At 58.8% G+C, this 57,430-nt stretch carries 52 protein-coding genes and 1 pseudogene (1 of these 53 cut by a window edge); 35 read left to right on the top strand and 18 right to left on the bottom strand.

The genetic code is table 11. From position 1 onward, the window contains the following. On the bottom strand, nt 1–681 hold a 681-nt coding region (gene tssI, locus AC1DHT_RS00005), incomplete at its 3' end, for a type VI secretion system tip protein TssI/VgrG (protein ID WP_442114402.1). 725 nt (nt 682–1,406) lie between these two features. Between tssI and tssA the strand changes: the two genes are divergently transcribed. The 29 genes from tssA (at nt 1,407) to AC1DHT_RS00150 (ending at nt 34,495) form a co-directional block, all read left to right on the top strand. Beyond that, the gene (gene tssA / locus AC1DHT_RS00010; RefSeq protein ID WP_427545437.1) at nt 1,407–2,963 is read left to right on the top strand and encodes a type VI secretion system protein TssA; all 1,557 of its coding nucleotides are present in this window, start codon (nt 1,407–1,409) and stop codon (nt 2,961–2,963) included. 32 nt (nt 2,964–2,995) lie between these two features. After that, nucleotides 2,996–3,499: a type VI secretion system contractile sheath small subunit gene (gene tssB, locus AC1DHT_RS00015; protein WP_071552749.1), complete on the top strand. Its 504-nt coding sequence runs from the start codon at nt 2,996–2,998 to the stop codon at nt 3,497–3,499. 28 nt (nt 3,500–3,527) lie between these two features. After that, entirely contained in the window at nt 3,528–5,003 is a 1,476-nt protein-coding gene (gene tssC, locus AC1DHT_RS00020) for a type VI secretion system contractile sheath large subunit (protein WP_429538792.1), read from the top strand. 13 nt (nt 5,004–5,016) lie between these two features. Continuing rightward, nucleotides 5,017–5,424 (top strand): type VI secretion system baseplate subunit TssE, encoded by a 408-nt coding sequence (gene tssE / locus AC1DHT_RS00025; RefSeq protein WP_054594682.1) that lies wholly within the window; start codon nt 5,017–5,019, stop codon nt 5,422–5,424. Between the two features lie 10 nt (nt 5,425–5,434). Beyond that, nucleotides 5,435–5,959: a PAAR domain-containing protein gene (locus tag AC1DHT_RS00030; protein ID WP_427547341.1), complete on the top strand. Its 525-nt coding sequence runs from the start codon at nt 5,435–5,437 to the stop codon at nt 5,957–5,959. A gap of 66 nt (nt 5,960–6,025) precedes the next feature. After that, the gene (locus AC1DHT_RS00035) at nt 6,026–6,955 is read left to right on the top strand and encodes a DUF6402 family protein (RefSeq protein ID WP_427547338.1); all 930 of its coding nucleotides are present in this window, start codon (nt 6,026–6,028) and stop codon (nt 6,953–6,955) included. Then, nucleotides 6,956–7,381, top strand: coding sequence for a hypothetical protein (locus tag AC1DHT_RS00040; protein ID WP_427547335.1), 426 nt, complete (start codon nt 6,956–6,958; stop codon nt 7,379–7,381). Further along, nucleotides 7,378–7,818 carry a hypothetical protein gene (locus tag AC1DHT_RS00045; protein WP_427547332.1) on the top strand — a complete coding sequence of 147 codons (441 nt, stop codon included), beginning with the start codon at nt 7,378–7,380 and terminating at the stop codon, nt 7,816–7,818. Before AC1DHT_RS00040 ends, AC1DHT_RS00045 begins: the two co-directional genes overlap by 4 nt. A 129-nt stretch (nt 7,819–7,947) precedes the next feature. Beyond that, nucleotides 7,948–9,735 (top strand): type VI secretion system baseplate subunit TssF, encoded by a 1,788-nt coding sequence (tssF, locus tag AC1DHT_RS00050; RefSeq protein WP_429538795.1) that lies wholly within the window; start codon nt 7,948–7,950, stop codon nt 9,733–9,735. Beyond that, on the top strand, nt 9,699–10,706 hold the full coding sequence (gene tssG, locus AC1DHT_RS00055; RefSeq protein WP_427534167.1) for a type VI secretion system baseplate subunit TssG: 1,008 nt from the start codon (nt 9,699–9,701) through the stop codon (nt 10,704–10,706). The genes tssF and tssG overlap by 37 nt, the downstream gene beginning before the upstream one ends. A gap of 13 nt (nt 10,707–10,719) precedes the next feature. After that, nucleotides 10,720–13,374: a type VI secretion system ATPase TssH gene (tssH, locus tag AC1DHT_RS00060; protein ID WP_427545498.1), complete on the top strand. Its 2,655-nt coding sequence runs from the start codon at nt 10,720–10,722 to the stop codon at nt 13,372–13,374. 10 nt (nt 13,375–13,384) lie between these two features. After that, a complete protein-coding gene (locus AC1DHT_RS00065; RefSeq protein ID WP_427545500.1) occupies nt 13,385–14,902 on the top strand; it encodes a sigma-54 interaction domain-containing protein in 1,518 nt (505 codons plus the stop codon). A gap of 93 nt (nt 14,903–14,995) precedes the next feature. Continuing rightward, nucleotides 14,996–15,136: a type VI secretion protein gene (locus AC1DHT_RS00070; RefSeq protein WP_092276060.1), complete on the top strand. Its 141-nt coding sequence runs from the start codon at nt 14,996–14,998 to the stop codon at nt 15,134–15,136. Between the two features lie 17 nt (nt 15,137–15,153). Continuing rightward, entirely contained in the window at nt 15,154–16,353 is a 1,200-nt protein-coding gene (gene tagH, locus AC1DHT_RS00075; protein ID WP_427534162.1) for a type VI secretion system-associated FHA domain protein TagH, read from the top strand. Nucleotides 16,354–16,358: 5 nt separating this feature from the next. Further along, on the top strand, nt 16,359–16,859 hold the full coding sequence (tssJ, locus tag AC1DHT_RS00080; RefSeq protein ID WP_427534161.1) for a type VI secretion system lipoprotein TssJ: 501 nt from the start codon (nt 16,359–16,361) through the stop codon (nt 16,857–16,859). A 2-nt stretch (nt 16,860–16,861) separates the two neighbouring features. Continuing rightward, nucleotides 16,862–18,193 carry a type VI secretion system baseplate subunit TssK gene (gene tssK / locus AC1DHT_RS00085; RefSeq protein WP_123581115.1) on the top strand — a complete coding sequence of 444 codons (1,332 nt, stop codon included), beginning with the start codon at nt 16,862–16,864 and terminating at the stop codon, nt 18,191–18,193. Between the two features lie 5 nt (nt 18,194–18,198). Further along, a complete protein-coding gene (icmH, locus tag AC1DHT_RS00090) occupies nt 18,199–19,074 on the top strand; it encodes a type IVB secretion system protein IcmH/DotU (protein ID WP_427534159.1) in 876 nt (291 codons plus the stop codon). Nucleotides 19,075–19,088: 14 nt separating this feature from the next. Continuing rightward, nucleotides 19,089–22,616 carry a type VI secretion system membrane subunit TssM gene (gene tssM / locus AC1DHT_RS00095; protein ID WP_477761214.1) on the top strand — a complete coding sequence of 1,176 codons (3,528 nt, stop codon included), beginning with the start codon at nt 19,089–19,091 and terminating at the stop codon, nt 22,614–22,616. Next, nucleotides 22,616–23,344: a PP2C family protein-serine/threonine phosphatase gene (locus AC1DHT_RS00100; protein ID WP_123581112.1), complete on the top strand. Its 729-nt coding sequence runs from the start codon at nt 22,616–22,618 to the stop codon at nt 23,342–23,344. The genes tssM and AC1DHT_RS00100 overlap by 1 nt, the downstream gene beginning before the upstream one ends. Continuing rightward, entirely contained in the window at nt 23,341–24,348 is a 1,008-nt protein-coding gene (locus AC1DHT_RS00105) for a serine/threonine-protein kinase (RefSeq protein ID WP_427545505.1), read from the top strand. The genes AC1DHT_RS00100 and AC1DHT_RS00105 overlap by 4 nt, the downstream gene beginning before the upstream one ends. Before the next feature lie 21 nt (nt 24,349–24,369). Continuing rightward, nucleotides 24,370–26,412: a type VI secretion system Vgr family protein gene (locus tag AC1DHT_RS00110; protein ID WP_427545507.1), complete on the top strand. Its 2,043-nt coding sequence runs from the start codon at nt 24,370–24,372 to the stop codon at nt 26,410–26,412. Between the two features lie 53 nt (nt 26,413–26,465). Continuing rightward, the gene (locus AC1DHT_RS00115) at nt 26,466–29,138 is read left to right on the top strand and encodes a VgrG-related protein (protein ID WP_427545509.1); all 2,673 of its coding nucleotides are present in this window, start codon (nt 26,466–26,468) and stop codon (nt 29,136–29,138) included. Beyond that, the gene (locus tag AC1DHT_RS00120; protein ID WP_427545511.1) at nt 29,122–29,952 is read left to right on the top strand and encodes a tetratricopeptide repeat protein; all 831 of its coding nucleotides are present in this window, start codon (nt 29,122–29,124) and stop codon (nt 29,950–29,952) included. The genes AC1DHT_RS00115 and AC1DHT_RS00120 overlap by 17 nt, the downstream gene beginning before the upstream one ends. Before the next feature lie 304 nt (nt 29,953–30,256). Then, the gene (locus AC1DHT_RS00125; protein ID WP_427545513.1) at nt 30,257–30,634 is read left to right on the top strand and encodes a hypothetical protein; all 378 of its coding nucleotides are present in this window, start codon (nt 30,257–30,259) and stop codon (nt 30,632–30,634) included. Next, a complete protein-coding gene (locus AC1DHT_RS00130; RefSeq protein WP_427545515.1) occupies nt 30,627–31,220 on the top strand; it encodes a hypothetical protein in 594 nt (197 codons plus the stop codon). The genes AC1DHT_RS00125 and AC1DHT_RS00130 overlap by 8 nt, the downstream gene beginning before the upstream one ends. Nucleotides 31,221–31,292: 72 nt before the next feature. Further along, complete coding sequence (locus AC1DHT_RS00135; RefSeq protein ID WP_427545517.1) at nt 31,293–31,715, top strand: lysozyme inhibitor LprI family protein; 423 nt, start codon at nt 31,293–31,295, stop codon at nt 31,713–31,715. A gap of 22 nt (nt 31,716–31,737) precedes the next feature. After that, a complete protein-coding gene (locus tag AC1DHT_RS00140; protein ID WP_427545519.1) occupies nt 31,738–32,160 on the top strand; it encodes a hypothetical protein in 423 nt (140 codons plus the stop codon). Nucleotides 32,161–32,180: 20 nt separating this feature from the next. Continuing rightward, nucleotides 32,181–33,899, top strand: coding sequence for a tetratricopeptide repeat protein (locus AC1DHT_RS00145; protein ID WP_427545521.1), 1,719 nt, complete (start codon nt 32,181–32,183; stop codon nt 33,897–33,899). Beyond that, nucleotides 33,896–34,495, top strand: coding sequence for a lysozyme inhibitor LprI family protein (locus AC1DHT_RS00150; RefSeq protein WP_427545523.1), 600 nt, complete (start codon nt 33,896–33,898; stop codon nt 34,493–34,495). Before AC1DHT_RS00145 ends, AC1DHT_RS00150 begins: the two co-directional genes overlap by 4 nt. A gap of 264 nt (nt 34,496–34,759) precedes the next feature. On the opposite strand, the gene AC1DHT_RS00155 is transcribed toward AC1DHT_RS00150, so the two are convergent. Further along, nucleotides 34,760–35,149 (bottom strand): DUF6124 family protein, encoded by a 390-nt coding sequence (locus tag AC1DHT_RS00155; protein WP_427545525.1) that lies wholly within the window; start codon nt 35,147–35,149, stop codon nt 34,760–34,762. A gap of 573 nt (nt 35,150–35,722) precedes the next feature. Here AC1DHT_RS00155 and AC1DHT_RS00160 point away from each other — a divergent pair. Beyond that, complete coding sequence (locus tag AC1DHT_RS00160) at nt 35,723–36,109, top strand: SCP2 sterol-binding domain-containing protein (RefSeq protein ID WP_427545527.1); 387 nt, start codon at nt 35,723–35,725, stop codon at nt 36,107–36,109. Nucleotides 36,110–36,273: 164 nt separating this feature from the next. Further along, complete coding sequence (locus tag AC1DHT_RS00165; RefSeq protein WP_477761215.1) at nt 36,274–37,548, top strand: NHL repeat-containing protein; 1,275 nt, start codon at nt 36,274–36,276, stop codon at nt 37,546–37,548. 112 nt (nt 37,549–37,660) lie between these two features. On the opposite strand, the gene AC1DHT_RS00170 is transcribed toward AC1DHT_RS00165, so the two are convergent. The 6 genes from AC1DHT_RS00170 to exbB form a co-directional block, all read right to left on the bottom strand. Then, nucleotides 37,661–39,061: an aminoacyl-tRNA deacylase and HDOD domain-containing protein gene (locus AC1DHT_RS00170; RefSeq protein WP_427545529.1), complete on the bottom strand. Its 1,401-nt coding sequence runs from the start codon at nt 39,059–39,061 to the stop codon at nt 37,661–37,663. A gap of 78 nt (nt 39,062–39,139) precedes the next feature. Then, complete coding sequence (recG, locus tag AC1DHT_RS00175) at nt 39,140–41,215, bottom strand: ATP-dependent DNA helicase RecG (RefSeq protein ID WP_427533647.1); 2,076 nt, start codon at nt 41,213–41,215, stop codon at nt 39,140–39,142. Nucleotides 41,216–41,224: 9 nt separating this feature from the next. Further along, nucleotides 41,225–42,148, bottom strand: a complete 924-nt coding sequence (locus AC1DHT_RS00180; RefSeq protein WP_427545531.1) for a hydrogen peroxide-inducible genes activator — start codon at nt 42,146–42,148, stop codon at nt 41,225–41,227. Between the two features lie 258 nt (nt 42,149–42,406). Further along, on the bottom strand, nt 42,407–43,156 hold the full coding sequence (locus tag AC1DHT_RS00185) for an energy transducer TonB family protein (RefSeq protein ID WP_427545533.1): 750 nt from the start codon (nt 43,154–43,156) through the stop codon (nt 42,407–42,409). Then, complete coding sequence (gene exbD, locus AC1DHT_RS00190; RefSeq protein WP_054594656.1) at nt 43,153–43,581, bottom strand: TonB system transport protein ExbD; 429 nt, start codon at nt 43,579–43,581, stop codon at nt 43,153–43,155. The genes AC1DHT_RS00185 and exbD overlap by 4 nt, the downstream gene beginning before the upstream one ends. 6 nt (nt 43,582–43,587) lie before the next feature. Continuing rightward, a complete protein-coding gene (gene exbB / locus AC1DHT_RS00195; RefSeq protein ID WP_427545535.1) occupies nt 43,588–44,586 on the bottom strand; it encodes a tonB-system energizer ExbB in 999 nt (332 codons plus the stop codon). A gap of 189 nt (nt 44,587–44,775) precedes the next feature. Between exbB and AC1DHT_RS00200 the strand changes: the two genes are divergently transcribed. After that, nucleotides 44,776–45,633: an NAD-dependent epimerase/dehydratase family protein gene (locus AC1DHT_RS00200; RefSeq protein ID WP_427545537.1), complete on the top strand. Its 858-nt coding sequence runs from the start codon at nt 44,776–44,778 to the stop codon at nt 45,631–45,633. A 153-nt stretch (nt 45,634–45,786) separates the two neighbouring features. On the opposite strand, the gene AC1DHT_RS00205 is transcribed toward AC1DHT_RS00200, so the two are convergent. The 6 genes from AC1DHT_RS00205 to AC1DHT_RS00230 form a co-directional block, all read right to left on the bottom strand. Then, nucleotides 45,787–46,527 (bottom strand): hypothetical protein, encoded by a 741-nt coding sequence (locus AC1DHT_RS00205; RefSeq protein ID WP_427545539.1) that lies wholly within the window; start codon nt 46,525–46,527, stop codon nt 45,787–45,789. 55 nt (nt 46,528–46,582) lie between these two features. Further along, nucleotides 46,583–46,963 carry a RidA family protein gene (locus AC1DHT_RS00210; RefSeq protein ID WP_003229509.1) on the bottom strand — a complete coding sequence of 127 codons (381 nt, stop codon included), beginning with the start codon at nt 46,961–46,963 and terminating at the stop codon, nt 46,583–46,585. A gap of 37 nt (nt 46,964–47,000) precedes the next feature. After that, nucleotides 47,001–49,106, bottom strand: a complete 2,106-nt coding sequence (gene spoT, locus AC1DHT_RS00215; protein ID WP_427533635.1) for a bifunctional GTP diphosphokinase/guanosine-3',5'-bis pyrophosphate 3'-pyrophosphohydrolase — start codon at nt 49,104–49,106, stop codon at nt 47,001–47,003. Between the two features lie 57 nt (nt 49,107–49,163). Continuing rightward, on the bottom strand, nt 49,164–49,427 hold the full coding sequence (rpoZ, locus tag AC1DHT_RS00220) for a DNA-directed RNA polymerase subunit omega (RefSeq protein ID WP_003177259.1): 264 nt from the start codon (nt 49,425–49,427) through the stop codon (nt 49,164–49,166). Between the two features lie 168 nt (nt 49,428–49,595). Continuing rightward, a complete protein-coding gene (gene gmk, locus AC1DHT_RS00225; protein ID WP_427533633.1) occupies nt 49,596–50,216 on the bottom strand; it encodes a guanylate kinase in 621 nt (206 codons plus the stop codon). A gap of 12 nt (nt 50,217–50,228) precedes the next feature. Continuing rightward, a complete protein-coding gene (locus AC1DHT_RS00230) occupies nt 50,229–51,092 on the bottom strand; it encodes a YicC/YloC family endoribonuclease (protein ID WP_427545542.1) in 864 nt (287 codons plus the stop codon). A 270-nt stretch (nt 51,093–51,362) separates the two neighbouring features. Between AC1DHT_RS00230 and rph the strand changes: the two genes are divergently transcribed. Then, nucleotides 51,363–52,085 (top strand): ribonuclease PH, encoded by a 723-nt coding sequence (gene rph / locus AC1DHT_RS00235; protein ID WP_477761216.1) that lies wholly within the window; start codon nt 51,363–51,365, stop codon nt 52,083–52,085. A gap of 34 nt (nt 52,086–52,119) precedes the next feature. Next, on the top strand, nt 52,120–52,488 hold the full coding sequence (locus AC1DHT_RS00240; protein ID WP_123581097.1) for a DUF4870 domain-containing protein: 369 nt from the start codon (nt 52,120–52,122) through the stop codon (nt 52,486–52,488). A 175-nt stretch (nt 52,489–52,663) separates the two neighbouring features. Here AC1DHT_RS00240 and AC1DHT_RS00245 read toward each other — a convergent pair whose 3' ends face one another. Further along, nucleotides 52,664–53,443: an exodeoxyribonuclease III gene (locus AC1DHT_RS00245; protein ID WP_003176915.1), complete on the bottom strand. Its 780-nt coding sequence runs from the start codon at nt 53,441–53,443 to the stop codon at nt 52,664–52,666. A gap of 82 nt (nt 53,444–53,525) precedes the next feature. Here AC1DHT_RS00245 and pyrE point away from each other — a divergent pair, with 82 nt between their 5' ends. Beyond that, the gene (pyrE, locus tag AC1DHT_RS00250; protein WP_427547220.1) at nt 53,526–54,170 is read left to right on the top strand and encodes an orotate phosphoribosyltransferase; all 645 of its coding nucleotides are present in this window, start codon (nt 53,526–53,528) and stop codon (nt 54,168–54,170) included. A 168-nt stretch (nt 54,171–54,338) separates the two neighbouring features. Here pyrE and argB read toward each other — a convergent pair whose 3' ends face one another. From argB to dut, 3 genes and pseudogenes are all read right to left on the bottom strand, one after another. Next, on the bottom strand, nt 54,339–55,244 hold the full coding sequence (gene argB / locus AC1DHT_RS00255) for an acetylglutamate kinase (RefSeq protein ID WP_427547217.1): 906 nt from the start codon (nt 55,242–55,244) through the stop codon (nt 54,339–54,341). 39 nt (nt 55,245–55,283) lie between these two features. After that, nucleotides 55,284–56,687 (bottom strand): annotated as a pseudogene (locus AC1DHT_RS00260) (phosphomannomutase/phosphoglucomutase); the annotation flags it as partial. 292 nt (nt 56,688–56,979) lie between these two features. Continuing rightward, a protein-coding gene (gene dut, locus AC1DHT_RS00265; RefSeq protein ID WP_216744360.1) for a dUTP diphosphatase crosses the window boundary here: on the bottom strand, nt 56,980–57,430 show its 3' portion. The gene runs 5 nt beyond the window's last position; the window shows 451 of its 456 coding nt (coding positions 6–456); its start codon lies beyond the right edge, outside the window; its stop codon occupies nt 56,980–56,982.

Genomic DNA, 57,430 nt, shown 5'->3' on the forward strand with positions numbered 1-57,430 from the left:
ATAGTCCCGGCGTGTGACCTTGCTGGTGCGGGTGCTGAAACGCTGGGAGAACTGGCTGATCACCGAATGCTCCGCCAGCATGCCGGCGTCTTGCTGATACGGGGTTTCGCCCAGTGTGGGGAAGAAGGTCTGGCCGTCGGTGAACACCAACAGATGGCCTTCGCGGGAATGCTGGTGATGCCACGCGATGCCGTCCTCGGCGCACAGTCGCTGGACGAACTCGAAATCATTTTCCCCGTATTGAGTGCAGTATTCGCGCTCGGGACTGGTGCTGACGTTGAAGGTAAAGGCATCCGCCTGGATGCCATGTGCCTTGAGTACCCGAGCGATGATTTTCGGTACCGTCTGGCCTTGGAAAATCCGCTGGTCGCGACTGAACTGCAGATAGTGCAGCGCCGGCACCAGGATCAGCTGATAGCGGTTCAGGCGCTTGCCGACATCATCTGCGCGCACCCCGTCGATATAGCCATGAATACCTTCGCCGTTAAGCCCGAACTGGAGGAAAGCCGGCTGGCTCAGCAGGCTCTCCAGATCGAAATCCGGGTACTCGCTGACCAGTTCAATCTGGATCGAATACAAGGCGCTGATGGCTTCAGTGCCGTCAAAGGCCAGGACTTTGAAATCGTTGCGAACCGTCGGAATCACAAGCGTGAAATGGGCAGCATGGGCCGGTGCGGACATATGCTCATCCTTTTGCTTTTTCGTGGCTCGTCCTTAAGCCCAAAGAAGAGATAAATCGCGGTGCCCAAGCCATACCTGGCCTGCGCAAGCGCAAACTGCCCAACACGCTAACAAGAGGGCAAAAAAATGAATGTCGGACACCTCCAGCAAACACGTCGGAGTTTTCCGCGTTTCAGCATATTGCGTCAGCAATGCGAAGGGCTTTCGAAACTTTTGTGAAGTTTGAGGCGAGCTGAGGATGTATTTGGAGGGGATGGGTGATATATGGGGTGCCATCATTTTGATGGCACTTTCTATTGCTTATTATCAGTTGTCGCGATGTCTATGGATGACTGTAACTTTTCAGAAACCTCCTACATTTTTCATTTTCTGTTTTTGTCATGCTGGCGTCAGCGTCAGGATATGAATTCCTCGGTGATGATAAACAGGGATGATTGACCGCTCTGGCTCAATGGTTTCGGGGGGCTCGCGTCGAAGGTGGAAAGATCAAGTCTGGTGTCAGGGAATCCCCTGTCACATATAGGGAGATCTCCTGCAAGCAACAGAGACGACACTGTCTTGTTGTTTAATCGGGTGCTTGCTAATAGCCATCATTGTGATTAGGATGCGCGCACTTTAAAGAGCGAGGACTCAATTGGATGAGATTCATCGCAGCTCTTTGATACTGTCCGGCGCCATTGCAACTCCAAGGGCCGTATGACTGTAATCCTAATTAAAGGCCATGGATGTCCTACTCAAGCAAACTTTCCGCTCATTACCTTGAACTCGCAAAAGCCTCTGTTTCCAAAGAGAATTTCGCGGGCGAGGACGTTCGTTTTTCGAGCGAATATGAGGCATTGGAAAGCGAGTTGGGCAAAGCCCAATCCATGCATGAAAGCGGTCAGATCGACTGGCTGAAAATCCGCGAAAACAGTGAAGCGCTGCTGCGAACCCAGTCCAAGGATTTGCGCGTTGGTGCGTGGCTGACCTGGGCGCTGTATCAGCGCGAATCCTTCCAGGGCCTGCTGGCCGGCCTCGGCCTGCTGCACCATCTGTGTGAAAACCACTGGGCCGAGATTCACCCGAACAAGGCCCGCACCCGTTCCGCCGCCATCAATTGGCTGGTGCCGCGTCTCGAGCAGGTGCTGAACGAAAACGTCGCGATCAAAGAGCAACTGCCGCTGTTCCGCCGATTGGTCGAGCACCTGGAAGGTCTCGATGCTGCCTGCACCGAGCATTTGGGCGACGACGCGCCGCTGCTGCTGCCGATCTCCCGCCGTCTGAAAAACATGGTCCAGCGCGCCGCCGACAACCAGCCGGAGCCCGGCGCTGTCGGCGCGGTGGTGGCTCAGGTCAAGCAGGTCGCGACGCAACTGTTCACCCCCGGGGCGCCGATCGACAACGAAAAAGAAGCCCACAAGGCCCTGCGCGCGCAGCAGGAAAATGCGCGCCCGTTGTGCGCCTGGTGGCTGAAGCAGAAAGCCACTGACCTGCGCGCCCTGCGCCTGAATCGCACGTTGCTTTGGCTGCCGATCGACGCTGTCCCAGAGCGCAACGCCGAGCAAATCACCGCATTGCGCGGGCTACCGGTCGACAAGCTGAAAATCTATCAGGACCGTTTCGAGCAGGGGCAATTCGCCGACCTGTTGGTAGAACTGGAGGCGAGCCTGGCCAAGGCACCGTTCTGGTTCGATGGCCAGCGGCTGGTCTGGGAATGTTTGCAAGGGCTGAACGCCGAGCTGGCCATGCGCGAAGTGGAAATCCACTTCGCGTTGTTGATTCAGCGCCTGCCAGGCATCGTCGAATTGCGTTACCACGATGGCGCGCCGTTCGCTGATCCGGCCACTCGCGCCTGGATCAGCGCCCACGTGATGCCCCATCTGCAAACCGCCAGCGCGCCGCGCAAGGTCGAAGTCAGCAGCAGCCAACCGGCCTGGGAACTGGCGCTCGAAGAAGTCTTGCCGGTGCTGCGCAAGGACGGCCTCAAGGCCGCGGTGCAGATTCTCAAGCAAGGCCTGCAAGCCGCCCACGGCGGGCGCGTGCGGTTCTTCTGGCAGTTCAGCCTGGCGCGACTGTGCTTCCTGGCCAAGAAATACGAACTGGCCAAGACCCAACTCGAAACCCTCGATTCAGAATTACAGAACTCAGGCTTGCACGCCTGGGAGCCTGATCTTGCGCTGGAAGTGCTGCACCTCCTGCATAGCTGCTGTGAGTTGTTGCCGCAGAACCACGCAGTGCGAGAACGCAAGGAAGAGATTTATCGCAGGCTGTGCCACCTCGATCTCGAAGTGGTACTCGAATAGGCCCCAGGGCCACAACCGCAAGGAGAAAAGCCATGGCCAAAGAAGGCTCGGTAGCCCCCAAGGAACGCATCAACGTCACCTTCAAACCCGCCACCGGCGGTGCTCAGGAAGAGATTGAACTGCCGCTGAAACTACTGGCAATCGGTGACTACACCCACCGCGCGGACGAGCGCAAAGTTGAAGATCGCAAGCCGATCAGCATCGACAAGATGACCTTCGACGAAGTGCTCGCCAAGCAAGAACTGCAGCTGACGCTGAGCGTGCCGAACCGTCTTCAGGAAGAGGGCGACACCGAAGAGCTGGCCGTGAAACTGCGCGTCAATTCGATGAAGGACTTCAACCCGGCCAGCCTGGTCGAGCAAGTGCCTGAGCTGAAAAAACTGATGGAGCTGCGTGACGCCCTGGTAGCCCTCAAAGGCCCACTGGGTAACGCACCTGCCTTCCGCAAAGCCATCGAAGGCGTTCTCGCCGACGACGAATCGCGCGGTCGCGTACTGGGTGAGCTGGGCCTGAACGCCGCAGCCCAGGACGCCTGAGTCCCCATCAGCCAAGGAAGCCAACACTATGAGCACCAGTGCAGCGCAGCAAAAAAGTAACGAGAACGGCGAATACAGCATTCTCGACAGCATCATCGCCGAAACCCGTCTGACCCCGGACGACGAAGCCTACGACATCGCCAAGCGCGGCGTGTCGGCGTTCATCGAAGAACTGCTCAAGCCGCAGAACAACGGTGAGCCGGTCAAGAAAGCCATGGTTGACCGCATGATCGCCGAGATCGATGCCAAGCTCAGCCGTCAGATGGACGAAATCCTCCACCACCCGGACTTCCAGTCGCTGGAATCGGCGTGGCGTGGTCTGCAGTTGCTGGTCGACCGCACCAACTTCCGCGAAAACATCAAGATCGAAATCCTCAACGTCTCCAAGCAAGACCTGCTGGACGACTTCGAAGATTCGCCGGAAGTGATGCAGGCTGGCCTGTACAAGCACATCTACACCGCTGAATACGGCCAGTTCGGTGGCCAGCCAGTGGGCGCGATCATCGCCAACTACTTCATGTCGCCAAGCTCGCCAGACGTGAAACTGATGCAGTACGTGTCGAGCGTTGCGTGCATGTCCCACGCGCCGTTCATCGCCGCTGCCGGCCCGAAATTCTTCGGCCTGGAAAGCTTCACCGGCCTGCCGGACCTGAAGGATCTGAAAGATCACTTCGAAGGCCCGCAATTCGCCAAATGGCAGAGCTTCCGTCAGTCCGAAGACTCGCGTTACGTCGGCCTGACCGTTCCGCGTTTCCTGCTGCGCAACCCGTACGATCCGGAAGAAAACCCGGTGAAATCGTTTGTGTACAAAGAAACCGTCGCCAACAGCCACGAGCACTACCTGTGGGGCAACACGGCCTACGCGTTCGGCACCAAGCTGACCGACAGCTTCGCCAAATTCCGCTGGTGCCCGAACATCATCGGCCCACAAAGCGGTGGCGCGGTTGAAGACCTGCCGTTGCACCACTTCGAAAGCATGGGCGAAATCGAAACCAAGATTCCGACCGAAGTGCTGGTGTCCGACCGTCGTGAATACGAGCTGGCCGAGGAAGGCTTCATCTCCCTGACCATGCGCAAAGGCAGCGACAACGCCGCGTTCTTCTCCGCAAGCTCGGTACAAAAACCGAAGTTCTTCGGCATCAGTGCCGAAGGCAAGGCCGCAGAGCTGAACTACAAGCTCGGCACCCAACTGCCGTACATGATGATCGTCAACCGCCTGGCTCACTACTTGAAAGTGCTGCAGCGCGAGCAACTCGGTTCGTGGAAAGAACGTACCGACCTCGAGCTGGAACTCAACAAGTGGATCCGCCAGTACGTGGCCGACCAGGAAAACCCGAGCGCCGAAGTTCGTGGCCGTCGTCCGCTGCGTGCCGCCCAGATCGTCGTCAGCGATGTTGAAGGCGAGCCAGGCTGGTACCGCGTCAGCCTGAACGTGCGCCCGCACTTCAAGTACATGGGTGCCGATTTCACCCTGTCGCTGGTTGGCAAGCTGGACAAAGAGTAAGCGGAGCTAACTCATGACTGGATACGGCAGCCTTTTCGAACGCCTGGGTGGCGACGCGGACAAACGCGTCGGCTGGAGCCGCGAGGTTTCCGCCATGGCGTCGGTGGCTGCCCATCTGGCCAAGATGCTCAGCACCCGTGCGGGCAGCGTGCAAACGCTGTCCGATTACGGGCTACCCGATCTCAACGACATGCGCCTGAGCCTGCATGACTCCCTGAGTCAGGCCCGCCTGGCCATCGAACGCTTCATCGAAGCCTACGAGCCACGCCTCACCAACGTGCGTGTCGTTTCCCTGCCGCGAGACAACGATCAACTCAGGCTGACCTTCAGTATCGAAGGCCTGTTGGAAGTTGAAGGTTTCAAGCGTCAGGTCAGTTTTGCCGCGCGCCTGGATGGCAGCGGTCAAGTCAAGGTCAATTAAGGAGACGACGATGTCCGGTAAACCCGCAGCCCGAGTCGGTGACCCAACCGCTTGCCCGCTCCCCGGCCACAGCACCAACCCGATCGCCGCCGGTTCCGGCGACGTATTCTTCGACGGCCTCGCGGCCGCCCGCGAAGGCGATGCCTCCGCGTGTGGTGGTGCGATGGTTGGCGGGTTGGCGAGTACCGTTTTGATCAACGGCAAACCGGCGGCGACCGTGGACTCCGTAGGGACCCATGGCAATAAAGTTACCGCCGGGTCTTCGACGGTGATTATCGGGAATTCGCATACGCCGGCGCCGTTTGTGGCGCCGCTGCCGGTGGAGATTCAGTGGCCGTTTAACGAGCACTTTGTGATCAATTGTCAGGACACCGGGAAGCCGCTGTCCGGAATCGAATACACGCTGAAGACGGCCTCCGGAAAAATTGTTACCGGTGTTACAGGTGCCGATGGCAAGACAAAGATGATCCACTCGGACGTTGCCGAGCCCGTTGAGCTGATTATTGAACAGCAAACAAAAGTGGCGATTGCTTGAGAATGCACAATAGCTCTCACCCGGTAAGTGGCAGGGTAGGCGAGCAAAAACGACAGGGATGTTGACATGGCAAATACAACAGTGACAGCAACGCTTTCGCCGGCGAGCAAGAAGATCGGGCAGACGGCAACTGTGCGTAAGTTTAGAGTCTCGGACATCCCTGGGGCGATGGATAAGATGAACTGGCCAGTCGCTGCCGGATTGATGCGCTATTGGTTTAAAGGCAATCCATGGGCAACTGAAGATGGTGGGATGGATGAACATACCAAAAATCATAAAAAAGAACCGCGCGATCCGTATGTAGAAAGCTCAATTGTTAAGATGGCATGGGTTTTGAAGTTTAAGCGCGCCAATGAAGTTTTTAATGAGCTAAGGGCCAAATGGAATAGCCCAGATGCACTGGTTAGAATGCGCAAGATTTTCCCAGGGAATTTTGCAGGTAAAGTTGACGGTGCGTATCAAATAAAATTTGAAAATGCTAGAGATGCTGAAAAGTTTGGATATACCAATACTATTCCAGTTAGGACGTCAAACGCTAACATTTTTCTGCTGGATGAGCTTAGGGGCGCCCTTGCAAATTTCAATATGAGAGTGATTGCTGAGGGTGAAGTTATTATCGCTTCAGGGAAAATCAGCTTTCTGGTGAATCGTCTAGGGTTTTATATTGACGACAGTTATGATTTCAGCGATGTAGGTAACCGGTTCAGTCAGCCCTTAGGCTATTGGAACTACGATGGTGTAGCAGATCCAGTAACAAGCAATGGCTCCAACTTTCTTTCGGCAATGGGGAAAGCAGAACTGGCCAGAACAGCCGCAATGCGGGGCGAAGATGTGCAGGCCATGTTCAAGGATATTGACGGAAAGCGTTATCACTTGATTCAAAATAGTGATTTTTCCGAATATCGAGCAACACACGGTAAAGGTGGGGATTTCACAGTGTACTCCGACATTATGTACGAGAGCGTAACACCTACTTTGATCAAGGTTGTTGAGTAAATGCGTTTCAGAATCACATGCCTGATTGTGTTAGCGGCCCTGGTGGTCGGGGCGCTATCATTTTATTCGTTTGTCGATAATCTGTCTCAGCGCCGACCAGATGTTATCGAGTTGAGTTATTCAAGGCAGTACATCGTGGAGCGCGTACCATTTACTTCTTTGTTTTTCGGAGAGGCCCTTTCCTATCTAAGAGTTACGGACCAAGATTCCCCTAGTTACATTTATCGCAGCCCGCTATACCCGACAAGACTTTTGGATATGCAGGTAAGTGAAGGCGACGGAAAGTTGAGTATTCCTAGTGTTGAGTTTCTGACGTCTGAGAAAAAGTTTGTCTTTCATTCTCAGCACTGGGAAGACTACTGGATGAATCGCTTTGTAAGTAATACCTCGTATTCTGTAGAGACGTTAAGCGGGAGTGGGAAATGATCGCCGGGTTCAGCAGTGTATTTGTTGGTAAACATCGGAAGGGTATCCGTCGAGCAATTGTTTTGCTCGTGGCTCTTTCTGCTTTGTTGTTTTTTGTCGTTACCACGATTCTAAATTATCCAGCCAGTTCGACAGTAGTTAGTCCTTCTGGTCGGTATGTTTTGGAAAATGTAAGGGTTGGGAAAATCTTCACACTTGGTGGAATGGCTTACTTGAGAGTAATCGATAGGCAAAATCCACAAGAGGTTTATCGTACACCTTTGTATGACACACAATTGCTGGATATGAGGGTGACTGAAGATGACTCCACTGTCGGCATTGCGTGGATATATTTTAATCGAGACAAAAAAACTTTCGATATCGCCATGCCCCGGTGGGAGTCGCATTGGCTAAATATGTTTATCAGTAATACCCCTTATGTACATCTTGAAGATTGAGCCCCGTATGAACCCTTACGCCAGGCCTGGCCAAGCCAGCCTGCAGGCGCCATCCAATGATCAAGTCGGGCATCGAGCGTAATACACAGGGCAGTTTTTTCATGAGATCCACTACCAGGCAGCTAACCCATGTCCTTTAACCACTACTACCAAAGCGAACTCACCGCGCTTCGCCAGTTGGGTCGTCGATTCGCCGAGCGCAGCCCGGCATTGGCGCCTTTCCTCGGCCAGGCCGGGCGTGACCCAGACGTGGAGCGGTTGCTGGAGGGCTTTGCGTTCCTGACTGGCCGCCTGCGGCAGAAGCTCGATGACGAGTTGCCGGAGCTCAGCCATTCGCTGATGCACTTGCTGTGGCCGAACTACATGCGGCCGTTGCCGGCGTTCAGTATTTTGCAGTTCGACCCGCTGAAGCGTTCCGGGCCGGCGTTGCAGGTCGAGCGTGATACGCCGATCGAGAGTGTGCCGATCGATGATGTGCGTTGCCGGTTTCGTACCTGCTACCCGACGGAAGTCCTGCCGCTGGACCTGACTGCGCTGACGTACTCGGTGAAGGGCGACGGTTCGCTGTTGAGCCTGCGCCTGGAGATGAGTTGCGACGGGCATATCGGTGAGCTGGACCTGAGTCGTCTGCGCCTGCACCTGGCCGGCGAGCGTTACATCAGTCAGATGCTTTACCTGAGCCTGTTGCGCAATCTGGAAGGCATCGAGCTGATTCCGCTGGACGCGGCCGGCAAGCCGCTCAATGGCGCTAACGGCACGCCGATGGCGTTCAAGATGCCTGGCGACCGCGTGCAGCCGGTGGGTTTTGCCGAAGAAGAAGCGTTGATCCCGTATCCGCTGAACACCTTCCGTGGCTATCGCTACTTGCAGGAATATTTCGCCTTCCAGGACAAGTTCCTGTTCGTCGATCTGAACGGTCTGGACCTGCTCAAGTCGCTGCCTGAAGACACGCTCAAGCAGATGCGCGGCCTGGAGCTGCGCTTCGACATTCGCAAGAGCGGCATCCAGCGTCTGCGCCCGACCCTGGACAACGTGAAGCTCTACTGCACGCCCATCGTCAACCTGTTCAAGCATGACGCCTTGCCGATTCGCCTCGATGGCAAACAGGACGAATACCTGTTGCTGCCGGCTGAATACGACCTGGAAAACTGCGGAGTGTTTTCGGTTGAAGGCGTTACCGGCTGGAAGCCCGGCGGCCTGGGTTATCAGGAGTACGTGCCGTTCGAATCGTTCGAGCACGACCCGAGTTTCGACGTGCCGCAAAGCCGTCCGCATTACAGCATCCGCCAGCGCACCTCGTTGCTGCACGACGGCCTCGACACTTACCTGAGCTTTGGCATTCGCCACACCGAAGCCCACGAAACGCTGTCGATCGAGCTGATCTGCACCAACCAGAACCTGCCACGCCGGCTCAAGCTCGGCGACATCTGCATGGCCTGCGAAGAGACCCCGGAGTTCCTCAGCTTTCGCAACATCACCCCGGCCACGTCGAGCTTCGCGCCGCCGCTGAGCCGTGACTTCCTGTGGAAGCTGATCAGCAACATGTCGCTCAACTACCTGTCGCTGGCCAACGTCGACGCGCTCAAGGTGATTCTCGAAACCTACGACCTGCCGCGCTACTACGACCAGCACGCGGAGAAGGTCAGCAAACGCCTGCTGGGCGGGCTCAAGTCGATCAAACACCAGCACGTCGACCGGTTGCACCGAGGGTTGCCGCTGCGCGGGTTGCGCACCGAGCTGACCATCGACCCGGAAGGCTATATCGGCGAAGGCGACCTGTTCGTCTTCGCTTCGGTTCTTAACGAGTTTTTCGCGCTTTACGCCAGTCTCAATTCGTACCACGAGCTGCGGGTAAAAAGCACACAGGGAGAGGTGTACCAATGGACACCACGTATGGGCCTTCAGCCTCTGCTTTAAGCGGGCTGACCCGAGGAATACGCGAGTACTCGCTGTTTCAGGCCGTGCTGCTGGTCGTCGATCGGCTGCGCGAGGCTCACCCGTACCTGGGCGAAGAGGACCTCTACGACCAGCTGGAATTCCAGGCCAACCCGAGCCTGGGTTTCCCTGGCAGCGACGTCGATCGCGTGGAGTTTTTCCGCGAGCACGGGCAGCTGCGCGCGCGCCTGCGTTTTAACCTGATCGGCCTGGTCGGTTCCGGTTCGCCGTTGCCGGCGTTCTATGGTGAGCAAGCGCTGGGCGACAGCGAAGACGGCAACCCGACACGGCACTTCCTCGACCTGTTCCACCATCGCCTGCAACGGCTGATGCTGCCGATCTGGCGCAAGTACCGCTACCGCGCCAGCTTCCAGAGTGGCGCCCTCGACCCGTTTTCCTCGCAGCTGTTTGCGCTGATCGGCCTGGGTGGCGAAGACATTCGCAAGGCCCAGGAACTGAACTGGAAACGCCTGCTGCCGTACCTCGGCCTGTTGAGTTTGCGAGCGCATTCGGCGGCGTTGATCGAAGCGGTACTGCGTTACTACTTCAAGCACGCCGAACTGACCATCGAGCAGTGCATCGAGCGCCGCGTGGAAATCCTCGACGAACAGCGTAACCGCCTGGGCCGCGCCAACAGCGCGCTCGGTGAAGACCTGGTGCTGGGCGAGAGCGTGCGCGACCGCAGCGGCAAGTTCCGGATTCACATCCGCGAGCTCGACTGGCAGCGCTTTCACGAATTCCTGCCGATCGGTTTCGGCTACCAGCCGCTGTGCGCGCTGGTGCGGTTCACCCTGCGTGACCCGCTCGATTACGACATTCGCCTGGTCCTGCGCCAGGAAGAAATCCGCGAACTGCGCATCGGTGAGCAGAACGCCTGTCGCTTGGGGTGGACCAGTTGGCTGGGCCGCGAACACGCGGACGGCGTGGTGACCCTGGGTAGCAAAATTCATTAAGGACGTGAGACCAATGATCAACGTAGACCTGCAACAACTGATCCAGGCGCTGGACGCCGAAACCCGTCGTGACCTGGAAAGTTCGGCCGAACGCTGCGTCGCCCGTGGCGGCAGCAAGATCCTCGTCGAAGACCTGTTGCTGGGCCTGCTGGAACGCCCGCAAGGCTTGCTCGCACGCGCGTTGCAAGACGCCGAAGTCGATGCTGGCGAACTCAGCGCCGCGCTGCAATCGCGGGTTGAGCACAGCGCCTCGCGCAACCCGGTGTTCGCCCCGGAACTGGTGCAGTGGCTGCAAGATGCGTTGCTGGTGGCCAACCTTGAACTGGGCCAGAGCCAGGTCGAACAGGCCGCGTTGATCCTCGCGCTGCTGCGCAATCCGATGCGCTACGCCGGCAGCCGTTACCAGCCATTGCTGGCGAAACTGAACATTGATCGCCTGAAGGATTTTGCCCTGTCGCAGAAGGAACAACCGGCCACCGGCAAACCGGCTGTACCGGGTGAATCGCTGCTGCAACGCTTTACCCACAACCTGACCCAGCAAGCCCGCGACGGCAAACTCGACCCGGTACTGTGCCGCGATGGCGCGATTCGGCAGATGGTCGACATCCTTGCGCGCCGCCGCAAGAACAACCCGATTGTGGTCGGTGAAGCCGGCGTCGGTAAAACCGCGATCGTCGAAGGTCTGGCCTCGCGCATTGCCGCCGGTGAAGTGCCGCAAGTGCTCAAGGGCGTTGAACTGCTGTCGCTGGACATGGGCCTGCTGCAAGCCGGCGCCAGCGTCAAAGGTGAGTTCGAGCGTCGCCTCAAAGGCGTGATCGACGAAGTCAAAGCCTCGCCGAAACCGATCATCCTGTTCATCGACGAAGCGCACACCCTGATCGGCGCGGGCGGCAATGCCGGTGGTTCGGACGCAGCCAACCTGCTCAAGCCGGCTTTGGCGCGTGGCGAGTTGCGCACCATCGCCGCCACCACCTGGGCCGAGTACAAAAAATACTTCGAGAAAGACCCGGCCCTGGCCCGTCGTTTCCAGCCGGTGCAGTTGCACGAACCGACCGTCAGCGAAGCGGTGACCATCCTCCGCGGTCTGGCTCAGGTGTATGAGAAGAGCCATGGCATCTACCTGCGCGATGACGCGGTGGTCGCGGCGGCGGAATTGTCGGCACGTTACCTGGCCGGCCGGCAGCTGCCGGACAAAGCCGTCGACGTCCTCGACACTGCCTGTGCCCGCGTGCGCATCAGCCTCGCTGCCGCGCCGGAAAGCCTTGAGCGCCTGCGTGGCGAACTGGCCGAAGGCGGGCGTCAGCGTCAGGCCCTGCGTCGTGATGCCGAAGCCGGTTTGCTGATCGACCATGAAGCGCTCGATGCGCTGGAAGATCGCCTGGACGCCGCCGAAGACGAAAGGGTCGCCCTGGAAACGCTCTGGACCGAGCAAAAAGAGCTGGCCGAGCGCTTGCTGGAGCTGCGTCAGCAACTGGCCAAGGCCCGTGAAGCCGCGGCCGTCGAGCCGACCGTCACGGTTGAAGAGGACGCTGAAGGCACGGTAATCGAAACCCTCGAAGCGAGCGTGGACGAAACGCAAAGCGTCGAAGCCCTGGAAGCCGCGCTGAACGAAACCCACCGCGCCCTGACCGATGCCCAGGTCAAGGAACGCCTGGTGAGTTTCGAAGTGTGCCCACGTCTGGTGGCTGAAGTGATCAGTGCCTGGACCGGTGTGCCGTTGGCGCAACTGGCCCGTGAGCACAACGCCAAGGTCGCAAGCTTCGCCACCGACCTGCGCACGCGGATTCGCGGACAGGAACAAGCCGTCCACGCACTGGACCGCTCGATGCGCGCCACCGCGGCCGGCCTGAACAAACCCGATGCGCCGGTGGGCGTGTTCCTGCTGGTCGGCCCGAGCGGCGTCGGCAAGACCGAAACCGCGCTGGCGCTGGCCGACTTGCTGTATGGCGGTGATCGTTTCATCACCACCATCAACATGTCCGAGTTCCAGGAGAAGCACACCGTCTCGCGCCTGATCGGTGCACCACCGGGCTACGTCGGTTACGGCGAAGGCGGCATGCTCACCGAAGCCGTGCGGCAGAAACCGTACTCCGTGGTGCTGCTCGACGAAGTCGAAAAAGCCGACCCGGACGTGCTCAACCTGTTCTACCAAATCTTCGACAAAGGCGTGGCCAACGACGGGGAAGGGCGTGAAATCGACTTCCGCAACACGCTGATCCTGATGACCTCGAACCTGGGCAGCGACCGCATCAGCGAACTCTGCGAAAACGGTGCGCGGCCAACCGCTGAAGTCCTCGAAGAAACCATCCGCCCGGTGCTCAGCAAACACTTCAAACCGGCGTTGCTGGCGCGGATGCGCGTGGTGCCGTACTACCCGGTCGGTGGCCCGGTGCTGCGCGAGCTGATCGAAATCAAACTGGGCCGTCTGGGCGAGCGCCTGAACCGCCGCCAGCTGGATTTCACGTACTGCCAGAACCTCGTCGATCACCTCGCCGAGCGTTGCACCCAAAGCGACAGCGGCGCGCGCCTGATCGACCACTTGCTCGACCTGCACGTGCTGCCGTTGGTGGCGGATCGTCTGCTCGAGGCGATGGCCACCGGTGAAAGCCTCAAGCGCGTTCACGCAACGCTCGATGGCGACGCTAGCGTGACCTGCGAGTTCGCCTGAGGTGAGTGTGATGTTCACTCGAGTGCCGCAACCGCTGGTCTATGCCGAAGCCTTGCTGGCGAAGTTCGCCAGCTTGTCGTGCGCGGCTGACGGCGCGGCGCTGCTGGGTGACTTCGTGCGCGCGGTCGCCGAGCTCAGTGGTTGTGAGTTGAGTCAGTTGTACCTGCTCGATGCTACCCACACCAGCCTCGGGCTGAATGCCGAGTGTTTGCAGGGCATCCTGCAACCCCGGGAAACCGAGAGCCTGCCGGCCGACTACAACGGTGAGCAACTGCTGCAATTCTCGCTGTGCCAGAACCGTGTGCTCAGCCTCACCGGGCTCAGTGGCAGCCTGCACGAGACCAGTTTCCTGCCGGAGCAGGCTGTGCCGTGGCAGTCACTGCTGTGCGTGCCGCTGCTCAACCCGCAAAAAGCGGTGGTCGGCCTGTTGCTGTGCGCCAGCCGTGAACAGGTCGAGTTGCAGGGGTTTGCCGATTCGCTCGGGCAACTGGGTTCGTTCGTGCTCGGGCAATTGCACCTGCTGCAACGGCTGCGCCGGCCGGTGGGCGATGTGTCGCCGATGCCCAGCAGCGTGCCGAGTGCCAGCGGGTATGGCTTGATCGGTAAAAGCTCGGCGATGCGCCAGACCTACCAGCTGATCAGCAAGGTGCTGCACAGCCCGTACACCGTGCTGCTGCGGGGCGAAACCGGCACCGGCAAGGAAGTGGTGGCGCGGGCCATCCACGATTGCGGGCCGCGCCGTTCCCAGGCGTTCATCGTGCAGAACTGTGCGGCGTTCCCGGAAAACCTGTTGGAAAGTGAACTGTTCGGCTACCGCAAAGGCGCCTTTACCGGTGCCGACCGTGATCGCGCCGGACTGTTCGATGCGGCCAACGGGGGGACCTTGTTGCTGGACGAAATCGGCGACATGCCGCTGTCCCTGCAAGCCAAGCTGTTGCGGGTATTGCAGGAAGGCGAGATTCGTCCGCTGGGTTCCAACGACACCCACAAGATCGACGTGCGCATCATCGCCGCGACTCACCGCGACCTGGCGGTGCTGGTCAGCGAAGGCAAGTTCCGCGAAGACCTGTACTACCGCCTCGCGCAGTTCCCGATTGAACTGCCGGCCCTGCGTCAGCGCGAGGGCGACATCCTCGACCTGGCCCGACACTTCGCCGACAAGGCCTGTGCCTTCCTGCAACGCGATGCGGTGCGCTGGTCCGACGCGGCGCTCGATCACCTGTCGAGCTACGCCTTTCCCGGCAACGTTCGTGAACTCAAAGGCCTGGTCGAACGTGCCGTGTTGCTCTGCGAAGGCGGCGAGTTGCTGGCCGAGCATTTCTCGCTGCGCATCGACACCGCCCCCGAGGAAAGCAGCCTGAACCTGCGCGAACGCCTGGAGCAGGTCGAGCGCAGTCTGTTGCTCGATTGCCTGCGCAAGAACGACGGCAACCAGACCCTCGCCGCCCGCGAACTCGGCCTGCCACGGCGCACGCTGCTGTACCGCCTCGGGCGCCTGAATATCAACTTGGGTGATTTCGATGGATAGGCCCATGACGCGTCATCTCACCCCTTTTGCTTCTGTCAGCGCCGCCCTCAAGGGTCGGCGCTTTGTGCATTGTTTAGCCCTGGAGACCCTCTGATGCCTGTTCGTCACTGGCAAGCCGTCCTGCTGACCCTCGTCGTTCTATGCGGCCTCGGGGGCTGTAGCGGCAATTACAAATTCAACGACAACACCTATCGCCCTCTGGGTGATCCGCAGGCGGTCAATCGCGGCAAGTGACCGCAAGGAGCGACATCATGGAACTGGTTTTCGAAATGCTGAACACCAAGCAGTTCGTGCCCACGGATTTGTGCCAAAAGACCTTCAAGCAGGCTGGCGGCGTGATCGGGCGGGGCGAGGATTGCGACTGGATCATTCCGGACCGCAAGCGTCACCTGTCCAACCATCACGCGCTGATCAGCTACCGCGACGGCACGTTTTTCCTGACCGATACCAGCAGCAACGGTATTCAGGCCAGCGAAAGCGGCGCGCGCCTGCGCAAGGGTGAAGCGCAGCGCATCGAACACGGCAGTGTCTACGTGCTGGGGGATTTCGAAATCCGTGCACGGCTGGTACGCGACCCGGCCACCTTCGATACCGAAGTCGGCCGCCCGCAAGCCGCCGGCAGCATCATTCCGGACGATGCGTTTCTCGACCTTGATCCGCTCATGGCGCTCGATCAACAGGAACGGGTCTACTCGGAAATCGACGAACTGAGCGCCCTCAATGCGCCGCGTCAGGAGCCGCGCCAGCGTGCCGACTACGCGCGCATCGACATGGAGAGCCTGCTGGTGCCGGAACTGGTGGCCGCGCCTGCCGCGCCGGAGCCTGCACCGGCACCCAAGGCGGTCGAGCGTCAAAGCGAAGGCTTCTGGGAGCATTTCGGTGATGCGCTGGGTGTCGACCTCAAAGGCCTCGATCACGACAGCCGCGAAGCCCTGGCGATCAACGCCGCGCGTTTGCTCAAGCAAAGCGTTGGTGGTTTGCAGCAGAGCCTGCGCACCCGGTCGGAGCTGAAAAACGAACTGCGCCTGGCGCAGACCACAGTGCAAGGCACCGGCAAAAACCCGCTGAAATTTGCCGTCGATGCCAGCGAAGCGCTGGGCATTCTGTTGCAGGGCGACAAACCCGGCCAGTTGCCGGCGGGGCAGGCGATCTCGCGGGCGTTCCGTGACTTGCAGGCGCATCAGGTGGCCTTGCTCACCGCCAGCCGCGCGGCGGTACGCGGCACCCTCGAGCACTTCTCGCCGCAGCAATTGACCCTGCGTTTCGAGCGCGACGGCAACAAGCCGCTGCTCGCCACCTCGGGCAGCCGCTGGAGAGCCTACGGCCGTTATCACCAGGCACTGCGTCAGGACGATGACTGGAGCGAACGCCTGCTGGCGCGGGACTTCGCCCAGGCCTACGAAGAACAGATCCGCCTGATTTCCACCCTACACACCGACCACCAAGGATGATGCGCATGTCTCGCTGCAAGGCCGTAATAATCAACCTGCTGACAGCGTTCACCGCCCTGGTGCTGCTGGCCGGCTGCTCGTCGATTTCGCCGTATTCCACCGTCACCAAGCTCAACCTCAAGCTGACCGCCAGCGATCAGGTCAACCCGGACCTGAATGGCCGACCATCGCCGATTGTCGTGCGGCTGATTGAGCTCAAACACCCGGTGGCCTTCGAAAACGCTGACTTCTTCAGCCTGTACGAGCGCGCCAAGGAATCCCTGTCGCCAGACCTGGTGGCCAGCGAAGAGCTGGAACTGCGTCCGGGCGAAACCGCCGAGTTCAAGCTTAGCGTCGAAAGCGGCAGCCGCTACGTCGGCGTGCTCGCGGCGTATCGCGACCTGCGTGAAACCCAATGGCGCTATGTGGTTCCAGTCACCCCGGCCGACCTGACCGTGGCCGAACTGATCCTCGACAAGAACGGCATCCATGACAAAAACCAAAAGCTCGCCAAGGCGGATGACTGAACATGAACGTGCATAAAGTCATTTGGCAGGAAGGCATGTTGCTGCGCCCGCAGCACTTCCAGCACAACGATCGCTACTACGACAACCAGATGAAAACCCGTACCCAGTTGCTGGGCAGTTACACCTGGGGGTTTCTGGGGCTCGAGATCGACTTGCAGTTCCTCAACATGGGCAAACTGGTGATCAGCCAGGCGTCGGGGATTCTCCCGGACGGCAGCCTGTTCGAGCTCGGTGGCAACACCGAGCCGCTGGCCCTCGACGTTCCGCCGAACACCGGCAACACGCCGATCTACCTGGCCTTGCCGCTGGTGACCGGTAATCACATCGAGTCCCGTCGTCCGGAGCAATCCGACGTGCTGGCGCGTTACACCGCGTACGAAGCGGAAGTCGCCGACTCCAACGCCGGCGACGATTCCAGCAGCCAGGTCAGCTGCGCGCGCCCGGACTTCCGTTTGTTGCTCGGCGAGCAGCAGAGCGACCAGGCCTACGTGAAGCTGAAGATCTGCGAAGTCCTCGACACCACGCCCGACGGCGTGATCAGCCTCGATCCGGACTTCGTCCCGACCTTCATCCACGCTCACGCGTCGGGTTACCTGCTGTCGTGCCTCAAAGAAGTCATCAGCATGCTCGGTCACCGTGGCGACACCATTGCCGACCGGATTCGCTCCAACGGCAAGGTCGGTGGCGCGGAAGTCGGTGACTTCATGATGCTGCAACTGATCAACCGCACCGAACTGGTCCTGCGCCATTACCTCGGCCTGGAGCAGGTTCACCCGGAAGAGTTGTACCGCACGCTGCTGACAATGCTCGGCGATCTGTCGACCTTTGCCAGCGACAGCAAACGCCCGCGTCTGGACAGCCGCTATCAGCACAGCGACCAGGGTGCGAGCTTCCGCAAACTGATGGAAGCGATTCGTCAGGTGCTGTCGATGGTGCTTGAACAGCACGCCATCGAACTGGTGCTGCAAGCCCGTCAATACGGCATCACCGTCTCGCCGCTGCACGACCACAAACTGCTGGGCACGGCGTCATTCGTGCTGGCGGCCAGCGCCAACTGCGACTCCGAAGAGCTGCGGCATCGCCTGCCGGCCCACCTCAAGGTCGGTCCGGTGGAACGCATCCGCCAGTTGGTCAACCTGCACTTGCCGGGCATCAAGGTCAAACCCTTGCCGGTGGCGCCGCGGCAGATCCCGTTCCACTCGAACAAAACCTATTTCATCCTCGAACTCAGTTCCGAAGACCTGGCACAACTGGAGCGCTCCGGCGGCTTCGCGTTCCACGTGTCCGGCGAATTTGCCGAGCTTGAACTGAAATTCTGGGCCATCAGGAACTGACCGATATGATCAAGGAAATGGATCACAACCAGGACGACAAAACCGTCCTGCTCGATCGCCAGGGCCATGGCCCGGCACAGAGCCCGCTGACCGATTTCGCCGCACCGCCGCGTTTCGAGCAACTGGAAGAACGGATGATCTACGCTGCGCGCCTGCGTCCGGCGGAAGCGTTCAACATCAGCCTCAATTCACTGGTGGCGGCGTCGTCCGACCTGCTGTCGGAAGTGGTGCGGCTCAAACACAGCGACACCCGCGAAGACATGCACGCGCTCAACGAGCGGCTGACGGCGGCGCTGAAACTCTTCGAAGTCCGGGCGCTGCACAACGGTGCCGAGAGCAGCCAGGTGATGGCCGCACGTTACGTGCTCTGCACCGTGGTCGACGAAGCGGTGGTGACCACCCCGTGGGGCAACGAAAGCGAGTGGTCGCAGATGAGCCTGCTCAGCAGCTTCCACAACGAGACCTTTGGCGGCGAGAAATTCTTCCAGCTGCTCGATCGTCTGTCGAAGAACCCGGTCAAACACCTGCCGATGCTGGAACTGATGTACTTGTGCCTGTCGCTCGGTTTCGAGGGCAAGTACCGGGTGCAGGCGCGCGGCATGCTGGAACTCGACGGCATTCGCGATGCGCTCTATCGGCAGATTCGCCAGCTGCGCGGCGACGTGCCGCGTGAACTGTCGCCGCACTGGGAAGGCCTCAACGACCGACGTCGCAGCCTGGTGCGCATCGTGCCGTGGTGGATGGTCGCGCTGTTTACGCTGGTATGCCTGGTGGTGATGTATTCGGGTTTTGCCTGGGTGCTCGGCGAGCAGCGCGACACCGTTCTGCAACCTTATCAGCCGCTTGATCCAGCCGCGGTTCAGCCGCTGTCGAAGCCGTAAAACAGGGACGTGTGATGAAAAAGTTTTTCAAGAAAGTCGGCGCGTTCCTGCGCAAGACCTGGGTCTGGACCCTGCTGCTGGTGCTGTTCGTCGCGCTGCTGGTGTGGTTCGTCGGACCACTGCTGGCCGTCAACGATTACAAATTCTGGGAAGGCTCGACCTCGCGCCTGCTGACCATCAGCGTGCTGTTCCTGATCTGGGGCCTGACCATGGTCTTCGTCAGCTGGCGCGCCGGTGTGCGCAAAAAAGCCGCCGAAGAAACCGAAGACGGCCAGGACCGTATTCGCCGCGAAGAACTGATCGACGAGGAACAAAAGGAGCTGCGTGCGCGTTTCAAAGACGCGCTGCGCACCTTGAAAACCTCCAGCCTGTATCGCGGCCGTAGCGAACGCTGGCGCAACGATCTGCCGTGGTACCTGCTGATCGGGCCACAGGGCAGCGGCAAAACCAGCCTGCTGGACTTCTCGGGCCTTGAGTTTCCGATCAACAAGATCGACCGCAAACTCACCCGCGACACCATCGGCACCCGCCATTGCGACTGGTACTTCGCCGACCACGGCGTGCTGATCGACACCGCCGGGCGTTACCTGACCCAGCCGGACGTGGATGTCGACGGCAGTGCCTGGACCACCTTGCTCGACCTGCTGCGCAAGCGTCGTCGCAACCGTCCGTTGAACGGCGTGCTGGTGACCATTCCAGTTGAATTGCTGCTCAGTGGCACCGAGCAAGACCTCGACACCCTGGCGCGTCAGGTGCGTGCGCGCCTGCAAGACGTGCATCAAAAACTGCACGTCGACCTGCCGATCTATCTGGTGCTGAGCAAGGCCGACCAGTTGCTGGGCTTCGACGAGTTCTTCGATCAACTGACCCGCGAAGAAAGCGATCAGGTGCTTGGCACCAGCTTCCGCAAAGAGCAAAGCGGCACCGACGTGGCCGTGCTGCGCGCAGAGTTCGAAGAGCTGCTGCGTCGCCTCAACAGCCAGGTGATCATGCGCATGCACCAGGAGCGCGACACCCAGCGCCGTGGTCGCATTCTCGACTTCCCGCATCAACTGGGGCAGATCGGCGAGCGCCTGTGCCTGTTCGTCGACATGGCGTTCACCGGCAACCGCTACCAGCGCGTCAGCCAGTTGCGCGGTTTCTACCTGACCAGCGCGCCGCACCTGAAGCAACAGATGGACCAGAGCACCGCCGGCATTGGCGCCAGCCTGGGTATCGACAGCGGCGTGCTGCCGACCTTGCGCAGCGGTCGTTCGCGGTTCATCCACCACGTGCTCAGCCGGGTGATTTTCCCCGAGGCCGATCTGGCCGGTCTGGACAAGCGCGAACGCAACCGCATCCATTGGGGGCAGCGTGCGTTGTACGTCGGTGCACTGGCGGCGCTGGGGCTGTTCGGTTTGCTCTGGGCAACGGGTTTCTCGGCCAACTACGAGCGCCTGGAACACCTGCGTTCGCTGGCGCAAACCTGGACCCAGCAACGCTCGGCGCTGACCGCTCGTGATGACGCGATGGGCGTGCTTAAAACCCTCGATACCAGCTATGAAGCGACCAAGGTGTTCCCGCCTAAAGGCGATGTGTCGATGTTCGAGCGCGGTGGTCTGTATCAGGGGCAAGAGAGCAACCCGGTGGTCAAGGACGCGTACCAGCGTGAACTTGAAACCCAGTTGCTGCCACGCGTAGCGCAACTGCTCGAAGGGCAGATTCGCAGCAACATGGGCGACCGCGATCGCCTGATTAACAGCCTGCGCGCCTACCTGATGCTGAACATGAAGGATCGCCGCGATCCGGCGTGGCTGAAAGATTGGGTGGCTCAGGACTGGTCGGTCCGTTACACCGGCAACACCGCGGTGCAGAACGGTCTGAATGGGCACTTCGAGCGTCTGCTCAAGCAGCCGTTTATCTACCCGCTCAACGATGCATTGGTTGCCCAGGCGCGTCAGGTACTGCGCAGCGAATCGCTGGCCACCGTGGTCTACCGGATGCTGCGCGAGCAGGCCCGCAACCTGCCGGATTACCGCTTCAGCCAACACCTCGGTCCGCAGGGCGCACTGTTCGTCGGCACCGACTACGTGATACCGGGGTTCTACACCCAACAGGGTTATCAGCAGTACTTCTCGGTCCAGGGCTCTGCACTGGTCACCGACATCCTGCGTGACAACTGGGTGCTGGGCGAAGGCTCGGGCATGAGCGGCATGGACTTGCGCCGCCTGATGGTCGAACTGGAGCAACTGTACTTCCGCGACTACGCCAACTTCTGGAGCGAAGCGGTCGGCCAGGTGGCGTTGCGACCAATCAACGACGCCGGTGAAGGTGCTGAGCAACTGGCTGGGCTGACGTCTGCCAACTCGCCGATCCTGCAAATGCTGGTGGAAGTGCGCGAGAACACCCGTTTCCCGGTGATCGCCGAGAGCGCTGATGAAGCCGCCGACGTCGCTGACAAACTGGGTGCCAAGGGTGGAAAACTCGGCAAGCTCGCCGCCGCTGCAGCGGGCAAGGCGTCGGAAGCCCTGACCAAGAACCTGCCGGATACCGCGAAGAAATCCCTGCAACGGCGCTTCGAACCGCTGCACCGTTTGCTCGATGACAACAACGGCCCGGCTGCCGACCTGACCCCGGCGCTGCAAGCGCTGAACGACCTGCAACTGCAACTGTCCAGCCTGGCGCGTGCCAGTGCCCCGGATCAGGCCGCGTTCGAAATGGCCAAGACCCGCATGAGCGGCCAGCGCGATGCGCTGAGCAACTTGCGCAACGCTTCGGGTCGCCTGCCGCGCCCGATCAGCGTGTGGTTCAACGTCCTGGCCGAAGACACCTGGCGTCTGGTGCTCAACGATTCCTACCAGTACCTCAACCAGCGCTACCAGAGCGAGCTGTACAGCTTCTATGGCAAGGCGATCAACAAGCGTTACCCGTTCAACGCCCACAGCACCAGCGACGTTGCGATCAGCGACTTCCGCGAGTTCTTCAAGGCGCAGGGTATTGCCGATCGCTTCTTCGACACCTACATGCGTCCATTCGTCAGCGGCGATCCGGGCAACTACCGCCTGCGCAGCATCGACGGTCACAGCCTGCCGATGTCCAAGGTCTACCTCGACCAGATGGCCGCGGCACAAGTGATCCGCCAAAGCTTCTTTGCCGAAAACCCGGCCGAGCCGCAGGTGCAGTTCAAACTGGAGCCGTACACCCTCGACCCGGCTGTCAGCCGTTCCGAGTTCCGCTTTGGCGACAAGACCATGGAATACCGACATGGCCCGATCGTGCCGGTGGCCTTCAAATGGCCAACCGACGCGGAAGACGGTCGCACCAGCCTGGTCCTCGAAAAAATGGCCRGCCGGCCGATCGGCATCGAGAAAAACACCGGCCCATGGTCGCTGTTCCGTCTGTTCGATTTGATGCAGACCGAATACCTGACCGGTCGCGACGTGCTGGTGCTCAAGGCTGATGTGGGTGGCCTGCGCGCCAACTACCTGCTGATGAGCCAGCGCACGCCGAACCCGTTCGACATGGGCGTGTTGCGCACCTTCCGTATGCCGGTGCAGCTCTGATGCTGGTTGCCAGCCCCTGGCGTAGCGCGGCGCGTACCGATCCGGGCAAGGTTCGGGCGCGCAACGAAGATGCTTTCCTCGACAGCCCGGAGCATGGCCTGTGGGTGGTCGCGGACGGCATGGGCGGTCATCAGGGTGGCGACATCGCCAGCCAGTTGATCGTCGCCAGCCTGGCGGAATTGCCCGTCGAAGACAGCTTCGACGAGCGGCTCAAAGGCGTGCGCCAGTGCCTGCACTGGCTCAACCGTCGTTTGGGCCAGGAATTGACCGTCACCGCCGGGCGCCATGACAGCATCATGGGCAGCACGGTGGTGGCGTTGTTGGTGGACGGCAATCGCGCGGCCTGTATCTGGGCCGGCGACAGCCGTTGTTACCTGTGGCGTGGGCAGCGCTTGTATCAGCTGTCCAAGGACCATTCGCTGATGCAACAACTGATCGACGAACAACAGATGAGCGTCGAGCAAGCCCGGGCTCATCCGGCCGCCAGCGCCTTGACCCGTGCGGTCGGGGCCAGCGAGCAATTGACCCTGGACGTGCTCGAACTCGAGGTCTATCCCGGTGACGCGTTTCTGCTGTGCAGCGACGGTTTGTACCAGGGCTTGAGCAGCGACGCGCTGGGCAACGCCTTGAGCCTGACCGCGCCGCACGTGGCGCTGGAACGCTTGTTCGACGGCGCGTTGCGCGGTTCGGCGCGGGACAACCTGACTGCCGTGGTGATCCGCCAATGAGTGAACTCAATCCGGTGCTCGACGAACTGCTGGTCAGCGACGAGGAAGCCGCCAACCTGACCTACTTTGCCTTCGCCAAATCCCATGCGATGCCGCGTGCCGTGGCGCCGACCCGGGCCAGCGTTGGTGCGTTGCCGGACGTGCTGGCGGGGCGTTACCGCATCGAGCGTTTGCTCGGTGCCGGTGGCATGGGCGCGGTGTATCGCGCACGGGACCTGCTGCACGAACAATTCGGTGACCCCGACCCGTATATAGCGCTGAAAATCCTCAGCGAAGAATTTGCCGAATCGCCGGACGCCAGTGCCTTGCTCTACAGCGAGTTCGCCCTGACCCGGCGCCTGCGCCACTTGAACGTGGTGCGTTTGCACAGCTTCGAAGTGGACACCGAGTGCCAGCGCGCCTTCATCACCATGGAACTGATGCGCGGGCTGACCCTGGACAAACTGCTCTGCGAACGGCCCCTGGGCCTGCCGTGGCGAGAATTGCGTGACATCGCGCTGCCGCTGCTCGACGCGTTGGCCTATGCCCACGGTCGCGGCGTGCTGCACGGTGATTTGAAACCGAGCAACGTGATGCTCAGCGAGGAGGGCGTGCGTTTGTTCGACTTCGGCCTCGGCCAGGCCGAGGAGGGCGTATTGCCCGGCCTGCCGCATTTGAGCCGCAGCCGTTTCAACGCCTGGACCCCGGGCTATGCCGCGCCGGAACTGCTGGAAGGCGCAGCGCTGACCGCCAGCGCCGACCTCTTCGCAGTGGCCTGCGTGATTTATGAATTGGCGGGCGGCAAACACCCGTACCGCCGCTTGCCGTCGACCCAGGCCCGCGACGAACGCCTGGACCGAGAACTGCAGGCACCCAAGCACCTACCGAAACACTGCTGGCCGGCGCTGCGCACGGCGCTGGCTTTCGATGCGGCGCAACGCACCGTGACTGCCGCACAACTGCGTGACGCCCTAGGCGCCACTTCCTCCTGGCTGCAACGCTGGCTGCATCGGCGCAACGGATGACTACCGAACAGGGAGCAAGCAATGTTCAACCCTTCTAACGAAACCCATTTCAGCCTGACCGTGGCTGACTTCCAGGGTGACCTGCAAGTGCTGTCATTCACTGGCACCGAAGGCATCAGCCAGACCTTTCGTTTCGACCTGGAACTGGTCAGCGAGAACCCCGATCTGGACCTTGAGACGTTGCTGCATAAGCAAGCGTTTCTGGCGTTCGATCCGAAAGGCAGTGGCATTCACGGCCAGATTTACCGCGTCGCCCAAGGCGATGCCGGTAAACGCCTGACTCGCTACAAAGTGTCCCTGGTGCCGCAACTCGAATACCTGCGCCACCGCACCAACCAGCGCATCTACCAGCAGATGTCGGCGCCGAAAATCATCGCGCTGATCCTCGAAGAACACGGCATCAAGGGCAACGCCTACAGCTTCCAGCTGAGCCAGCCGTGCCCGGATCGCGACTACTGCGTGCAGTACGACGAAACCGATCTGCATTTCGTCCAGCGGCTATGCGAGGAAGAGGGCATTCATTACCACTTCCAGCACGACGCGAAGGGCCACAAACTGGTATTCGGCGACGACCAGACCGTGTTCCCGAAACTCGGTCAGCCCACCGCCTACGTACAGGGCAGCGGCATGGTCGCCGACGAGCCGGTGATCAAAGGCTTCACCCTGCGCCTGGAAACCCGCACCAACCGCACCACGCGCCGCGACTACGATTTCGAGAAGCCGCGCCTGCAACTGGAGGCGGCCTACAAACCCGACGGCAAAAGCGACGAGCCGGACCTGGAAGACTACGACTACCCAGGCCGCTTCACCGAGCGCGCACGCGGCAAGTTCCTCAGCCAGCGAGCGCTGGAACGCCACCGCGCCGACTACCAGCAAGCCGAAGGCCATGGCGACCAGACCACCCTGGTCAGCGGCCACTTCCTGGAGATCTCCGACCACCCGCGCACCGAGTGGAACGACCTCTGGCTGCTGACCGAAGTCATCCACGAAGGCAAGCAACCGCAAGTCCTCGAAGAGTCGGTGACCAGCGACACCACCGCCAACAAGGACGACTTTCACCAGGGCTACCGCAACCGCTTCCTCGCCACCCCGTGGGACGTGTTCTACCGCCCGGAGCTGCTGCACCCCAAACCCCGCGTGCTCGGCAGCCAGACCGCCCAAGTCACCGGCCCCAAAGGTGAAGAAATTCACTGTGATCAGTATGGCCGCGTCAAAGTGCAATTCCACTGGGACCGCGAAGGCCTGGCCGACGACAAAACCAGCTGCTGGCTGCGCGTCTCCAGCAGCTGGGCCGGCGACCGCTACGGCGCCATCGCCATCCCGCGCATCGGCATGGAAGTGCTCGTCACCTTCCTCGAAGGCGACCCCGACCAACCGCTGGTGACCGGCTGCCTGTACCACAAGGAAAACCAGGTGCCGTACGCCTTGCCGGCGAACAAAACCCGCAGCGTCTTCAAAACCCTCAGCTCCCCCGGTGGCGGCGGCTTCAATGAACTGCGCATCGAAGACAAAAAAGGCGCCGAACAAATCTTCATCCACGCCCAACGCGACTGGGATGAAAACATCGAGCACGACCAGAAAATCCGCGTCGGCAACGAACGCCACGACACCGTCGAAAAAAACACCTACACCGAACTCAAGGCCGAAGAACACCGCACCACCATTGCCGACCGAAAAGTCGAAACGCGGATGGACGACCACCTGACCATCGGCCAGAACCAACACATCAAACTCGGCACCGCACAACTGACCAGCGTCGGAAGAGAAATCCACCTCAAGGCCGGCGACAAAATGGTCATCGAGGCCGGATCGGAACTGACGATCAAGGGCGGTGGCAGCTTTATCAAGTTGGATGCCGGTGGTGTGACGGTGGTTGGGCCGGTGGTGAAGATTAACGCCGGAGGCTCGGCGGGGAATGGGACGGGGATCGGGATTAAGCCACCGGTGCTGCCGGGGGCGGCGGATAAGGATAAGGCGGGGAGTTTGATGGATCAGGCGTTGGGGAATGCGCCTGAGGAACAGATCAAACGCAAACCGAAACGAATGCTCAATTTCTCCGGCTAACAGACACCGACGGCGCTCCAAGCCACCAGGGATCAGGATTCAGGTAATTGGTAATGACTGAGACAACCAGCAAAGTAGAGAGATGGTCGTACCCCTTCAAAGTAGGGGGAGCAGAAGCGAAGGATCCTCAGCAGTATTACAAGGCGTTGGCGCAGGCCAAGGATGGTTATTACCCATTGGGCTCTAACGGTCTCTGGCATGGCGGCGTTCACTTCGACGAGGCTACTGGTCTGGTGGTGGGGGACAAGGCTGAGGTCCGCTGTATTGCGGATGGCGAGGTGGTTGCCTATCGCATTGATGAGGTTTATCCAAAATCAGATTTCGGCTCGACGCATTCAGTCTTTTCAACAGGTTTTGTGTTGGTTAAACACCGCTTGGAGGTTCCCGTGCCTCCTGCGCCAGCAGCTGCCCCCGGTGCGCAACCTGCGGCAGCGGCGCCAGGGCCAAGCCTGACCTTTTTCAGTCTGTATATGCATTTGCTGGATTGGGAGAGTTATCGTTTAACCCCCGCATTAGGTCGGCCAGCGTTCTGGAGTGGTGGTACATGGCAGGTCAAGGCATCAGCTAATGACAAAATTCTAGGACTGAGGGTTCGACAGGGGCCGAAGAATAAACCTGGTTACGGCATTGTGTTAACCGTGTTGCCTCGCGGCACACTCGTAGAGACGGGTGAAGAGGATCACGGTTGGCTCAAGGTGGTGAATGTCACTCCTGCTGATGCCAGTCTTCCTCCAGGAACCGGGTGGGTATACAAAAGAGAAATGATGGCTGGTGCAACACCTAACAGCTACATCATAGGCGTTGCAGCGAAAGACGAAATGACCCCGCCCCAAAAAGGCCTTGCCGTTCATGCAAGTGCTAACCGGGCAAGCGCCACAACGGCCATTTTGCCGATTGGGGCTCAGGTAAAAATCGGGAATGACGGGGCAAACGCTGAATACCAGAAACTGATAGAAATCGTCAGCGGTAGCTCTATTCCCGCTCTGACCGCTAGCAACGGAATACTCGGTTACATTCGGAAGAGTTTGCTTGAAACGAAAGTTGAGCCAACTGAGAAGAATACGGTTCATCTGTTGGAGCGACCATTTCCTATAAAAGCTGGCAGCCTGATCGGTCATGTAGGGAAATATCAGAATCACTCGGACCCCGCACCGAAGAACTTGCTGCATTTGGAAGTGTTCAGTTGCGAAGACGTCAAGGCGTTTACTGAACAAAGCAAACCCAAGGCCATCAGTCTGCCTGACACTGGCAAAACGCTGGTCAAAGTCCCTAAAAACACCATGCTGATAACCCATGTGCAAGGCATGAGCGCAACGAATCCCCCCAAGGTGTCCGACGCAGGCACGAAGACTGGTTATGATTTGTTTATTCCGGTGAGTGTATTGGAGGCTCTCCCGGCAGATAAAAAAATCAAGGTGCCTGTTGTGATGGGGAGTTCGACGACCACCACACTTTGGTGGCGCTTGGACGGCTTGCTTGCTGACGAGCATGGCAACGGTATCAGCGGTTGGTTTTCAGAACCTGATATCAAGCTGTCGCGCCACTCGCCCTTTGAGTGGGAAGGCTTCACCTTCATCGAAGAAACCGTCAGCAATGTGGATCACCTGGCTGCCTTCCTTCATGCGCAGGAAAGCCTAAATGAACAGGAGCGCGCGACTTACCTGCCGAACGTCGGAAACGCTGACGATAGTCTTGCGAAGAAACAGCTATATAAAATCCTCGATAAAAATGGTGATAGCAAACTCAAGCCTGAAGAAATAACAGAGGCTCTCGGTAAGCCTTGGTTCTCTCAACCTATTTCTCAGATGGTCACACGCTACGAGAGCGAGTGGCAATATAAGCGAGAAAAGTGGGATTCCCTGGATGAGTTGATGGGGCATAGCGACTCGGATCCGCATAAGGGATGGGTTGAAGAGAAGGCGCGGATTGAGCGTTTGAGTTGGTGGGATAAGTTGGTTGGGAAGCATGGAATTACAGGTGATGTAAATGTGCAGCACATTCATCCAGTAGGTCTCTTGGGTAATTTCTACATCTCGCGTATAAGGCGAGACTTTGATCTGGGTGGACTATCAAGTACTTATGAAACCGGTGGTCGAGGCTCAAGAACTATATCCGGTGGGGCGGGGGATGCCGGTGGTGTGTCCTACGGATCTTACCAAATGACCAGTCAAGTAAAATTGGCTGACGGTACAATAATAAATGGAGGAACGGTAAAAAAATTCGTGAATTGGAGTGGTATGCCGTGGACAAGCGAATTCACCGGATTAACACCTGGTTCCAGCGCATTTTCTGATAAGTGGAGAGAGCTCGTTGACACTAAAGGTCAAGAGTTTATAGATGTAGAACATGAGTTCATAAAAGTAACGCACTTCGATGTCCAGATACAAAAAGTTATTACTGATTCTGGTATTGATCTGCGATACCACTCCCACACTATAAATGATGTGGTGTGGTCGACTGCGGTTCAGCAGGGACCGGGCGCCTCAATAATAGTAAATGCAATTAGTAATATTGGAATACCCCATGAGGAAACAAAACTCTACGATACCAAGTTGATCGACGCCATCTACAATGAGCGGGGTAGAAAAATTGTTGGTGGTGAAAAAAATGGTCAACTGTATTATTTTTCGAAGAATTCGATTGCGGTACAAGAAGGTGTGGCTAGTAGGTTTGTTTCAGAAAAGGCCAAAGCACAGGAGCGTTTGACAAATGAAAGTGGTTACTAGTTTTCTGGTATTGGCTTTTACGCTACTTTTTGCCAGTTTTTCGACGGCGCAAAATAATTTATCGCTATACATCTCTTCAGTAGGGAGTGCAGCAATAACACAGTCTGATGGAAAGATTTCCTTGCTCGTTCTGGCGGGTGGTAATGAACAAGGTGAGGCGACGGCAGGAAATTGTGTAGTTGGGGCAAATTTGACAAAGATAGAGGGTGGGTTCAGTGGTGCACTCTCGCCTATTAGTACTGGAATTAATAGCTATAACGATGAGCAGGCACAAGGTAAGAAAGTTTCGATTGAGCAACGTACAGGGTCGATAGTCATTAGTGATGTAGACTACATCGGGATATGTAGTTTGGATAGTGGCTTGATAAATATTTATAAAGAAGTTCAGAGGGATGATAAGGGTTATAGGTCTGTGTACGCGGAAATGATTAATCTTGCTCACGAAGATTCGCTGTTTTTGTATAAGAAAGGAATGAAGTCGGAGGCTATGGCTGAACTAGCTCCTTATGCGGGTTACTATCAGAGTAATTGGCTGGCGGATAAGAAATTAGCAGGTATGGTAATTCCGGCGTTAAACGATTATGCCTATTTTTTACAGGAAAATGATCAGGCGGCAGACTCTATATCTATTTTGAACGATATTGTCGGGGCTGCCCCGAAAAGAGCGGTGGCTTGGCTCAATCTTGCGGACTCTAATTGGGCAGTCGGTAAGCAAGAAGAGGCCAAGGCGCAATATAAAATATATGGAGAACTTATGACGAAGAGTAATCAAAAGTCAAAAGTCCCCAAGAGAGCAATAGAGCGAATTAACTAACCACCAAAAGAAGGTAGAGTTGTTTGCGGGGAAGTTAGGGGCAGATCGCGATATTTTTTCAGCAAGATCGTGGTCTGTCCCTAGTCCCCGTATGACCTTCAAACCCGACAGCAACCTGATAATGGTTTATGGAGTTACCGCTGGCGCTGAAGTGGGCTTGAGCGGTGAACCGCTATTCAATGGTGATCGAGTCCGCTATTACGAGTTTACGAACAACGACTTTCGTTTGTTGAAGGTCGAGGACTCCTGATCGTTGTCGACTTAGAGTTTCAAGGCGTTCGGACGTTGAACAAGGATGATGTGGATGGGCAGTTTCATCAGGTTTTTCATGGCAACGGTGGCGGGGATTCTGTTGTTTGTGCCCGTAGCGTCTGCGACTGACGGTGGTTGTTACGGTTATCTCACCGAGATGGTCCGCAGCAGTAATTTCCCATTTCGCTACGTCACCAAGGACAAGGTCAATCTGCTGATCGATGAAGATGACGGTGAAAAGGTCCGGGCTCAGCTTTTCTATGAGACGGATGGCGCGGGAATCATTGGTTGGGTCGAGTACGACGTCTCAAAGCACGTACTGCGCAATACTTCGGCGGAGCTTGAGGAACCGGTGGCGTTGACCTTTGATACTGGATTCGCGAAGGGATATGCACAGTGCTTGGCCAAGGCTGGTGATGCAGATGAGTAATGATCTCTATGGGCGCGTGGATTCCAAGAGGCGTCGTTTGATGGTTAAGCGCTTTCTCGTGGGCGGTGCATTGGCGATTGTCTCCTTCTGGGCTTTGGCTGCCAGTGATGCCTATACCCAGCATGATGTTCTGCAGTGTGGCAGCGTCGATGTGGAGCTGATCTCTTCTTGTCGATCAGTTTCGGTTGAATTGGGCGAAGATCAACTCTTGCCGGTCTGTTCAGATCAGACAATTAACATCAACGGCAAAGTGCTGCGGCGTGATGTGGGCCAAGTGTCACAACTGACCAATGACGGGAAAAGCACGCAGATGTTGGCAAACGTTGTGGTGACTATGGCCTGTATCAAAGGGACAAAAGGCAGCCTGGTGTTCATCGGTGGATATGGTGGGTGCGGTGCTTGTCCTGAATGGTTTGGTTATTACTCGACGGCGGGAGAGCTGGTCAGTTACTCCTACAGCAATACCGTTCGCTCGTTCGGTTCGAAGGGCTCTCGCCGCGAACTGATCAAGGCTTACGGCGTTACTGCACAGGCGCTACGGGAGCAGAGTCCTACTGAGAAAAGGATCACCTATGGGCAGCCGTAGTCCCACGATGTTGTTGACGGGTTTGCTGTGTGGTCTGTTCGTTTGGCTGCCGTTGCAGAAGCAGGTGATCGCATGAAAGCATTGAAGCGTTTTATGGTGGTGCTTGTTTGCGTGCTAGCGGGCGATGTATCTCTGCCGGTCTCACTCGCGTTTGCTGGGGTGGATTGCAACGAGATGGCTGCAAGTCAGCAGATTGAGACGTGTGCAGACATCGCGAAGAAGGCTGCCGATTCCCGGCTCAATACCAGTTACCAGAAGCTGATGGCGCGGCTCGACTCCCAGTATCGAGCCCAGCCCGATGCGGGGAAGGTATTCAAGACGAAGGTCAAGGAATCACAGCGCATCTGGATCAAATTACGCGATACGGATTGCCCGCTCGAAGCTTTTGAGATTGAGGCGGGTATGCCCGCGTATGTGACAACGGTGAACAATTGCGTTGCAAGAATGAGTCTGGAACGCTCGGACTATCTGGACAAGATTGCGGCTGATCTTTAACTGAAGAAACAAGGGAGCTGTTTTGAAGAAGTTGTTTTTGCTAATGGTGCTCATGTGCCCATCGATTGCTCACAGTGAAGTGGAGTCACAGATTTACTGTTTCCGCTCCAAGGAAGGGAAAAGCATCAAATTTGAATTTAGAACCTACTATGATCCGGCAGCCAATTGGGTTGCTGCCGGTGTCAAGTATGGGGCATCCAAGGAGTCAATCGCCCTGGTGCGCAAAGACATTCAGGCGAAAGACATGGCCGAAGGCGGACCTTCTGAATTCACAACAACGTGGGTCGAGGTCTCTGAGGGTGTGGTGACCGGTGAATATGCAATGGCGACTCAAGGTGCGCTTGTTAATGCAATGTCATATACAAACTATAAAAGCAAAAAACGCTACTTTTTTGATCATGCCCTGTACGTTGAATCCTCTCCTGAAACGGGTTGCCAGTGGTGAAATTATTCAGGTTTTATAAGTTGAGGTATTTGATTTTCTTGTTGGCGTTTTATTTTTCAGGGGCCGGTGCCGCTGAATTGGTTTTCCCACAAGTAAAGTCATGCGGAGACGACAGCAACGCCATCAGCAGTTGCTCAGTTGTCTTGGATAAAGATGGCTACATTGTAGATGCCCATTCAGGGAGGAAGCTTTTCGATAAGCCGGAGCCCATGGGGGCGCTGAGTTCAAACGAACTCTATCAGTACGGCAGTCAGTACATTCTTGAAAATCAAAACTATTCTTCATCCAAAACGCGTCGCTGGGTAGCGTTTAGTTATGACGATAAAAGAATAGTTTTGAATCGAATTTATATCTTTTCATTAGACATTTTTATGCCGTCTGGGCCTCGTTGGCATGGCTATGAGTGTCATCCGGATTCCGCTGAGCTGACTGCCCGAGCGAATCTTGCCTTTGGTGAGGTAGCGATTGAGTCCCTTTGCGGCGACGTCGAAGCTAACGTGGTAACGGTTGCGAACGACATACCCACTCCTTTGGCCGCTGACACGTTGGCGGTCAGTGTGCCCGTTTACGTTGACAGGCAACGAAGGGGGGGCGCCACGTATTTGTTTATGGAAAGTGACGAGCCTGATTTGGCCAAGATGGTTTGTTACTCCAATTGTAGGCAGCTCTCGAAGAATCAACCCGTGCTTAATCTGGAAAAGACATCGGAGAACAGGTCCAAGTCCAGTGAGCCAACGCTCATCAAAAAGATATCGGCCAATTTGTTGGGCGACGCATCGCGTCAAAATGTGTTTGTGCTGACAACGGAATCTGATGCGGCTTATCACCGATTGCTGATCGCTCCTGAGCAACAGACTGGCGATCAAATTATTTTGGATACGTCCAAGGCGTTACCGCTGATAAAGACTCAGTATTCATCAGCCGTTAATGATGGCTTCAGCGTCAGTGTTATTAATGGCCAGTCGGGAACGCTTAAGGTTATAGATCAACAAGCGGAGCCAGTATCGGTTAAGCAGTCTTCCGGCGAAGCAGGAGACTACATTGCTCTGGTGACTAACGAAGAAGATAATGGTATTTATAATTTCAATCTGCTGTTTCGCTACAGCAAAAGCTCAAAAAAGTTTGAGTTGAAAAATGTGTTGCAGGTGACAAATAGCGCTTCCTGTGACCGCTCGATTCTCAGTGTTGAAGAATTACCCAAAGAAATGGTCGGCGAAGTCTCTTTGGAGTCTTTCGATGGGCTTAAGGTTTTTGAGCAATTACATGGAGTCCACGCCGGGACGCCCAGTGATGGGTACAAAAAGCTGATGATGATTGATACAGCGACACAACTCGATCAGGCGTTGGCGCTGTATCGCAAAGGGGATACTCGCGCATTCAACGAGGTGATGGGGTATTTCCTTATGGGGGGAGAGAGTGACCGCTGTGATCCGCAAAGCTACATCGTGAGAAAGTATTACTTCGCTCAAATGCCCGGTTGGTCTAATGATCTGGGTTTTCTGCTGGGTGAAGCGGGTTACTACGCAGAGTCCATTGAGCTGCTAAAAGCGGTTGTTGCGAATAACCCCGGCAGAGTCGTTGCCTATTTGAATCTCGCGGACAGCTATTGGGGGGCGAACGATAAAGAGCGGGCGGCGGTGGCTTACAAGCAGTATGGCTTGCTGATGTCTGGCGCGGGCAAAGCGTTGAAGGTTCCCACGCGAGTGGTTGAGCGCAGCAACGGAGCGGTGGAGTTATGAACGGATTCAAGCAGGTTTTTTTGAGTGTGGTCGGTGTTGTTTTAGTCGCATCAACGTCCTCGGTTTATGCACAGGGGACGTGTAATCAGGACAGTTTTGAGACACCTGATTTTATTGCATGTGGCCAACAAAGCTTCGAGAAAGTAGATGCAGCACTGAATGAGCAGTACAAAAAAGCCTTGGGCAGTTTGCTTCCAGAAAATAAACAGCTGCTGATTGATGTGCAGAGGAACTGGGTAACGTTTAAAGAAACGTATTGCGAAGAGGTTTACCTATCGGCGTCTTCGGGGGAAGAAGCACAGCTCAAAAAGCTTTCGTGCCTGCTGCACGCGACCAATGCCCGATTAGGTGAGCTGATTTATTTGCAGACGGGGATGACCAATGATGGCTTGTACAAAGCCGCGTCGATCATGGCCGGTAAAGACCGCGCCGATAAACTCCAGGACTCGATCAAGCGTCTTAGCGGCGCCGATCTATCGGACCCCGTTTGGAAGCATTACGCTGCCGGGAACTGTGATTTGAGCTTCGTTCTATTTCGAGAGGACAGTGATATTTGTGCGGCCAGGATGCGTTTTCAGTTACCTCTGATCCGTTAAAGGGACTATCGGCGTGAAGTGTTTTCCTGCGTTTTCGCTTTTCGAAGCAGTCTTGATCTCGATGACATTGCTATCGAGTTCGCTTCCGGCAATGGCCGGCATGATCGACCTCGGTAACGTTTGGAAAGTTGGCGCCGGTCGTATCGGTGATACAGCCGATCGGCGAGGAGGGTAGGGCTTGTGTGATTCCCATTCGGGGCGCGCCTGAGCGAACGTGAGCCATCGTCAAGAAGCGCGCCGATACCGGCGCGCTCTTTGGTTGGACTACACCTTAACCCGATACTCCACCGGATTCGGTGAATCGAGGTTGTCCATGGCGCGGTCGATCAGCAGTTGGGCGCCTTCGGCCATGCGGTAGATGGCGAGGGCGACGTTGCGGCGGGAGCCTTCGATTTCGAAGGCGAGGTCGCCGGCGATGGCTTTGATGGAGGCGATGTCTTCGGAGGCGTTGGCCAGGAGGCTGTCGGTGTCGACGTCGGGGGCCACGATGAAGAGTTGGCCTTTGCGGGCGTCGGCCAGGTGGATTTTGGGTGAGGGTGTGCCCAGGTGGTGGTCGAGGGCGCGTTCGGCGGCTTCGTGGAGTTTCTTCGAATCGAGGGATTCGTAGGGGGAAGTTGCTGGGTCTTCTGGTGGATTTGGTGTTGGTTTGAACATGATCGGGTTCCTCTTTATTTATGGAGGCTGACCCGGTTCGCTTGCACGCGAATAGAGGGTGGCAGCCATGTGCGGGGTGCAAGACCGAGTAACCCAATCCCAGAAAACCTCGGCAGACCCTAAGGTCTCCCGCACACAGCTGCCATAAAGCATAAACAGCGAACACAAATTGTTCGTTGCATGGCTAGTGGTTTTGAAAGGTTGTTTTTTACTCGGACTTGCACGTCCGTGTCACCGTTTTTTGGTGACAGGGTGAGACTAGCCCTGACTCGCAGGCCCGGATAGTTACCGAACACCGCTACAGCTTGAAGGAAATGTCCGAGACCAATAGGGCTGGGATTGAGTCGGGACCGGGTTGTCTGGTTTTGCGACCGCTGCGTCCGGATGCGGCCCAGATCGAACGCCGCCTTCGGCAGCTGCTACAAGGGGGATGTGGTGGGTTTTGAAAAGTGTGACTTGGTGGTCATCGTGCTGAAAAAGCGCTTCATCTTCTTCTAACGCTGCGCAACGGTGGCGTTCTGGGTTTAAGCCGCTACACTGCGCCAGCGTTCATTTTTCTTTTGGGGCTTGGGCATGAAATTTCGTTTTCTTCTCTGGGTGATGGGCTTGCTGATGCGCAAGGCCAGTCGGACCAATCCGGCGTTTCAGCAGCAGTTGGGTGATAAAGAACTGGTGTTCCAGTTGCAGACGCTGGACGGCAAGGTGGCGCGGCACTTTGTGGTGAAGGATCAGCGCATTACCAGCAAGGCTGGGGTGTATGCAGAGCCGGCGTTTGCGATTGCCTTTAAGGATGCGGCTTACGGTTTTGCCACGATGCAGGCGAAGAACAAGCAGTTGGCGTTCATGACCGGGATTCAGGACAAGTCGATTCAGATCAAGGGCAACCCGGCGCTGGTGATGTGGTTCCAGGGGTTGACCAAGTATTTGAAGCCGAAGAAAAAGCCAGTAACGACTCGTTGAGGATAACGATGGCACCCGTACCCGAGTGGCTCAGCCAGTCGGTTATTTGGCTTTTAAAGACAAGATGACTGTCATTTGTGACAGCTGCTCGTTGCCATCGCTCTGTGCTCCACTGTGGTCGGTGTCTCTTGCAGGCATCCTTTATCACCACAAGGGAATGCGTCATGAATTTGAATCAGGAGCAAAAACAAGCAGAGCCGGGGGCTCTTGATCCGGCATTTGGCGGTGGCAGCGGACGTGTAGAGTTGCCTTTTCCGGGTGTGGATGGAACCGGCCCGGGTGCCATTCTGCCTCTTCCCGATAAAAAGTTACTCGTGGCCATGAGTTCAATGGGTTACAACCCGGCCAAGGTGGCGAGGCTGAATGAGGATGGGACGCTCGATAATACATTTGGCTTCGGTGGCGTTGTTGATTTGCCATTATTGGTGGCGCCGGAGCGGTTTATGCCGAACCATCTATGCCAACTGGACGATGGTGGTTGGCTGGTTTCTGGGGGAGCAGGCTTTGTTAGTTATCCGGCGCGCATGGCGGTTATCAGGCTTCGCAGTAATGGAGAGTTGAATACCGACTTCAACCAAACGGGCATGCGAATTTTCAATACCGCTGACTTGAGTGGTCCGGAAACTACGGCATTTGACGGTATTCCTAAAGTTGTGGTTAAAGCCGCAGTCGCTCAAGATGGAAAAATCATTTTGGTCATCAATCGGGGGGTTGCATATTTGCCGACCGGTATTGTGCTGCGACTTAATCCAAATGGTTCGACGGATACGACTTTTAACCAAACGGGTTTTTTGAATATCGAGATTCCGGGCGTATCGGAGCAGGCTAATCGTCCGCGTGATGTGTTGATTCAGCCTGATGGAAAAGTGCTGGTCTGTGGTGATTACAATTTGAATGAGAGAGGGCACCTTGCAGCGTTTGTCATCCGCTATGACCACAATGGCAAACTGGATGATCAATACGGTAACCGTGGTGTTGCAAGCTTTTCCGGTGACAAGGGACGAGCTTCCTTTTATTCGATGAAACTGGCAACCAATGGCGGAACACTTGTAGCTGGCTTCCTTGACGAAAGCAAATTCAGTGGCATGCTTGTTGYCCTTAACCTCAGTGGACGCCTAAGTCCAGATTTCAACAATGGCCAGCCATTGATTTCTGATTTCATGGAGTTGTCCTGGGCATGGCTCGGGTTTCAGGCGGATGGAAAAATAATGGTTACCGGCTTGGGCTACCGTGCGAGTAGCGAGGAACTTTACTCGATCCTAACGGCACGCTTCCTTCCTGGTGGTTCTCTGGACACGACTTATGGAGGGGGAGGCTGGAGTATCTTCAAAGGTTATATCTCCAATGGCAGCGCATTGACGACAGATAACCGAATCGTTGTTTGTGGATATAATGACACCCTTCAGGACCGGGGAATCATAGTGCGTTATTTAGGCTGACTGCTGCGAAGTGCTTGTATGAAGCTATGGTCTGGTCCATCAGGCCGAGTTGGATTCTTCGCGGGCAAGTCCGCTCCCACAGGGATACTTTAATCCTGTGGGAGCGAGGCTTTTAAGGCTGGGTGAATTGCGACGCCAGTTCGCGCAGCAGCACTTCGGCTTCGAGGACTTTGCTGACGACGTCGTTGGCTTTGTCGCGGGTCAGGCCGACGCGGTCGAGCAGGGCATCGGGGATTTCTTCGTCGGGGCCGGAGCCGATGCCACGGCTGCGCAGCAGGCGCACGGCCAGGCAGACGAGGTTCGGGTACTCGGCGTAGTCGCCGTCGTAGCTCGGGTCGTGCTGGAAGCGCAGCGCGGTGGACAGTTCATCCGGCATGTCCCAGTAGCGCATCAGCCACGCGCCGATCTGTTCGCGGCTGATGCCCAGCAGGTGTTGCTCGACAAAGCTGTGGCACAGGTGCGGGTTGACCTCCAGGTGGCGGCAGATCAGCGAGAAGTGCGGCGGGAAGACGTGGGCCAGCAGCAAGTAGCCAAAGTTGTGCAGCAGGCCGGCGAGGTAGGTCAGGCCAGCTTCCGGACGCTGGGCGCGCGGCATGGCGCGGGTCAGGCCTTCGATGACGGCGGCGGTGTAGATCGATTGGTGCCAGTACGGCGTGGTGTGTTGCGGGTGGTCCTTGGGCAGGCTCAGGGTTTTGCCCAGGGCCAGGCCCAGTGCCAGGTTGATCACCAGATCGAAACCCAGCACGCGGACGATCGCGTCTTCCACTGAACGAATCTTGCCCGGCGACGCGTAGTACGGCGACGCCGCCCAGCTCACCACTTGCGCGGCCAGCGCCGGGTCGGTTTCGACGACGCCGGTGATGTCGTCGATGGTGGCGTTGGGGTCGACCCGCAGCTTGATGATTTTTTGCGCAGTTTCGGCCAGTGGCGGAATCTCGATGGTCGCTTCCAGGCGTTGCTGGATGCGTCGCGCCGTGAAGGCCTGCACCGCCTGGGTGATTTCCTCGCGGTCATCGTCGGGGCGGTCGAGGTTCGGGCGGATGCGGCTCAGGGCTTCGCCGAAGTTCGCGGCGCTGGCCTTGGTCAGCATGCTCTTGAAGTCTTCGCTGGTGATTTCCAGCAGCACGCCCGGCTCACCCGAGTTGATCAGCAACAGTGGTTCGCGCAGCAGGCTTTCTTCGTACAGGCACGGCGAGCTGGTGAGCGCCGGCAGGCCGGGCAGAAAGCTCAGGTTGTGTTTGCCGAGCATGCGCTCCAGGCGCTCGGTCGGCACGGCGGTGAGCCGGCGGCCGGTAAGTTCGGCGAGACGGTTGAGGTCCAGCAACTGGCTCTGCGGGAACAGCACCATGAGCGCGCCGACAGCATCGTCGACCAACACCGCTTGTACTTTGCGAGCGGGGTTGAGGCCCGGGCGATCGAGCACTTCGGCGTAGCTGATGCCCAACTTGCCGAGCAGCAGCCGGATAACAGACGGAGCGTGCGGGGCTTCGGGTGCGAGGGCAACTTCGGTCATGGTGTGTGTCCGTTTTCAAACAATTGCAGGAGTATAACCAGCTTGTTTAAAACCATCGCCCAGAAACTGAGACACTGCTCACACTTGGCCGTATTGCTGCCCATGGCGTAGCCAGCGGTCGAGCAACGGGCCGACGTGATGCGGCCAACGCTCCAGCAATGCCTGGGCCGCGTCGCGCACGGCCGGCAGCAGGTCGGCGTCGCGCATCAGGTCGGCGACCTTGAATTGCAGCAGGCCGGTTTGGCGGGTGCCGAGCATTTCGCCGGGACCGCGCAGTTCGAGGTCTTTCTCGGCGATCACAAAACCGTCGTTGGTTTCACGCATGATACCGAGGCGTTGCCGGCCGATCTGCGAGAGCGGCGGATGGTAGAGCAGCACGCAGTGACTGGCGGCGCTGCCCCGACCGACGCGACCGCGTAACTGGTGCAGTTGCGCCAGGCCGAGGCGTTCCGGGTTTTCGATGATCATCAGGCTGGCGTTGGGCACATCGACGCCGACTTCGATCACCGTGGTCGCCACCAGCAACTGCAACGCGCCGGCCTTGAACTGGGCCATGACGTCGGCTTTTTCCGCCGGCTTCATGCGCCCGTGAATCAGGCCGACCTTCAACTCGCCGAGGGCGGCGGTGAGGTCTTCATAGGTGGTTTCGGCGGCCTGGCAGGTGAGCTCTTCCGATTCTTCGATCAGCGTGCACACCCAATACGCCTGCCGCCCTTCGGCGCACGCGGCGCGCACTCGCTCGATGACTTCAACCCGGCGCGTGTCGGTGACCAGCACGGTGTTGACCGGGGTTCGACCGGGCGGCAGTTCGTCGAGGATCGAGGTGTCGAGGTCGGCGTAGGCGCTCATCGCCAAGGTGCGTGGAATCGGCGTGGCGGTCATGATCAGCTGATGCGGACACATCCGCCCGCCAACGCCTTTCTGCCGCAGCGCCAAGCGTTGCTGGACGCCGAAGCGGTGCTGTTCGTCAATGATCACCAGCGCGAGGTTCTTGAACTGCACTTCGTCCTGGAACAAGGCGTGAGTGCCGACCACCATCGGCGTGCCGCTGGCGATTTGTTCTAGCGCGGCGACGCGGTTCTTGCCCTTGAGCTTGCCGGCCAGCCAGGCGACTTCCAGGCCCAGCGGTTCGAGCCAGCGCTTGAAAGTGATGAAGTGCTGTTCGGCGAGGATTTCGGTGGGCGCCATCAGCGCCACTTGATAACCGGCTTCCAGCGCTTGCAAGGCGGCGAGGGCGGCGACCACGGTTTTACCGGCGCCGACGTCGCCCTGAATCAGCCGCAGCATCGGCTCGTGCTGGCTCATGTCGTAGGCGATTTCATTGCCCACCCGTTGCTGCGCGCCGGTCGGTGGGAAGCCAAGGTTGGCCAGGTACTGGGCCGGCAGCCGGGTGGCTTTGGGCATGGCCGGCGCCCGCAGCGCGCGCATGCTTTCACGCAGGCGTTGTTGCGACAGCTGATGGGTCAGCAGTTCTTCAAAGGCCAGACGGTGCTGCGCCCAGTGATGACCGAGGGCGAGTTCGTCGACATCGGCGTCCGCTGGCGGGTGATGCAGGTAGCGGATCGCGTCGGCCAGCGGCGCCAGTTGGTAGTCCCGCGCCAACTCTTGCGGCAGCCAGTCAGGCAGGCTGCTGGGGCCGAGCAAGGTCAGGGTTTGCATGCACAGTTGGCGCAGACGCTGTTGGGTCAGGCCTTCGGTGAGCGGGTAGACCGGCGTCAGGGTTTCATCCACCGGCGGCGGTTCGTCGCCGGTGATGGCGCGGTATTCCGGGTGGTAGATTTCCAGCCCCGACGCGCCGGGCCTGGCCTCGCCGTAGCAACGCACGCGGGTGCCGCGTTTCAGGCCTTCCTTTTGCGCGTTGCTGAAATGGTAGAAGCGCAGGCTGAGCCCGCCAGTACCGTCCTGCAGGCGCACGACCAGGCTGCGGCGCCGGCCCATCACTACGTCGGCGCCGCTGACGGTGCCTTCTATCACCGCGTCCTGACCCGGCCGCAAGTGGCCGATCGGCACCACGCGGGTGCGATCCTGGTAACGCAGCGGCAGGTGGAACAGTACGTCCTGGAGGTTTTCCAGGCCGACCTTGGCGAGTTTTTCGGCCATGGCTTCGCCGACACCCTTGAGTGCCGTGACCGAGACTTGCGACAGCTCAGCCATTGCTACTGCTTACCCCGCAACCGCTGGCGACTTGGCCACCGAGCACAGGCGGATCGAGTCAGCGAGGATTTCAATCGCTTTGGGCCGCGGGAAGCTGGCGCGCCAGGCGATGGCCACGGTGCGGAACGGCACTGGCGGCGACAGTGGACGCACTTCGAGCACGCCGGGTGAGTAGTGGTGACTGTCGACGGCCGAGAGCGGCAGGATCGAGATGCCCAGGCCGGAAGCGACCATGTGCCGAATGGTTTCCAGCGAGCTGGATTCGACCGTGGTGTGTTTGGCRCCATCGTTGCCTTTGGCCAGGGTCGGGCAGGCTTCGAGCACTTGGTCGCGGAAGCAGTGGCCTTCGCCGAGCAGCAGCAGGCTCTTGTCGTTGAGCAGGCCGGCGTCGATGGATTCTTTTTCGGTCCACGGGTGCTGGGCCGGCATCAGGACGTAGAACGGCTCGTCGTAGAGTTGCAGGGTCAGCACGTCGGCTTCGTTGAACGGCAGGGCGATGATGATCGCGTCGAGTTCGCCGTTGCGCAGTTTGTCGCGCAGCACGTGGGTGAAGTTTTCTTCGATGTACAACGGCATCTGCGGGGCAACCCGGTGCAGTTGTGGAATCAGGTGCGGGAACAGGTACGGGCCGACGGTGTAGATCGCGCCGACTTTCAGCGGGGCGGTCAGCTGGTTTTTGCCGGCCTGGGCCAGTTCGCGAATGCCTTGGGCTTGTTCAAGGACTTTCTGGGCCTGGGCGACGATGCCTTCGCCGACCGGGGTCAGGCGCACCGCGCTTTTGCTGCGCTCGAAAATCAGCACACCGAGTTCGTCTTCAAGTTTTTTCACGCCCACCGACAGCGTCGGCTGACTGACGTGGCAACGCTCGGCTGCGTGGCCGAAGTGCTGCTCTTGGGCGAGGGTAACGATGTAGCGTAATTCTGTGAGGGTCATAGCGGGCGTCCATGATGATGCGGCCAAGCATACCGGCTGCAATCGATAGACGCACGTTATCAGACAGAGGGCGGAGCGCGACACTGGGCAATGCCTGTTTGGCGCTGGCAGATATGCAAAAGGCACCTTTCGGTGCCTTTTGATTGCAAAGATCTGTGGGAGCGAGCCTGCTCGCGATAGCTATGGACCAGTCAACATTGATGTTGGATGGACTGCCATCATCGCGAGCAGGCTCGCTCCCACAGGGGGCAACGCGTTTTAACGGCGGCCTTTTTCCAGGGAGTACACAAACGGCGCGACGATTTCGATCGAGCCGTTCTTCAGCATGTCGGCCGGTGGCTTGGGCAGCGGCTGGGCGCGGCGGATCATTTCCAGGGTGGCCCGGTCCAGATCGGCGTTGCCGGAGCGACCGACCAACTCGTAAGACAGCACGTTGCCTTGAGCGTCGACCACGAAGCGCAGACGGTTCAAGCCTTCCTTGCCGCGCGATTGGGCGGCCGGCGGGTACTTCTTGTACTTGGCCAGGTGCGCCAGCAGCGTGCCTTGCCAACTTTCCTTGGCCGCAGTCTGCGCTGGCGATGGGCCTGGGGCAGGTTGCGCGGATTTCTCCGTCGGAGTGTTGGTCGGCGGTGTGTCGCTGGGTTTTTCCTCGGCCGGTTTTTCTTTCGGCGGCTCGGGCTTTTTCTCCACCGGCTTGGGCGGTTGAGGCTTGGGCTTGGGTTTGACCGGCTTGGGCACCGAGATCGTCGGCTTTGGCGCTTCCGCCAGTTTCGGCAGTGGCAGTTCTTCGACCGGGGTCGGTGGCTGCGGCGGCGTGACGACCTTGGGCGGTGCGGGTGGTGGCGGTGCCGGAAGCGGCGCCAACTCGACCATCATCGCCATCGGCGGCAGCTCGACGGGCGGTGAGGACTTCCAGTTGAGCGCGAGCAGAATCGCGACCGCATGGACGCCCAGCACCACGACCAGGCTAGCGCCGTAACGCGTCAGCTTTTGGCGCGTCGTGATCATTTTTTGGCTGCCGTCTCAAGTCCGACCAGGCCGACTTTCAGGTAGCCGGCCGCCCGCAGGGCATCCATCACGTGCATCAGGTCGCCGTAGTCCACGCCTTTATCGGCCTGGAAGAAGATGGTCGTGTCCTTCTTGCCGTGGGTTCGCGCATCGAGGGTCGCGCCGAGGGTTTCGGCGTTGACTTCGTCTTCGCCCAGGTACAGGCGTTGGTCGGCCTTGACGCTGAGGAACACCGGTTTCTCTGGCCGCGGCGCCGGTTTGGCGGTCGAGGCGGGGAGATCAACCTTGATGTCCACGGTGGCCAGCGGGGCGGCGACCATGAAGATGATCAGCAGCACTAGCATCACGTCGATGAACGGCGTGACGTTGATTTCGTGGTTCTCGGCGAGATCGTCGTCCGCGCCTTCCTTTAAATGCAAGCCCATGGCGGATTACCCTACTTTGACCATGTGCGGTTGCGAAGGGATGCGCTCGGGCGGCAGGTGGTCGAGGTCGCGGCTGACCAGCAGCAGGACCTGCGCCGAAGCGTCGGACACCTGGGCCTTGTACCCGGCGATGGAGCGTGCGAAGACGTTGTAGATGACCACCGCAGGAATCGCGGCCACCAGGCCCAGCGCAGTGGCCAGCAGGGCTTCGGCGATGCCGGGGGCGACGACGGCGAGGTTGGTGGTCTGGGTTTTGGCGATACCGATGAAGCTGTTCATGATGCCCCACACGGTGCCGAACAGCCCCACGAACGGCGCGGTGGAACCGATGGTGGCCAGCACGCCGGTGCCGCTGCTCATGTTGCGACCGCAGGCGGCCACCAGACGCTCGAGGCGGAAGCTGACGCGTTCCTTGATGCCTTCTTTTTCACGGCTGTTGGCCGAGAGGCGCATTTCTTCGAGGGCGTCGTGGACCAGCAGGTTGGCGAGGGTGCCTTCCTTGGCCGCACTGGCGCTGGCTTCTTTAAGGGTGGTGGCTTTTTTCAGGCTGGCGATTTCACCGCGCAGACGACGCTTGGCGCCCAGCAGCTCAAGGCCCTTGGCGATCCAGAGAGTCCAGGTGATGATCGAGGCGATGGCCAGGCCAATCATCACGATTTTCACGATGATGTCGGCGTTCTGGTACATGCCCCACGGTGACAGGTCGTGGGCCATGCCCAGGGAGTTGTCGGCTTCGAGGACTTCAGGTGCGTCAGCGGCAGCGCCTTCGGCGGCCAGTGCCGGGTCGGCGGCGACGGGTGCCACGACCGGGGCGGCGTGATCAGCATGATCAGCAGCGACTGGCGCGGACGCTGCTGCAGCCGGTGGGGTGGCGACGGTGGGCTCGACGGCGAAGGTAGCGGTCGGGGCCAGCAGCAAGCTGAACAGCAGCGCGGCGACCGCGCTCAGGGCGCGAGTGGGACGAGCAAGTGTGGTTGGCGAAGCGGAGAGTGAATTACGTGTCATGCTGGCCGGACCTGAGAGAAAAAGAGGGTTTAATGTCCTTCCAGGCCTCGCGGGCCGAGAACAAAAGTGGCGGGCATTATTGCAAGTAATTCTTGTTAACAAAAGTAATAGAGTCTCTTTTTTTCTTTGATTGCTAGCCGCGTGTCCAATACCAAGGCTAGCCTGTACCTTTCTGATGGGAGATTTTTGATGTCCGCGCCTTCTGTTTTAATCGCCGGTTGTGGCGATGTTGGCGGCCGTCTGGCCACTCAACTGTTGGCCTCGGGGTGGGAGGTTCATGGCTTGCGGCGTGACATCTCGCGCCTGCCCGAGGGCGTTATTGGCGTTGCTGGCGACTTGTTCAATAAAGACTGCCCGGCGACCTGGCCCGTCGGTGCGGTGGATTACCTGGTGTATTGCGCGGCTGCCACCGATCACGATGAAGCCGGTTACCGCGCCGCTTATGTCCAGGGCTTGCAGCATGTGCTGGAATGGCTGAACGACTACGGTCAGGCACCGAAGCGCTTGCTGTTTGTCTCCAGCAGTAGCGTGTACGGGCAGCAGAACGGTGAATGGATCGATGAAATGTCGCCGACTCAAGCGGCCGGCTATTCCGGACGAGTGATGCTGGAAGCCGAGCAGATCGCATTAAACAGTGGCACTCCTGCGAGTCTGGTGCGCTTGACCGGGATTTACGGCCCGGGTCGTGAGTGGCTGTTGAGTCAGGTGCGGCAGGGCTATCGCGTCGCGGTTGATCCACCGCTGTATGCCAACCGGATTCATGTGGATGACGCAGCCGGGTTGTTGGCGTTCCTGTTGCTGCGTGCCGAGCGCGACGAGGCGCTGGATGACTGCTATATCGGCGTCGACGACGCGCCCGCGCCGTTGGCGGAGGTGGTGGGTTGGTTACGCGAGTACCTTGGGGTAACCGAATGGTCGGAGGATGCCAGCGTGCGCCGTACGGGCAGTAAGCGTTGCAGCAACGCCCGCGCCAAAGCGCTGGGCTGGACACCGCGCTATCCGAGCTTTCGTGAAGGGTATGCAGCGATTATTGAAGGCCGCAGCTGACTTTCAAGCACCCCAAAACAACTGTGGGAGCGAGCCTGCTCGCGATTAGGCCATAACATTCAGCATTAATGCTGACTGTTACACCGCCATCGCGAGCAGGCGAACGTCGCCCGGCCCTTCCCACATTGGTTCTTTGGTGATCCTAAAGCAGGATCACTGTTTTTCCAGTGTCCATTGGCGATTGCCAGGGGTGAACGAAGGGACTTCGTCCGCCTGGGCGCCATTGACTGCCTGGAATATCTCCATCTGTTTGCCGTTGCGGGTGAAGATCCACGGGTTGCCCTGGCCGCTCAGTTGCAGCCAGACCGTGTCGTGGCCGCCGCTCATGGAGGCGCAGTCGCCCGCCAGGCACAGCGCGTAGCGGTCAGCGCCGGGCAGGCCTTGAACGGCGCCATCGGCCTGGAACTGCACGGTGCTGCCTTCGCCCGGACCGTTGACGATCTTCCAGCTACCGCCCAGGTACGCTGAGTACAGCGCGCGCTCGAAGCTGGCGCCAATCGGCGCGCCTTCGGGGGCGATGTCTTTGGCGCGGTCAAACAGTTGCTCGGGCTCGTTGTCGTTGGCCACCTGGTGCAACTGTTTGCCGTCGCGCTTCAATTCGGTGGCAGCGCTGCCATAAAACTCGACTTTCCAGGCATCGGATTTGCCGCCGAGCATTTTACCTTCGACGTTCTCGAAACCGTTTGTGTAGCGCGCCTGGCCGGCCTTGGTGTTGACGTCCCACTCCAGGTTCGGGCCATAGGCTTGCAGTGCTTCGCGCAGCGGGCCGCCCTTGGCCGCCGCATCGATTGCCGACTGGTTGATCCAGGTGCCACTGATGTCACGGTCGGCAGGGTTGCTGGCACAGCCACCGAGAAACGCCGCGAGCAACGAGAGAGCTAGCGCTTTGCGCATGAGGAGATCCTTACAGAACGAAGTCGGCGCAGCCTGGGAGGCTGCGCCGTGCGTATTACTCGATGACCAGGATGGCATCCATTTCAACCTGCGAACCCTTTGGCAGGGCTGCCACGCCGATGGCGGCGCGCGCTGGGTAAGGCTGGTCGAAGTATTTGCCCATGATCTCGTTGACCTTGGCGAAGTGGCTCAGGTCGGTGAGGAAGATGTTCAGTTTGACGATGTCCTTGAACGAACCGCCAGCGGCTTCAGCCACGGCTTTGAGGTTCTCGAACACCTGGACGGTCTGGGCTTCGAAGCCTTCGACCAGTTCCATGGTTTTTGGATCGAGCGGGATCTGGCCGGACATGTAGACGGTGTTGCCAGCCTTGATCGCCTGGGAGTAAGTACCGATGGCGGCCGGGGCCTTGTCGCTGGTGATAACAGTCTTGGTCATGTATGACTCCTTGTAATTGGGGGGCTGTATGGACGAGCTAGGCACGCATGCGGGTGATGCGAATCACCCCGGTCAAGGCGCGCAGTTTCTTGATCACGCGGGCCAGGTGTACACGGTCGTGCACGCTGACCACCAGTTGGACCACGCTGATACGACCGTCGCGTTCGTCCATGCTGATTTTTTCGATGTTGCCGTCCGCAGCGTTGACGCTGCTGGCCAACAGGGCAATCAGGCCGCGCTGGTGTTCCAGCTCGACGCGCAGTTCGACATTGAATTCGCCGGTGACATCCTTGGCCCACGAGAGCTGGATGCATTTTTCCGGGTTGTGGCGGATTTCGCTGATGTTGCGGCAGTTGTCCAGGTGCACGACCATGCCTTTGCCGGCGGACAGGTGGCCGACAATCGGGTCGCCCGGGATCGGCGTGCAGCACTTGGCGTAACTGAGCACCAGGCCTTCGGTACCGCGAATCGCCAGCGGACCTTCCGGGCTTGGCAACTGTTCGCCTTCGCCGAGCAGGCGGCGGGCGACGACATAGGCCATGCGATTGCCCAGGCCGATGTCTTCGAGCAGGTCTTCGATCAGTTCGAGGCGGTATTCGTTGAGCATCGCCTTGATGCGCTCGGCCGGGACTTTTTCCAGTGAGCTGTTGAAACCGTTGAGCACCTTGTTCAGCAGGCGTTCGCCCAAGCTGATGGACTCGGAGCGGCGCTGCAGTTTCAGCGCGTGACGAATATGCGTGCGGGCCTTGCCGGTGACCACGAAGTTGAGCCACGCCGGGTTCGGGCGTGCACCCGGAGCGCTGACGATCTCGACCGTCGAGCCGCTTTGCAGCGGTTCGGACAGCGGCGCCAGGCGACGGTTGATCCGGCAGGCGATGCAGCTGTTGCCGACGTCGGTGTGCACCGCGTAAGCGAAGTCGACCGCCGTGGAGCCTTTTGGCAGCTCCATGATCCGGCCTTTTGGCGTGAACACGTAGACCTCGTCCGGGAACAGGTCGATCTTCACGCTTTCAATGAATTCCAGCGAGTTGCCGGCGCGTTGCTGCATTTCCAGTACGCCCTTGACCCACTGGCGGGCGCGGGCGTGAGTACCTTTTGGCTGCTCGTCGCCAGTGGATTTGTACAGCCAATGGGCAGCGATGCCGTTGTTGGCCATCTCTTCCATTTCACGGGTACGGATCTGGATTTCGATCGGTACGCCGTGCATGCCGAAGAGCGTGGTGTGCAGCGACTGATAGCCGTTGGCCTTGGGAATCGCGATGTAATCCTTGAAGCGCCCTGGCAACGGTTTGTACAAATTATGCACGGCACCGAGCACGCGGTAGCAGGTATCGACCTTGTCGACGATGATCCGGAACGCGTAGACGTCCATGATCTCGTTGAAAGCCCGGCGCTTGCCGCGCATTTTCGTGTAGATGCCGTAGAGGTGTTTCTGGCGACCGCTGACCTCGCCCTGAATGCCGTCGATGGCCAGGCAGTGGCTAAGGGACTCTTCGATCTTGTTGACGATTTCCTTGCGGTTGCCCCGGGCGCGTTTGACCGCCTGGTAGATCCGCGCGGAACGCATCGGGTGCATGGCCTTGAAGCCCAGGTCTTCGAACTCTACGCGGATGGCGTGCATGCCCAGCCGGTTGGCGATGGGCGCGTAGATTTCCAGGGTTTCCTTGGCGATCCGCCGGCGCTTTTCACCGGACAGGACTTCCAGCGTGCGCATGTTGTGCAGGCGGTCGGCCAGTTTCACCAGGATCACGCGAATGTCGCGCGCCATGGCCATGGCCATTTTCTGGAAGTTTTCGGCTTGGGCTTCGGCTTTGGTCTCGAAGTTCATCTGGGTCAGTTTGCTGACCCCGTCGACCAATTCGGCCACGGTTTCGCCAAACTGCGCAGAGAGCGCTTCCTTGGCGATGCCGGTGTCTTCGATCACGTCATGCAGCATCGCGGCCATCAAGCTCTGATGGTCCATGTGCATGTCGGCAAGAATGTTCGCGACCGCTAACGGGTGCGTGACGTACGCTTCGCCGCTGCGGCGGCGCTGGCCGTCGTGGGCTTGTTCGGCGTAGAAGTACGCTCGGCGGACCAGGTTGACCTGGTCGGTGCCGAGGTAGGTCGATAAGCGTTCGGCGAGGGCGTCTATGCTCGGCATGATGACTCCTGCCGATGGCTGTGACCCCGCGCCGTACTACGTCGACCAGGCATGGACTTAGACGGCCTCGTTGGACTCGTCCTCGAACGCTGCGAACAGCGGTTCGTCTTCGACGATTTCAGCATTGGCGATGAACTCGTAGCTCATCAGGCCTTCAGCGATTTCACGCAGGGCCACAACGGTAGGTTTGTCGTTTTCCCACTGGACCAGAGGCTCTTTGCCGCCGGTGGCCAGTTGACGGGCACGCTTGGTAGAGAGCATGACCAGCTCAAAGCGGTTTTCCACGTGTTCTAGGCAGTCTTCAACGGTTACGCGGGCCATGGTATTCCTCGGAGCGAATGCAATATGCGCGCTGCCCGGTTGGGCGAGCGGACTCAACAGTTTAAAAAATCACCAGCGATTAGGGAAGCGCTGATTTTTTAACCAAGCCCTTCAGCGCGCTGCAAGTACCAATGTAAAGCCCTTGCAGCGGTTTTGGGAAGAGCTGATTCAGCCCAGCAATTCGGCAAGTAATTTACCGAAACGCTGTTGCTGACGTTTCTGATGCAGCTGATTGGCGCGGAAAATCGCTTTCAGGTCTTCCAGCGCCTGGTTGAAATCATCGTTGATGATCAGGTAGTCGTAGTCGACGTAGTGGCTCATCTCGCTGACCGCTTCACGCATCCGGCCTTCAATGATCTCGTGGCTGTCCTGGCCACGGCCGTGCAGGCGTTGGCGCAAGGCCTCCTGGGAGGGCGGCAGAATGAAGATCGAGCGCGCTTGCGGCATCAACTTGCGCACCTGCTCGGCGCCTTGCCAGTCGATTTCCAGGATCAGGTCGTGGCCTTCATCCAGGGTCTGCTGCAGGTGGCTTTGCGAAGTGCCATAGAGGTTGCCGAACACTTCGGCGCGCTCCAGGAAGTCGCCGTGCTCGATCATCTTCACGAACTGGGCGCGGTCGACAAAGTGGTAGTTCACCCCGTCCACTTCGCCCTGGCGCATGGCGCGGGTGGTGTGCGAGATCGAAAGCCGGATCTGTGGAAGATCGTTGATCAGGTCCTTGACCAGGCTGGTTTTGCCAGCGCCGGACGGGGCGGAAATGATGTACAGGGTGCCAGTGCTGTGGGTCATGTCAGGGTAGCCTTACTCAATGTTCTGCACTTGTTCGCGCATCTGCTCGATCAACACTTTGAGGTTGACCGCAGCCTGGGTGCTGCGCGGGTCGAAGGCTTTGGAGCCCAGTGTATTGGCTTCGCGGTTGAGCTCCTGCATCAGGAAGTCGAGGCGCCGACCGGCAGCGCCGCCGGACTTGAGCACGCGGCGAACTTCAATGATGTGGGTGCTCAGGCGGTCCAGTTCTTCGGCGACGTCGCTTTTTTGCGCGAGCATGACCATTTCCTGTTCCAGGCGCTGCGGGTCGAGCTCGGCCTTCATGTCGGCAAAGCGGTCGAGCACCTTCTGACGCTGGGTGGCGAGCATCTGCGGAACCAGTTCGCGCAGGGTCACCACGTCTTCTTCAATGGACGTCAGGCGTTCGTTGATCAGTCGGGCCAGCTCTGCACCTTCGCGTTCGCGGCCAGCCTTGAGTTCCTTGAGGCCTTCATTGAACAGGGCCAGCGCCTCGGCGTTGAGCGCTTGCGGGTCGCTTGCATCGGCAACCAGCACGCCAGGCCAGGCCAGCACTTCCAGCGGGTTGAGGGCTGAAGGATTGTTGATCAGGCTGGCGACGGTCTCGGCGGCGGCGACCAGTTGCGCGGCGCGTTCGCGGTCGACTTGCAGCGGTTTGCCGGCGGTTTCTTCGGTGAAGCGCAGGGTGCACTCAAGTTTGCCGCGCGACAGGCCCTGACGCAGTGCTTCGCGCACGTTGCCTTCGAGGTCGCGAAAGGACTCTGGCAGGCGCAGGTGCGGTTCCAGGTAGCGGCTGTTGACCGAGCGCAGCTCCCAGCTCAGGGTGCCCTGGCTGCCGGCTTTTTCGACGCGGGCGAAGGCGGTCATGCTGTGCACCATGGAGGTACCTCGCGATTCAGGCCTGCGCCGAACCCTACGGGCTCAACGGACCTGGTTAGATGAATTAAAGCCCACAGGCTGCAAAGGCGCAGGATTGTAGCGCAGTGCGGCGGATGCTCCCAAATGGCGCGTGTGACAAAGCGCAGCAGGTCGTCGCAAGGCGCGGTTCAGAGCCCTCGCTCGTCGCTTGGGTTTTTTAGATGTGCCCAGGCGCGCCCGGCCGCCCTATAATGCTCGGCAGATTTCCGTCCTCCGTACAGGTGTTCCCCTATGAAACGTCCAAGTGGTCGCGCTGCCGATCAGATCCGCTCGATCCGCATTACCCGCAACTACACCAAACACGCCGAGGGATCTGTACTGGTCGAGTTCGGTGATACCAAGGTGATCTGCACCGTCAGCGTCGAAAACGGTGTGCCGCGCTTCCTCAAGGGGCAGGGCCAAGGCTGGCTGACCGCCGAATACGGCATGCTGCCGCGCGCCACTGGCGAGCGTAACCAGCGCGAAGCGAGCCGCGGCAAGCAAGGCGGCCGTACGCTGGAGATCCAGCGTCTGATCGGTCGTTCCCTGCGCGCTGCACTGGACATGTCCAAGCTGGGCGATGTGACCCTGTACGTTGACTGCGACGTGATCCAGGCCGACGGCGGTACGCGTACTGCCTCGATCACCGGCGCCATGGTTGCGCTGGTCGACGCCTTGAAAGTGATCAAGAAACGCGGCGGCCTGAAAGGCGGTGATCCGCTCAAGCAGATGATTGCTGCCGTGTCGGTGGGCATGTACCAGGGCGAGCCAGTGCTGGATCTGGACTACCTGGAAGACTCGGCTGCCGAGACCGACCTGAACGTGGTGATGACCAGCACCGGTGGTTTCATCGAAGTGCAGGGCACCGCTGAAGGCGCGCCGTTCCAGCCTGAAGAGCTGAACGCGATGCTGGAGCTGGCGAAGAAAGGCATGAACGATATTTTCGATCTGCAGAACGCTGCGTTGGCCGACTGAGTATTCGAACTCATTCCAGGATAAGGAGAACGCCATGAATGACGACCAGCTACCCGCACCCGCACCGAGCCAGGAAGTCAGGCAATGGGCGATGTTCTGTCATTTGTCGGCGTTTCTTGGCTACTGGTTTCCGTTCGGCAGCCTGATCGGGCCGCTGATCCTGTGGCAGATGAAGCGCGAGCAGGACCCGTTCATTGACGCGCAGGGCAAGGAAGCGCTGAATTTCCAGATCACCGTGGCGGTGGCAGCCACGATCTGTATCCCGCTGATGTTCGTATTGATCGGCATCCCGCTGTTTGGCTTGCTGGTGATCGCGGCGGTGGTGCTGACCATCATTGGCGGCGTCAAGGCGAATGAGGGCGTGGCTTACCGTTACCCCTTCACTTGGCGACCGATCAAGTAATGCTCGGTGAGGATGCCTTTGTGGGAGCGAGCCTGCTCGCGATAGCGGTCTGACAGTCATCGTTTCGGTGTCTGGTCTACCGTCATCGCGAGCAGGCTCGCTCCCACATTGAATAATCAGCGCCCATGGAAAAGCCGACATCTCTGTCGGCTTTTTTGCGGCTGCGAAATGACGCTTAGATCGTCAGCGTCCAGTCGTAGTCCACGATCAACGGCGCGTGTTGCGAGAACCGCGGCTGACGTGGCAAGCGAGCGCTGCGGACAAAGCGGCGCAGGCCCGGGGTCAGCAGCTGGTAGTCGAAACGCCAGCCCAGGTTGAGCATCTCGGCCTGTTCGTTGTCTGGCCACCAGCTGTACTGATCGCCTTCACGGCTGACTTCACGCAGGGCATCGACATACCCCATGTTGCCGACAATCTCGTCCATCCAGGCACGCTCTGGCGCCAGGAAGCCCGGGGATTGCTGGCTATCGCGCCAGTTCTTGATATCCAGCTTCTGTTGCGCCACGTACAGCGAGCCACAATAAATGTACTCGCGACGTTTGCGCCGCTGTTTATCCAGATAACGGGCGAAATCGTCCATTAGCTTGAACTTCTGGTTCAAGTCTTCATCGCCGTTCTGCCCCGAAGGGAGCAGCAAGGTCGCGATGCTGACCTTGTCGAAATCGGCTTGCAGGTAGCGCCCGTAGCGGTCGGCCGTCTCAAAGCCGAGACCGCTGATGACAGCCTTCGGTTGCAACCGCGAGTACAAAGCCACGCCACCTTGGGCGGGAACTTCGGCATCGCAGGCATAAAGGAAGTAGCCATCCAGTTGGAAGGCTGGATCGTCCAGTTCAAAGGCGGAGGCGCGGGTGTCCTGCAGGCAGATGACGTCGGCATTCTGTGCCTGCAGCCAACTGAGCAAACCACGCTCGACTGCAGCCTGAATACCATTGACGTTCACACTGATGATCCGCATAAATGGCCCCAAAAATCGCGTGCGTGTATGATACACGGCGTCTACCTAATTAGCTAAATCCGTGGTATTTGGGGTTTTTTTCATGCAAGCGTATCAGCGCGACTTCATTCGTTTTGCCATCGATCGCGGCGTTTTGCGCTTCGGTGAGTTCACCCTGAAGTCCGGGCGTACCAGTCCTTACTTCTTCAATGCCGGCCTTTTCAACTCGGGTTCTGCGCTGGCGCAGCTGGGTCGTTTCTACGCGGCAGCCATCGTCGAGAGCGGCATTGCGTTCGACGTGCTGTTTGGCCCAGCGTACAAAGGCATTCCTTTGGCGGCGGCTACCGCCGTGGCATTGGCCGAGCACCATGACCGCGATCTGCCATGGTGCTTCAACCGCAAGGAAGCCAAGGCCCACGGCGAAGGCGGCAGCCTGGTCGGCGCGCCATTGACCGGCGACGTGCTGATCATCGACGACGTGATCACCGCCGGAACCGCAATCCGTGAAGTGATGCAGATCATCGCTTCCCAGGAAGGCGCCAAGGCTGCCGGCGTGCTGATCGCGCTGAACCGTCAGGAGCGTGGCAACGGTGAACTGTCGGCAATCCAGGAAGTGGAGCGTGACTTCGGTATTCCGGTGATCAGCATTGTTTCGCTGAATCAGGTGCTGGAATTCCTCGCCGACGATCCGCAGCTCAAGCAGCATTTGCCTGCGGTTGAAGCCTACCGCGCGCAGTTCGGCGTCTGACGGTACACCCCCCCCTTGTGGGAGCGAGCCTGCTCGCGATGAGGCCTTCACATTCAAATTGATGTGACTGAAAGACCGCTATCGCGAGCAGGCTCGCTCCCACAGGGAAAGCACAAACAAAAAGACCCCGCTCAGCCAGGCTGAGCGGGGTCTTTTTATGTGTGTTGCTTACGGACGCTTGCGATTGCTGATCAAGGTGCCCACACCGGTGTCGGTGAAGATTTCCAGCAGAATCGCATTCGGCACCCGGCCATCGATGATCAGCGAGCTGCCGACGCCGCCTTGTACGGCTTCCAGCGCGCAACGGATCTTCGGCAGCATGCCGCCGTAGATGGTGCCGTCGGCGATCAGTTCGTCGACCTGCTGGGTGCTCAAACCGGTCAGGACCTTGCCGGACTTGTCCATCAGGCCGGCGATGTTGGTCAGCAGCATCAGCTTTTCAGCTTTCAGCGCTTCAGCGACCTTGCCGGCTACCAGGTCGGCGTTGATGTTGTACGACTCGCCGTTGGCGCCGACACCGATTGGCGCGATCACCGGGATGAAATCGCCTTTGACCAGCAGGTTCAGCAGGTCGGTGTTGATGCCGACCACTTCGCCCACTTGGCCGATGTCGATGATTTCCGGCTGGGTCATCTCCGGTGTCTGGCGGGTCACGGTGAGCTTCTTCGCACGAATCAGCTCGGCGTCTTTGCCGGTCAGGCCGATGGCGCTGCCGCCGTGGCGGTTGATCAGGTTGACGATGTCTTTGTTCACCTGGCCACCGAGGACCATTTCCACCACGTCCATGGTCTGGGCGTCAGTGACGCGCATGCCGTCGATGAAGTGGCTCTCGATCGACAGGCGCTTGAGCAGGTCGCCGATTTGCGGGCCGCCGCCATGAACCACTACCGGGTTGATGCCCACGGCCTTCATCAGCACGATGTCGCGGGCAAAGCCGGTTTTCAGCTCCTCGCTTTCCATCGCGTTGCCGCCGTATTTGATCACCAGGGTCTTGCCGACATAGCGGCGAATGTAAGGCAGCGCTTCGGACAGGACCTTGGCGGTGTTGGCGGCGGCTTCGCGTTCGATGGTCATTCGGGGCTCCGGCACTTCAATAAAAGGCGCTTCAAAAAATCAAAATGGTAGTTGGAGGTCAGGTGCAACACGTTTCAGTTGGGTGTGGAACACGTCCTTGATGCGCTGCAGTTCGGCGTCGTTATCGGCCTCGAAACGCAGGACCAGCACCGGTGTGGTGTTGGACGCGCGAACCAGGCCCCAGCCTTTGGCGTAGTCGACTCGCACACCGTCGATGGTGGTCAATTCGGCGCCTTCACCCCAACGGGCGTCGTGCAGTGCATCAATGATGCTGAATTTGCTCTCTTCGGTCACATGGATATTGATTTCTGGCGTAGAAATATCGTTCGGGAAGGTCTCGAACAACTCTTGCGCAGTGGATTTTTCCTTGCTGAGGATCTCCAGCAGCCGCGCGGCGCTGTAAATACCGTCGTCGAAACCGAACCAGCGCTCCTTGAAGAAGATGTGCCCGCTCATTTCGCCTGCGAGCAGGGCGCCGGTTTGTTTCATCTTCTTTTTTATCAGCGAATGACCGGTTTTCCACATGAGCGGACGACCGCCATATTCCTTGATCAGCGGGGTCAGGCGACGGGTGCATTTGACGTCGAAGATGATCTCGGCGTCCGGRTTGCGYGCAACCACATCCTTGGCGAACAGCATCAGCAGGCGGTCCGGGAAAACGATGTCGCCGGTATTGGTCACCACGCCGACGCGGTCGCCGTCACCGTCGAAGGCCAGGCCCAGGTCGGCGTTGGTTTCCTTGACCTTGGCGATCAGGTCCACCAGGTTTTCAGGCTTGCCCGGGTCCGGGTGGTGATTCGGGAAGTTGCCATCGACGTCGCAGAACAGCGGGATGACTTCGCAGTTCAGCGCTTCGATCAACTGAGGCGCGATAACACCGGCGGCACCGTTGCCGCAGTCGACCACCACTTTCAAGCGTCGGGCCAGCTTGATGTCCTGGACGATTTCGGTGGTGTAGCGGTCGAGGATCTCGACTTTGGTGATGCTGCCCTTGCCGCTGCTCAGGTTATTGGTTTTCAGGCGTTCGTGCAGGGCCTGGATCTGTTCGTTGGCCAGGGTGTCGCCGGCAATGACGATTTTGAAGCCGTTGTAGTTCGACGGGTTGTGGCTACCGGTAAGCATTACGCCGGACTTGCCGGCCAGCACGTTGGCTGCGTAATAGAGCGCCGGGGTTGGCACCAGGCCGACGTCGCTGACGTGGCAGCCGCTGTCGTGCAGGCCCTGGATCAACTGCTCGACCAATTCCGGGCCAGACAGGCGACCGTCACGACCCACGGAAATGTGCGGCTCATCCTTGGCCAGCGTTTCGGAACCAATGGCGCGACCGATCCAATAAGCGGTTTCAGCGGTCAGGGTTTCCGGGACAACGCCACGAATGTCGTAGGCGCGAAAAATGCTGTCGGGGAACGTGGGTGCGACTCGGGCTGCGATGCTCATCTGTGGGAATGCTCCATTTCGAAAGTGGCGGGACCTGCCTGCGAACAATGTGTTGACAGGTTCAAACTGAAGGATATGACGGCGTTTTCCACAGAGAGTTCGTGGTGCGAAAGGGCCATGACACTCATGAAAGCCGGCTCATGCCTTGATTTTCGCGGTGAACCTTGCAGGTGAGACTGCATAAACATTGTGGCGAGGGAGCTTGCTCCCGCTTGGGTGCGTAGCGCCCACAAAGTCTCGGGGCCGCTACGCAGCCCAGCGGGAGCGAGCTCCCTCGCCACAGAGGATCTCCATCGTATCAATGGCTGCCGGAATGACCGAAGCCGCCGGTGCCGCGCTGGGTCTCGACGAACTCTTCCACCATCTCGAAGTGCGCCTGAACTACCGGCACCAGCACCAGTTGGGCAAGACGTTCGCCGACCACGATGTTGAAGTCGGTCTGGCCGCGGTTCCAGCAGGAAACCATCAGCGGGCCCTGGTAATCGGAGTCGATCAGGCCGACCAGATTGCCTAGCACGATGCCGTGCTTATGGCCCAGGCCCGAGCGCGGCAGGATCAGCGCGGCGAGGCCCGGATCGCCGATGTACACCGAAAGACCGGTCGGGATCAGCAGGGTTTCACCCGGCTTGATGACGGTGTCCTGTTCCAGCATCGCCCGCAGGTCGAGGCCGGCGGAGCCTGGCGTGGCGTACTGCGGCAGCGGGAATTCGCGGCCAATGCGTGGGTCGAGGATCTTGGCTTGTAAAGCG

The sequence above is a fragment of the Pseudomonas sp. 05N432 genome, from assembly GCF_056396945.1.

Excerpts from the sequence above, each read along its gene's own strand:
- tssA (WP_427545437.1), top strand. The coding sequence starts at position 1,407 with ATGTCCTACTCAAGCAAACTTTCCGCTCATTACCTTGAACTCGCAAAA.
- tssB (WP_071552749.1), top strand. The coding sequence starts at position 2,996 with ATGGCCAAAGAAGGCTCGGTAGCCCCCAAGGAACGCATCAACGTCACC.
- tssC (WP_429538792.1), top strand. The coding sequence starts at position 3,528 with ATGAGCACCAGTGCAGCGCAGCAAAAAAGTAACGAGAACGGCGAATAC.
- tssE (WP_054594682.1), top strand. The coding sequence starts at position 5,017 with ATGACTGGATACGGCAGCCTTTTCGAACGCCTGGGTGGCGACGCGGAC.
- AC1DHT_RS00030 (WP_427547341.1), top strand. The coding sequence starts at position 5,435 with ATGTCCGGTAAACCCGCAGCCCGAGTCGGTGACCCAACCGCTTGCCCG.
- AC1DHT_RS00035 (WP_427547338.1), top strand. The coding sequence starts at position 6,026 with ATGGCAAATACAACAGTGACAGCAACGCTTTCGCCGGCGAGCAAGAAG.
- AC1DHT_RS00040 (WP_427547335.1), top strand. The coding sequence starts at position 6,956 with ATGCGTTTCAGAATCACATGCCTGATTGTGTTAGCGGCCCTGGTGGTC.
- AC1DHT_RS00045 (WP_427547332.1), top strand. The coding sequence starts at position 7,378 with ATGATCGCCGGGTTCAGCAGTGTATTTGTTGGTAAACATCGGAAGGGT.
- tssF (WP_429538795.1), top strand. The coding sequence starts at position 7,948 with ATGTCCTTTAACCACTACTACCAAAGCGAACTCACCGCGCTTCGCCAG.
- tssG (WP_427534167.1), top strand. The coding sequence starts at position 9,699 with ATGGACACCACGTATGGGCCTTCAGCCTCTGCTTTAAGCGGGCTGACC.
- tssH (WP_427545498.1), top strand. The coding sequence starts at position 10,720 with ATGATCAACGTAGACCTGCAACAACTGATCCAGGCGCTGGACGCCGAA.
- AC1DHT_RS00065 (WP_427545500.1), top strand. The coding sequence starts at position 13,385 with ATGTTCACTCGAGTGCCGCAACCGCTGGTCTATGCCGAAGCCTTGCTG.
- AC1DHT_RS00070 (WP_092276060.1), top strand. The coding sequence starts at position 14,996 with ATGCCTGTTCGTCACTGGCAAGCCGTCCTGCTGACCCTCGTCGTTCTA.
- tagH (WP_427534162.1), top strand. The coding sequence starts at position 15,154 with ATGGAACTGGTTTTCGAAATGCTGAACACCAAGCAGTTCGTGCCCACG.
- tssJ (WP_427534161.1), top strand. The coding sequence starts at position 16,359 with ATGTCTCGCTGCAAGGCCGTAATAATCAACCTGCTGACAGCGTTCACC.
- tssK (WP_123581115.1), top strand. The coding sequence starts at position 16,862 with ATGAACGTGCATAAAGTCATTTGGCAGGAAGGCATGTTGCTGCGCCCG.
- icmH (WP_427534159.1), top strand. The coding sequence starts at position 18,199 with ATGATCAAGGAAATGGATCACAACCAGGACGACAAAACCGTCCTGCTC.
- AC1DHT_RS00100 (WP_123581112.1), top strand. The coding sequence starts at position 22,616 with ATGCTGGTTGCCAGCCCCTGGCGTAGCGCGGCGCGTACCGATCCGGGC.
- AC1DHT_RS00105 (WP_427545505.1), top strand. The coding sequence starts at position 23,341 with ATGAGTGAACTCAATCCGGTGCTCGACGAACTGCTGGTCAGCGACGAG.
- AC1DHT_RS00110 (WP_427545507.1), top strand. The coding sequence starts at position 24,370 with ATGTTCAACCCTTCTAACGAAACCCATTTCAGCCTGACCGTGGCTGAC.
- AC1DHT_RS00115 (WP_427545509.1), top strand. The coding sequence starts at position 26,466 with ATGACTGAGACAACCAGCAAAGTAGAGAGATGGTCGTACCCCTTCAAA.
- AC1DHT_RS00120 (WP_427545511.1), top strand. The coding sequence starts at position 29,122 with ATGAAAGTGGTTACTAGTTTTCTGGTATTGGCTTTTACGCTACTTTTT.
- AC1DHT_RS00125 (WP_427545513.1), top strand. The coding sequence starts at position 30,257 with ATGGGCAGTTTCATCAGGTTTTTCATGGCAACGGTGGCGGGGATTCTG.
- AC1DHT_RS00130 (WP_427545515.1), top strand. The coding sequence starts at position 30,627 with ATGAGTAATGATCTCTATGGGCGCGTGGATTCCAAGAGGCGTCGTTTG.
- AC1DHT_RS00135 (WP_427545517.1), top strand. The coding sequence starts at position 31,293 with ATGAAAGCATTGAAGCGTTTTATGGTGGTGCTTGTTTGCGTGCTAGCG.
- AC1DHT_RS00150 (WP_427545523.1), top strand. The coding sequence starts at position 33,896 with ATGAACGGATTCAAGCAGGTTTTTTTGAGTGTGGTCGGTGTTGTTTTA.
- AC1DHT_RS00155 (WP_427545525.1), bottom strand. The coding sequence starts at position 35,149 with ATGTTCAAACCAACACCAAATCCACCAGAAGACCCAGCAACTTCCCCC.
- AC1DHT_RS00160 (WP_427545527.1), top strand. The coding sequence starts at position 35,723 with ATGAAATTTCGTTTTCTTCTCTGGGTGATGGGCTTGCTGATGCGCAAG.
- AC1DHT_RS00170 (WP_427545529.1), bottom strand. The coding sequence starts at position 39,061 with ATGACCGAAGTTGCCCTCGCACCCGAAGCCCCGCACGCTCCGTCTGTT.
- recG (WP_427533647.1), bottom strand. The coding sequence starts at position 41,215 with ATGGCTGAGCTGTCGCAAGTCTCGGTCACGGCACTCAAGGGTGTCGGC.
- AC1DHT_RS00185 (WP_427545533.1), bottom strand. The coding sequence starts at position 43,156 with ATGATCACGACGCGCCAAAAGCTGACGCGTTACGGCGCTAGCCTGGTC.
- exbD (WP_054594656.1), bottom strand. The coding sequence starts at position 43,581 with ATGGGCTTGCATTTAAAGGAAGGCGCGGACGACGATCTCGCCGAGAAC.
- exbB (WP_427545535.1), bottom strand. The coding sequence starts at position 44,586 with ATGACACGTAATTCACTCTCCGCTTCGCCAACCACACTTGCTCGTCCC.
- AC1DHT_RS00200 (WP_427545537.1), top strand. The coding sequence starts at position 44,776 with ATGTCCGCGCCTTCTGTTTTAATCGCCGGTTGTGGCGATGTTGGCGGC.
- AC1DHT_RS00205 (WP_427545539.1), bottom strand. The coding sequence starts at position 46,527 with ATGCGCAAAGCGCTAGCTCTCTCGTTGCTCGCGGCGTTTCTCGGTGGC.
- AC1DHT_RS00210 (WP_003229509.1), bottom strand. The coding sequence starts at position 46,963 with ATGACCAAGACTGTTATCACCAGCGACAAGGCCCCGGCCGCCATCGGT.
- spoT (WP_427533635.1), bottom strand. The coding sequence starts at position 49,106 with ATGCCGAGCATAGACGCCCTCGCCGAACGCTTATCGACCTACCTCGGC.
- rpoZ (WP_003177259.1), bottom strand. The coding sequence starts at position 49,427 with ATGGCCCGCGTAACCGTTGAAGACTGCCTAGAACACGTGGAAAACCGC.
- gmk (WP_427533633.1), bottom strand. The coding sequence starts at position 50,216 with ATGACCCACAGCACTGGCACCCTGTACATCATTTCCGCCCCGTCCGGC.
- AC1DHT_RS00230 (WP_427545542.1), bottom strand. The coding sequence starts at position 51,092 with ATGGTGCACAGCATGACCGCCTTCGCCCGCGTCGAAAAAGCCGGCAGC.
- rph (WP_477761216.1), top strand. The coding sequence starts at position 51,363 with ATGAAACGTCCAAGTGGTCGCGCTGCCGATCAGATCCGCTCGATCCGC.
- AC1DHT_RS00240 (WP_123581097.1), top strand. The coding sequence starts at position 52,120 with ATGAATGACGACCAGCTACCCGCACCCGCACCGAGCCAGGAAGTCAGG.
- AC1DHT_RS00245 (WP_003176915.1), bottom strand. The coding sequence starts at position 53,443 with ATGCGGATCATCAGTGTGAACGTCAATGGTATTCAGGCTGCAGTCGAG.
- pyrE (WP_427547220.1), top strand. The coding sequence starts at position 53,526 with ATGCAAGCGTATCAGCGCGACTTCATTCGTTTTGCCATCGATCGCGGC.
- argB (WP_427547217.1), bottom strand. The coding sequence starts at position 55,244 with ATGACCATCGAACGCGAAGCCGCCGCCAACACCGCCAAGGTCCTGTCC.